General features: G+C 49.2%; 51 protein-coding genes (1 of these 51 running past the window's edge). 46 read left to right on the top strand and 5 right to left on the bottom strand.

Annotated features, from left to right (window positions below; genetic code table 11):
- The 15 genes from obgE to yajC form a co-directional block, all read left to right on the top strand.
- Nucleotides 1–966, top strand: partial view of a GTPase ObgE gene (gene obgE / locus FJQ58_RS03080; protein WP_139990969.1) — the 3' portion only. Its footprint begins 360 nt before the window's first position; the window shows 966 of its 1,326 coding nt (coding positions 361–1,326); its start codon lies off the left edge, out of view; its stop codon occupies nt 964–966.
- Between the two features lie 133 nt (nt 967–1,099).
- Nucleotides 1,100–1,537 carry an ACT domain-containing protein gene (locus tag FJQ58_RS03075; protein ID WP_139990968.1) on the top strand — a complete coding sequence of 146 codons (438 nt, stop codon included), beginning with the start codon at nt 1,100–1,102 and terminating at the stop codon, nt 1,535–1,537.
- Between the two features lie 24 nt (nt 1,538–1,561).
- On the top strand, nt 1,562–2,848 hold the full coding sequence (locus FJQ58_RS03070) for a homoserine dehydrogenase (protein ID WP_139990967.1): 1,287 nt from the start codon (nt 1,562–1,564) through the stop codon (nt 2,846–2,848).
- Between the two features lie 4 nt (nt 2,849–2,852).
- A complete protein-coding gene (gene thrB / locus FJQ58_RS03065) occupies nt 2,853–3,845 on the top strand; it encodes a homoserine kinase (RefSeq protein ID WP_139990966.1) in 993 nt (330 codons plus the stop codon).
- On the top strand, nt 3,842–4,711 hold the full coding sequence (gene pheA, locus FJQ58_RS03060; RefSeq protein WP_139990965.1) for a prephenate dehydratase: 870 nt from the start codon (nt 3,842–3,844) through the stop codon (nt 4,709–4,711). The genes thrB and pheA overlap by 4 nt, the downstream gene beginning before the upstream one ends.
- Nucleotides 4,712–4,890: 179 nt before the next feature.
- Nucleotides 4,891–6,873: a LysM peptidoglycan-binding domain-containing protein gene (locus tag FJQ58_RS32825; protein ID WP_238403750.1), complete on the top strand. Its 1,983-nt coding sequence runs from the start codon at nt 4,891–4,893 to the stop codon at nt 6,871–6,873.
- 226 nt (nt 6,874–7,099) lie between these two features.
- Nucleotides 7,100–7,738 carry a BofC C-terminal domain-containing protein gene (locus tag FJQ58_RS03050; protein WP_162341271.1) on the top strand — a complete coding sequence of 213 codons (639 nt, stop codon included), beginning with the start codon at nt 7,100–7,102 and terminating at the stop codon, nt 7,736–7,738.
- Nucleotides 7,739–7,950: 212 nt separating this feature from the next.
- Nucleotides 7,951–8,454, top strand: coding sequence for a crossover junction endodeoxyribonuclease RuvC (gene ruvC / locus FJQ58_RS03045; RefSeq protein WP_139990963.1), 504 nt, complete (start codon nt 7,951–7,953; stop codon nt 8,452–8,454).
- Nucleotides 8,451–9,086: a Holliday junction branch migration protein RuvA gene (gene ruvA / locus FJQ58_RS03040; protein WP_139990962.1), complete on the top strand. Its 636-nt coding sequence runs from the start codon at nt 8,451–8,453 to the stop codon at nt 9,084–9,086. Before ruvC ends, ruvA begins: the two co-directional genes overlap by 4 nt.
- Nucleotides 9,087–9,105: 19 nt before the next feature.
- Nucleotides 9,106–10,107: a Holliday junction branch migration DNA helicase RuvB gene (gene ruvB / locus FJQ58_RS03035; RefSeq protein WP_139990961.1), complete on the top strand. Its 1,002-nt coding sequence runs from the start codon at nt 9,106–9,108 to the stop codon at nt 10,105–10,107.
- 5 nt (nt 10,108–10,112) lie between these two features.
- Nucleotides 10,113–10,580 (top strand): thiol-disulfide oxidoreductase DCC family protein, encoded by a 468-nt coding sequence (locus FJQ58_RS03030; RefSeq protein ID WP_139990960.1) that lies wholly within the window; start codon nt 10,113–10,115, stop codon nt 10,578–10,580.
- Nucleotides 10,570–12,690 (top strand): SpoIID/LytB domain-containing protein, encoded by a 2,121-nt coding sequence (locus FJQ58_RS03025; protein WP_238403749.1) that lies wholly within the window; start codon nt 10,570–10,572, stop codon nt 12,688–12,690. Before FJQ58_RS03030 ends, FJQ58_RS03025 begins: the two co-directional genes overlap by 11 nt.
- 9 nt (nt 12,691–12,699) lie before the next feature.
- Nucleotides 12,700–13,746 (top strand): tRNA preQ1(34) S-adenosylmethionine ribosyltransferase-isomerase QueA, encoded by a 1,047-nt coding sequence (gene queA, locus FJQ58_RS03020; protein ID WP_139990959.1) that lies wholly within the window; start codon nt 12,700–12,702, stop codon nt 13,744–13,746.
- Nucleotides 13,747–13,768: 22 nt separating this feature from the next.
- Nucleotides 13,769–14,902: a tRNA guanosine(34) transglycosylase Tgt gene (gene tgt / locus FJQ58_RS03015; RefSeq protein ID WP_202915198.1), complete on the top strand. Its 1,134-nt coding sequence runs from the start codon at nt 13,769–13,771 to the stop codon at nt 14,900–14,902.
- Nucleotides 14,903–14,916: 14 nt separating this feature from the next.
- A complete protein-coding gene (gene yajC, locus FJQ58_RS03010) occupies nt 14,917–15,234 on the top strand; it encodes a preprotein translocase subunit YajC (protein WP_139990957.1) in 318 nt (105 codons plus the stop codon).
- A gap of 62 nt (nt 15,235–15,296) precedes the next feature.
- On the opposite strand, the gene FJQ58_RS03005 is transcribed toward yajC, so the two are convergent.
- Nucleotides 15,297–15,689, bottom strand: coding sequence for a TIGR04086 family membrane protein (locus tag FJQ58_RS03005; protein WP_139990956.1), 393 nt, complete (start codon nt 15,687–15,689; stop codon nt 15,297–15,299).
- 217 nt (nt 15,690–15,906) lie between these two features.
- Between FJQ58_RS03005 and FJQ58_RS03000 the strand changes: the two genes are divergently transcribed.
- On the top strand, nt 15,907–16,662 hold the full coding sequence (locus FJQ58_RS03000) for a YetF domain-containing protein (protein WP_238403747.1): 756 nt from the start codon (nt 15,907–15,909) through the stop codon (nt 16,660–16,662).
- Between the two features lie 51 nt (nt 16,663–16,713).
- On the opposite strand, the gene spoVB is transcribed toward FJQ58_RS03000, so the two are convergent.
- On the bottom strand, nt 16,714–18,282 hold the full coding sequence (gene spoVB / locus FJQ58_RS02995; RefSeq protein ID WP_139990954.1) for a stage V sporulation protein B: 1,569 nt from the start codon (nt 18,280–18,282) through the stop codon (nt 16,714–16,716).
- A 254-nt stretch (nt 18,283–18,536) separates the two neighbouring features.
- On the opposite strand from spoVB, the gene FJQ58_RS02990 reads away from it, so the two are divergent.
- The 14 genes from FJQ58_RS02990 to FJQ58_RS02930 all read left to right on the top strand — a co-directional run bounded on the left by FJQ58_RS02990 (nt 18,537) and on the right by FJQ58_RS02930 (nt 34,554).
- Nucleotides 18,537–18,776, top strand: a complete 240-nt coding sequence (locus FJQ58_RS02990; protein ID WP_139990953.1) for a post-transcriptional regulator — start codon at nt 18,537–18,539, stop codon at nt 18,774–18,776.
- Between the two features lie 91 nt (nt 18,777–18,867).
- Entirely contained in the window at nt 18,868–20,100 is a 1,233-nt protein-coding gene (gene secD, locus FJQ58_RS02985) for a protein translocase subunit SecD (protein ID WP_139990952.1), read from the top strand.
- A complete protein-coding gene (gene secF, locus FJQ58_RS02980; protein WP_139990951.1) occupies nt 20,090–21,004 on the top strand; it encodes a protein translocase subunit SecF in 915 nt (304 codons plus the stop codon). Before secD ends, secF begins: the two co-directional genes overlap by 11 nt.
- A gap of 113 nt (nt 21,005–21,117) precedes the next feature.
- Nucleotides 21,118–22,035 carry a cation diffusion facilitator family transporter gene (locus FJQ58_RS02975; protein WP_139990950.1) on the top strand — a complete coding sequence of 306 codons (918 nt, stop codon included), beginning with the start codon at nt 21,118–21,120 and terminating at the stop codon, nt 22,033–22,035.
- Between the two features lie 33 nt (nt 22,036–22,068).
- Entirely contained in the window at nt 22,069–24,096 is a 2,028-nt protein-coding gene (gene recJ, locus FJQ58_RS02970) for a single-stranded-DNA-specific exonuclease RecJ (RefSeq protein ID WP_139990949.1), read from the top strand.
- 33 nt (nt 24,097–24,129) lie between these two features.
- Entirely contained in the window at nt 24,130–24,660 is a 531-nt protein-coding gene (locus FJQ58_RS02965; protein WP_139990948.1) for an adenine phosphoribosyltransferase, read from the top strand.
- A gap of 198 nt (nt 24,661–24,858) precedes the next feature.
- Nucleotides 24,859–27,039 (top strand): RelA/SpoT family protein, encoded by a 2,181-nt coding sequence (locus tag FJQ58_RS02960; protein WP_139990947.1) that lies wholly within the window; start codon nt 24,859–24,861, stop codon nt 27,037–27,039.
- A gap of 54 nt (nt 27,040–27,093) precedes the next feature.
- The gene (dtd, locus tag FJQ58_RS02955) at nt 27,094–27,537 is read left to right on the top strand and encodes a D-aminoacyl-tRNA deacylase (RefSeq protein WP_139990946.1); all 444 of its coding nucleotides are present in this window, start codon (nt 27,094–27,096) and stop codon (nt 27,535–27,537) included.
- 90 nt (nt 27,538–27,627) lie between these two features.
- Nucleotides 27,628–27,795: a hypothetical protein gene (locus FJQ58_RS32510; protein WP_202915197.1), complete on the top strand. Its 168-nt coding sequence runs from the start codon at nt 27,628–27,630 to the stop codon at nt 27,793–27,795.
- A 681-nt stretch (nt 27,796–28,476) separates the two neighbouring features.
- A complete protein-coding gene (gene hisS / locus FJQ58_RS02950; protein WP_139990945.1) occupies nt 28,477–29,724 on the top strand; it encodes a histidine--tRNA ligase in 1,248 nt (415 codons plus the stop codon).
- Nucleotides 29,725–29,770: 46 nt separating this feature from the next.
- Nucleotides 29,771–31,585, top strand: coding sequence for an aspartate--tRNA ligase (aspS, locus tag FJQ58_RS02945; protein WP_139990944.1), 1,815 nt, complete (start codon nt 29,771–29,773; stop codon nt 31,583–31,585).
- A 29-nt stretch (nt 31,586–31,614) separates the two neighbouring features.
- Nucleotides 31,615–32,370: a tRNA threonylcarbamoyladenosine dehydratase gene (locus FJQ58_RS02940; protein ID WP_139990943.1), complete on the top strand. Its 756-nt coding sequence runs from the start codon at nt 31,615–31,617 to the stop codon at nt 32,368–32,370.
- Entirely contained in the window at nt 32,367–33,044 is a 678-nt protein-coding gene (locus FJQ58_RS02935) for a YdeI/OmpD-associated family protein (protein WP_139990942.1), read from the top strand. The genes FJQ58_RS02940 and FJQ58_RS02935 overlap by 4 nt, the downstream gene beginning before the upstream one ends.
- Nucleotides 33,045–33,246: 202 nt before the next feature.
- The gene (locus FJQ58_RS02930; RefSeq protein WP_139991040.1) at nt 33,247–34,554 is read left to right on the top strand and encodes a replication-associated recombination protein A; all 1,308 of its coding nucleotides are present in this window, start codon (nt 33,247–33,249) and stop codon (nt 34,552–34,554) included.
- Nucleotides 34,555–35,762: 1,208 nt separating this feature from the next.
- Here the strand turns inward: FJQ58_RS02930 and FJQ58_RS02925 are convergent.
- Nucleotides 35,763–36,848, bottom strand: coding sequence for a copper resistance D family protein (locus FJQ58_RS02925; protein WP_139990941.1), 1,086 nt, complete (start codon nt 36,846–36,848; stop codon nt 35,763–35,765).
- On the bottom strand, nt 36,848–37,420 hold the full coding sequence (locus FJQ58_RS02920; protein ID WP_162341269.1) for a copper resistance CopC family protein: 573 nt from the start codon (nt 37,418–37,420) through the stop codon (nt 36,848–36,850). Before FJQ58_RS02920 ends, FJQ58_RS02925 begins: the two co-directional genes overlap by 1 nt.
- 377 nt (nt 37,421–37,797) lie before the next feature.
- Between FJQ58_RS02920 and FJQ58_RS02915 the strand changes: the two genes are divergently transcribed.
- Nucleotides 37,798–39,132, top strand: coding sequence for a hemolysin family protein (locus FJQ58_RS02915; RefSeq protein WP_139990939.1), 1,335 nt, complete (start codon nt 37,798–37,800; stop codon nt 39,130–39,132).
- Nucleotides 39,133–39,211: 79 nt separating this feature from the next.
- On the opposite strand, the gene mnmA is transcribed toward FJQ58_RS02915, so the two are convergent.
- Nucleotides 39,212–40,339 (bottom strand): tRNA 2-thiouridine(34) synthase MnmA, encoded by a 1,128-nt coding sequence (gene mnmA, locus FJQ58_RS02910; RefSeq protein ID WP_139990938.1) that lies wholly within the window; start codon nt 40,337–40,339, stop codon nt 39,212–39,214.
- A gap of 193 nt (nt 40,340–40,532) precedes the next feature.
- On the opposite strand from mnmA, the gene cymR reads away from it, so the two are divergent.
- The 15 genes from cymR (at nt 40,533) to FJQ58_RS02835 (ending at nt 57,056) form a co-directional block, all read left to right on the top strand.
- Complete coding sequence (cymR, locus tag FJQ58_RS02905) at nt 40,533–40,952, top strand: cysteine metabolism transcriptional regulator CymR (RefSeq protein ID WP_139990937.1); 420 nt, start codon at nt 40,533–40,535, stop codon at nt 40,950–40,952.
- Between the two features lie 242 nt (nt 40,953–41,194).
- The gene (locus FJQ58_RS02900; protein WP_139990936.1) at nt 41,195–42,349 is read left to right on the top strand and encodes a cysteine desulfurase family protein; all 1,155 of its coding nucleotides are present in this window, start codon (nt 41,195–41,197) and stop codon (nt 42,347–42,349) included.
- A gap of 17 nt (nt 42,350–42,366) precedes the next feature.
- On the top strand, nt 42,367–42,903 hold the full coding sequence (locus tag FJQ58_RS02895; RefSeq protein ID WP_139990935.1) for a PRC-barrel domain-containing protein: 537 nt from the start codon (nt 42,367–42,369) through the stop codon (nt 42,901–42,903).
- Between the two features lie 13 nt (nt 42,904–42,916).
- Entirely contained in the window at nt 42,917–43,114 is a 198-nt protein-coding gene (locus tag FJQ58_RS02890) for a hypothetical protein (RefSeq protein WP_139990934.1), read from the top strand.
- 159 nt (nt 43,115–43,273) lie between these two features.
- A complete protein-coding gene (locus tag FJQ58_RS02885; protein WP_139990933.1) occupies nt 43,274–44,344 on the top strand; it encodes an AI-2E family transporter in 1,071 nt (356 codons plus the stop codon).
- A 356-nt stretch (nt 44,345–44,700) separates the two neighbouring features.
- On the top strand, nt 44,701–47,334 hold the full coding sequence (gene alaS, locus FJQ58_RS02880) for an alanine--tRNA ligase (RefSeq protein ID WP_139990932.1): 2,634 nt from the start codon (nt 44,701–44,703) through the stop codon (nt 47,332–47,334).
- A gap of 50 nt (nt 47,335–47,384) precedes the next feature.
- Complete coding sequence (locus FJQ58_RS02875; protein WP_053377682.1) at nt 47,385–47,645, top strand: IreB family regulatory phosphoprotein; 261 nt, start codon at nt 47,385–47,387, stop codon at nt 47,643–47,645.
- Nucleotides 47,646–47,671: 26 nt separating this feature from the next.
- On the top strand, nt 47,672–48,088 hold the full coding sequence (ruvX, locus tag FJQ58_RS02870) for a Holliday junction resolvase RuvX (RefSeq protein ID WP_139990931.1): 417 nt from the start codon (nt 47,672–47,674) through the stop codon (nt 48,086–48,088).
- An 8-nt stretch (nt 48,089–48,096) separates the two neighbouring features.
- A complete protein-coding gene (locus FJQ58_RS02865) occupies nt 48,097–48,393 on the top strand; it encodes a DUF1292 domain-containing protein (protein WP_139990930.1) in 297 nt (98 codons plus the stop codon).
- Nucleotides 48,393–48,704, top strand: a complete 312-nt coding sequence (locus tag FJQ58_RS02860; protein WP_139990929.1) for a DUF1292 domain-containing protein — start codon at nt 48,393–48,395, stop codon at nt 48,702–48,704. The genes FJQ58_RS02865 and FJQ58_RS02860 overlap by 1 nt, the downstream gene beginning before the upstream one ends.
- A 299-nt stretch (nt 48,705–49,003) precedes the next feature.
- Complete coding sequence (gene mltG / locus FJQ58_RS02855) at nt 49,004–50,119, top strand: endolytic transglycosylase MltG (protein WP_274382312.1); 1,116 nt, start codon at nt 49,004–49,006, stop codon at nt 50,117–50,119.
- Nucleotides 50,120–50,160: 41 nt separating this feature from the next.
- Nucleotides 50,161–51,093 carry a peptidase U32 family protein gene (locus FJQ58_RS02850; RefSeq protein ID WP_139990928.1) on the top strand — a complete coding sequence of 311 codons (933 nt, stop codon included), beginning with the start codon at nt 50,161–50,163 and terminating at the stop codon, nt 51,091–51,093.
- A 115-nt stretch (nt 51,094–51,208) separates the two neighbouring features.
- Nucleotides 51,209–52,471 (top strand): peptidase U32 family protein, encoded by a 1,263-nt coding sequence (locus FJQ58_RS02845; RefSeq protein ID WP_139990927.1) that lies wholly within the window; start codon nt 51,209–51,211, stop codon nt 52,469–52,471.
- Nucleotides 52,472–52,672: 201 nt separating this feature from the next.
- Nucleotides 52,673–54,880, top strand: a complete 2,208-nt coding sequence (locus tag FJQ58_RS02840) for a methyl-accepting chemotaxis protein (RefSeq protein ID WP_139990926.1) — start codon at nt 52,673–52,675, stop codon at nt 54,878–54,880.
- A 223-nt stretch (nt 54,881–55,103) separates the two neighbouring features.
- Nucleotides 55,104–57,056, top strand: a complete 1,953-nt coding sequence (locus FJQ58_RS02835; protein ID WP_139990925.1) for a peptidoglycan D,D-transpeptidase FtsI family protein — start codon at nt 55,104–55,106, stop codon at nt 57,054–57,056.
- Nucleotides 57,057–57,671 lie beyond the last annotated feature (615 nt).

The following is a 57,671-nucleotide window of genomic DNA, read 5'->3' as shown; positions in this document are numbered from 1 at the left end:
CGCGGCGGACGCGGCAATATTCGCTTCGCTACCCAAAACAATCCGGCTCCTTACATTTCGGAGAACGGAGAAGAAGGCCAAGAGCGCTGGGTCGTGCTGGAGCTTAAGGTAATGGCAGACGTTGGTTTGGTCGGCTTTCCAAGTGTAGGTAAATCTACGCTCCTCTCGGTTGTTTCGGGCGCTAAGCCGAAGATCGGCGCTTACCATTTTACGACGATTACACCTAACCTGGGTGTTGTTGATGTGGGCGATAGCCGAAGCTTCGTTATGGCCGATCTACCCGGCTTGATTGAAGGGGCGCATGAAGGTGTCGGATTAGGCCATGAATTCCTGCGCCATGTCGAGCGGACACGGGTTATCATCCATGTTATCGATATGTCTGCTTCGGAAGGACGCGATCCTTTTGAAGATTGGGTGAAAATCAACGAAGAGCTGGTGCTCTATAACGAGAAGCTGGCTGATCGTCCGCAAATTATTGCAGCGAACAAAATGGACATGCCGGACTCCGCAGAACAGCTGGAGCTGTTCAAGCAGCAGCTTGCTGAAGTAAGCGGCGACCGCCAGTATGAAATTTTGCCGATCTCTTCGCTCACGAAGCAAGGGGTGCAGGAGCTGCTTTACAAAGCTGCTGATGTTCTGGACACTGTGTCAGAGCAAGTGGAAATTGAGGACGTGAAGGACGTTGCAGAACGTAAGGTGTACACCTACGAGAAGCGTGACGAAACGACCTTTGCCATTCATAAAGAAGACGAAGTGTATGTCATTGTCAGCGAAGGCATTGATAAGTACATGAAGCGGATGAATCTGACGTCTTACGATGCAGTTATGCGCTTTGCGCGCACGATGCGTAAAATGGGCGTGGATGCGGAGCTTCGCAAAATGGGCGCCAAAGACGGCGACATGGTTCAAATCGGCGACTTTGCGTTCGAATTTTTCGAAGGCAGCGATTACAATCCAAATGGCTAGGAAGCACAAGCCTATATGTACGATTGAAGACGGCGAAAGCCGTCTTTTCTTTTTTTGCCTATTGCCCCAAGCTGTAATATTCGATATAATGTCCACTATAGGTGAACAATTGTCTTTTTGAGGAGGACGAATAGTGACTAAACGTTATTATGTCGTTCGGGAGGACATTTTACCGGAAGCGATCATGAAGACGATACAAGTGAAAGAGATGCTTAGCAGAGGCGAGGCGGCTACCGTACATGAAGCGGTGGAACGCGCGGGCCTTAGCCGAAGCGCTTTTTATAAGTATAAAGATGGCGTATATGCGCTGAATGAGCTGGAGCGCGAACGCATTGCGACGATTTCCATGGATCTGGAGCATCGTTCAGGCGTACTCTCCAATGTCATCAGCATGGTTGCCAGTGTTGAGGGGAATGTGCTGACGATGAATCAAAGCATCCCGCTGCAGGGCTTCGCCAACGTCGTCATCTCCGTCGATATTTCGCAGCTTTCCGGAGAACTGTCATCGCTGGTCGAATTGCTCCGCAGCCAACCTGGCGTACGCAAGGCCTCGGTCATCGGGCAAGGATAATAAAGCAAATAATGGAGGGTATATATGAAGCCAGTTAAAGTAGGTTTATTGGGTCTTGGTACAGTTGGAACAGGTGTCGTCCGCATTGTTGAAGGGCATCAGGAGGATTTGGCAAGCCAAGTCGGCTCCCCGATCGTTATTGAAAAGGTACTTGTTCAAAATAAGGCGAAGGCACGGAATATCGCTATCGATCCGGATAAGCTGACAGAGGATCCTTGGGATATCATCCGTCATCCTGACATCGATGTTATCGTTGAGGTAATGGGGGGCATTGGCCTGACGAAGGAGTACATTTTGGAAGCCTTGTCTCTTGGTAAGCACGTCGTGACAGCCAATAAGGATTTAATGGCGCTGCACGGACCGGAAATATTGGCGAAAGCGCAAGAGAATCGCTGTGACGTTCTTTATGAAGCTAGCGTCGCGGGCGGGATCCCGATTATCCGTACGCTGGTAGAGGGGTTCTCTTCCGATCGGATCAACAAAATCATGGGTATCGTGAACGGGACAACAAACTTTATTTTGACAAAAATGAGCCAAGAAGGCGCTTCTTACCTAGATGTGCTGAAAGAAGCACAGGAGCTTGGTTATGCGGAGTCTGATCCGACATCGGATGTCGAGGGACTTGATGCGGCGCGTAAAATGACGATTCTTGCCACCATCGGCTTCCGCGCCAACGTTGCGCTTGAGGATGTATCGGTGCAAGGCATTTCTTCTGTAACGAAAGAAGATATTTTGTATGCGAAGCGACTTGGCTACGAAGTGAAGCTGCTCGGCATCGCAGAGCGTCAGGATGACCTGATCAGCATCAGCGTACAGCCAACCATGGTCAAGCAATCCCACCCGATCGCATCGGTCAACGGCGTATTCAACGCGGTTTATGTGTACGGCGAGGCGGTAGGCGAAACGATGTTCTATGGCGCAGGAGCAGGCGAGCTGCCAACGGCAACGTCGATCGTATCCGATCTGGTAGCCGTTGTGAAGAACCTGAAGCTTGGCGTAAACGGCATGCAAGGCAGCTTGGCTTACAAAGAGAAGAAGCTGAAAACGGATGAGCAAATCTCCTCTAAATATTTCTTGCTGCTGAAAGTAGCTGACCGCGCTGGCGTTCTCGCTCGCATCACGCAAGTTTTCGCGGACTTCGAAGTTAGCTTGGAATCCGTGCTGCAGCAGCCGACGCCTTCGAATCCTGAAGCAGAGATTATCGTCATCACGCATGATGCAAACAAAGCGGCTATTCAGAAGGTACTTGCAACGTTTGAATCGCTGGAAGTCGTTCACAAAGTGAAGAGCGTCTACCGCGTAGAAGGGTAAGCCCATGAATAATCGCAGAGTCATTGTAAAGATACCCGCAAGCACGGCAAATTTAGGTCCAGGCTTCGATACGCTTGGCATGGCGCTTTCCTTATATGCCTGGATCGAGCTAAGCGTGGCTGAGCAGACCCAGTTTCAATTTTATGGCGATCAAATGAAAGGCTTGCCGAAAGATAAGTCGAATCTAATTTATAAAGTGGCTCAGCTCGTCTTCAAAGAGGCGGGCGTGGAAATTCCTGAGCTGTCGATTTCCATGCATAGCGATATTCCGCTGACGCGTGGACTTGGCAGCAGCGCTTCGGCGATTGTAGGCGCTCTGGTAGCCGCCAACGCGCTGATTGGCAGCCCATTGACCGATGATAAGCTGTTTCAAATGGCAACGGCGTTAGAGGGGCATCCTGATAATGTAGGCGCATCGCTGTTCGGCGGCATCGTTGTTTCCGCTTGGGACGGGGAGCATGCGGATTACGTGCGGATTGAGCCTCATGATAGGCTGAAGACGCTGGTTGCGATCCCGGCCTTCCAGCTGTCGACGGAGAAGGCGCGCCATGCGCTCCCGTCGCAAATTAGCATGGCAGACGCGGTATTCAACGTCGGCCGCAGCTCTTTGCTCGTGGCGGCGCTAGCTAGCGGCGAGCTCGGCATCATCCGCCATGCGATGAAGGACAGGCTGCACCAGCCTTATCGTGCAGCGCTGATTCCCGGCATGGCGACCATATTGGAGCGCGCCGTGGATCATGGCGCGCTGGGCGTTGCGCTAAGCGGAGCAGGGCCGACGCTGATCGCATTCGTTGAAGAGGCCGCAACGGCTGATGCAGCGGCGGCTAATCGCGGTTTGGAGCAGTTTCTGCTGGATACGTTGAAGCAAGAGGGAATTGAGGCGAAGACGTTATGGCTTGCGCCATGCAGCAGTGGTCCGCAAATTACAGTGGAGGACCGTACGAGCCAGCCGGCCATTCCGCTTCCGGATCGTATAAGAGGAGAGGTTAAGGTATGAAGACGATAGCAGTACTGCCGGCCGGCTCTGTTTCGGACGAAGCGGCAAGGCATTTTTTTCGCGAAGAAGAAATCAATTATAAACATCATCGGCTAATTTCGGATGTGTTCTTGTCAACCGTGAATGGGATAAGCGATTATAGCATCATTCCGATTGAGAATACGATTGAAGGCTCCGTTAGTTTGCATATGGATTGGCTCGTGCATGAGGTGGATATCCCTATACAGGCCGAATGGGTATACCCATCTATCCAAAATCTCATTGGCCGCAAATCGGAACTGACGGATGTTGCGGAAGCAATCGATTATTCACGAATCACTAAAGTCATCAGCCATCCGGTGGCGATTGCGCAGTGCCTGCAGTTTTTGCGCACGCATTTGCCTCACGCCGTTACGGAGCATGTAAGCAGTACGGCCGAGGGCGTACGGATTGTTCAAAAAAACCCGGACGCCGGCTGGGCAGCAATCGGTACGATGACTGCCGCCGCCAACGAAAAGCTGGACGTGATTGCAAGTGGAATTACCGACCACGATAACAATTACACCCGCTTTCTGCTAGTTGGCTCAGAGCCCTATAAGGCACTTCAATCCGATAAAATCAAGACGAGCATTTTAATAACGCTGCCTGAGGACTTCCCAGGCGCGCTTCATCAGGTGCTTTCGGCATTTGCTTGGAGGAAGATCAACTTATCCCGCATTGAATCACGACCGACGAAGAAGAAGCTCGGGAATTACTATTTTTTCATCGACATCGAGATGGCGTTGGATACGGTGCTGCTGCCGTCAGCCCTTCAGGAAATTGAAGCGATTGGCTGTCAGGTTCGCATACTAGGAAGCTATCCTAGCTTTACCGAATTCAAAAAGTAACATGAAACATACAAATGCTTGAAGAGAAGCCGGGTCCACCTTAGGGGTGAGCTCGGCTTTTTTACTATTTTTTTTGTGAAAGAGGAGACACCTGCCCATATTCTGCATAGGATGTAAGGATTGATAATAGGCATTAGCAGTGCCATGTTATTTAGAACGTGACAGGAGGTTAACGGCGAGTGAAAATCCATATTGTAAAAAATGGCGAATCCTTATACTCCATCGGGCAAAAGTATAACGTTTCGCTGGAAGAGATTTTAAAGCTGAATCCGGGCATCACGAACCCGGACGTCATTGATGTAGGCCTGAAGTTGAAAATTCCTTCAAGCCATGGAGGAGGCGCGGGTGGCGGCATGGACATCATGCATCAGCATGTCGTAAAGCAAGGGGATACGCTGTGGAAGCTGTCGAAAGCATGGGGCGTTCCGCTTGCGGATATGATTAAAGCGAACCCGCAGCTCAAAAATCCGAATGTGCTGCTGACGGGCGAAGTCGTAAACATACCTAAAGCTGGCCAAACGATGCAAGAGGTGCCAGGCATGCAAGGCACGGCGCTCGGAACAGGGCAAGGCGGAGGCGGCAACCACGCCTTGCATCCTTCTTCGATTATGCAGGGGGTTCAGGGCTGGGTCGGAAAACTTTCTACCGCTCCGAATCCAGGCAAAACGTCTACTGCGCCAATTGCGGGCAAAACGCCGACGGCACCTATAGAGGGCAAGACGCCAACAGCTCCTATAGCGCCTGTTGCGCCTGTACAAGAGAAGAAACCGACTGCTCCTATTGTAAAACCGGTCACGCCAGCGCCTCTTCCAGCCCCTAAAGCAGCAGCTGTTGAGCCTGCGAAAAAAGCGCTGCCGATCGAGAAGCCTGTAGAGAAGAAGCTTAAACCCATTCATTCCGAATATAAGCCAAATGTCGATTTATTTAAACAATATGGCGTGCCAGCTACAGAGGCGCTATCATTGTATGATTTGCCAAAGGCTCCTGAGTCGGTATCGCCATTCACCCAACAGCCTATACACAGCGGCTACGGGTATAGCCAGCCACAGGTCAGTCCCGCACAAATGGGCTACGGCTATGGGCACAGCCAAGTAAGCCCGGCGCAAATGGGCTATGGGTATGGCCAGCCACAGGTTAGCCCGGCACAAACGGGGCATGGCTATGGACACCAGCAGGTAAGCCCAGCGCAAACCGGACCTGGCTATGGCTACGGAAACTGGCAGCAGCCGGTACCTTTCGGCAATACCGTAAGTCCGCTGGGCGACAGCCATGATGCACCGTTTGAATGTCCTCCAGGCACGGTTCTCGTAGGCAGCTATCCTTCCCCTAATATGACGCTTGGCGCTGGCTCCGGCTGGGGCTACGGTCATCCAATGGTAGAAGGAGCGCAAGAAAACAGCCAAATGGTAGCGGGCGCCTCTGCGCTTCCAAATCAAGGCTGGGTATCGCCGCTTGCAACACAGCCAAACCAAGGAATGGTGTCGCCGCTAGCAACGCAGCCAAACCAAGGAATGGTGTCGCCGCTAGCGACGCAGCCAAACCAAGGAATGGTGTCGCCGCTAGCGACGCAGCCAAACCAAGGAATGGTATCGCCGCTAGCGACGCAGCCGAACCAAGGAATGGTGTCGCCGCTTGCAACGCAGCCGAATCAAGGTTGGGTATCGCCGCTAGCGATGCAGCCAAATCAAGGCTGGGTATCGCCTTTAGCGGAGCAACCGAATCAGGGCTGGGTATCGCCACTAGCGGAACAACCGAATCAAGGTTGGGTATCGCCACTAGCGGAACAACCGAATCAAGGCTGGGTTTCCCCGGAGAGTATGCAGCCGAGTTATGGATACGGTTATGGCCATGGAGGAGCGGTCTCTCCAGCCGGCATGCAGCCTCATCACGGATACGGTTACGGATATGGAGCACAAATGCCATATTCACCATATCCGAGCTGGCCGCAAACCGCAGGCGCTGCTAATCAGGATCAATCGGATTGCGGATGCAAGGGCAACCGATCTGATCCCGCCTCAGCAAAGCTTTCTGATGTAGAGGCGGAAACGCCAGTTGCGACGAAAACGGCCGTAAAGCGTAAAAATACCAAAAAAGCAGTTATCCGCACCGTAACTAGCCGCCCGAACAAAAATCGTGGCAATCAGCCTTGGTTAAATCGTTAAAACGACCAATAAAGCAGTCCCAAGTCGCTTGCGACCTTTGGGGCTGCTTTTGTTTCAATAGCAGACTGTATCTGTTTTACGTAATGAATTTTGCTTAAAATTCCATAAGAAAAAGACTCGCTTCTTTGCAGCAGGATGCATACAGATTATGATAAAAAATAATCATTTGAATATTTATGTAACACTGGCGCATACTATCAAAAAATATAATGAAGGGGTTATCCCCATGATGGTATTCAGCCTTTGGAAAAATTTAAAGAAACGGCTTCGAAGAAATCGACGCCCTACGTGGTCGCTTGGCGCCATATGGTTTAGCCTGCTGCTTGGCGGGCTTGCTGCTATAAATGCCGGGCATGTACTGGCGGCGCCGGCGCTTGATGAGCAGCAAAGCAGCGTTATTAAAGCTTTGGAGCAGCAACAGCAGCCGCTCACCGTCCAACTCAGGCGCGTCTATCTTTGCGGAGAAGAATCCAAGCCGCTTGGCCGAATGATGAATAAGCAGGTGCTGCAGCTATTGCATGGATATTCGGATTGGAAAGCCGATCTGAATGAACAACAGGGTACCGTAAATGTTGAGCTGCACATTGAAGATTTGTCTGAGCATTGCAAAGCAAATGCTTACATGAGCGTGGACAAGAAAGGCAATCTTGCTCTGTTTGACGGGGTTCCCAAAAAAGAGAAGGTGGTACGCACCTTTTTTCAGCTAGATATCCACTACATGGAGAGCAGTTTGCCGCAGAACAAGCTGGATGAGCTTTCCAAGGGAATACGCATTAGCGATATCGATGAGTATAACAGCGTGCTGTCAACCTTTAGCGACTATGCCGCCCAGCCAAATCAAAGGGTAATGAGGCCGACGTACTAGGGCGCTTGCGGTTAGCAGCAAGAGATGAGATATGAGATGAATAAACCTGAGGCCGCAATGCTACTTGCGGTCTCTTTATTTGTGTCCAATGACTGAAATATCAAACGCGCGTTCTCATTCACGCCAAGTTTTGCTATAATGGATAAAGCAACTTTACGTTCATGCGGTGTAAGCCTATTTTTCTATGAAACTTCTTTTGAGGAGATGTCCGTTTGCGCGTTCTTGGAATTGACCCTGGTTATGCAATCGTTGGATTTGGATTTATAGATAAGATCGGCCACAAGCTTACCCCTGTGCAGTATGGGGCGATTCAGACGGAAGCGCACACAGCGCCCGAGCAGCGGTTGCTGCAGGTGTATGAGTCTGCGGGTGCTCTAATGGATAAATACAAACCGGATACGGTCGGTGTGGAGAAGCTGTTTTTTAACCGGAATGTGACGACAGCGTTTGATGTGGCACAGGCCAGAGGCGCTATTATTTTAGCTGCGACGCAGCGCGGGCTGCCTATTGGGGAGTATACGCCGCTGCAAGTGAAACAGGCGGTTGTTGGCTACGGCAAGGCTGAGAAGAAGCAAGTGCAAGAAATGGTGAAAATGTTTCTGAAGCTTTCAGCGGTGCCTAAGCCGGATGATGTCGCCGATGCGCTCGCAGTCGCGATTTGCCATGCTCATTCCGTCGTACTGAACCAGAAAATCAATGAGGTGAAGCGTTCGTGATCGATTTTTTAAGAGGCACCGTTGTCCATTTGGAATCGGAATATATTGTTCTGGATGTAAGGGATACAGGCTATCGCATTTTTACGGCAAACCCTTACGCTTTTGCTAAGAAAGAAGAGCCTGTCACCGTATACATTCACCATAACGTCCGCGAGGACGCTATTTTATTGTTCGGCTTCGAGTCGAGAGAGGAGCAAACGTTGTTCCGCAAGCTGCTGGAGGTATCTGGGATTGGGCCAAGGGTTGCCTTAGGCATCTTATCTGGGGGTCGCCCGGACGCGGTCATTGCAGCGATCCAGCAGGAGAACATCGCTTTTCTCACAAAGCTTCCAGGCATCGGAAAAAAGACGGCACAGCGTATGATCTTGGATTTAAAGGACAAGCTGATTGGCGCCGGACTCGACGGTGGACTCCTTACGGCAGCAGGCGTGGCTTTGGATCTTACGTCGAGCCGAAACTCGGGGCAAGGGGCAGGAACGGCGTGGCAGGAAGCAAGGGAAGGCCTAGCCGCCCTTGGCTACACAGCTCCGGAGCTGGACAAAGCGTGGAATGGATTGCAGCACAGTGTAACGGCGGAGGAATCGGTAGATTCGTTGATGAAGAGGGCGCTGCAGCAGTTGTTTAAAGGCTAACGGAGGGAGATGAACGCAAATGGACGATAGAATCATTTCCGCCAACCTGATGATGGATGACCAGGCGGTGGAGCTAAGCTTGCGTCCCCGCTATCTGGCCGAATATATTGGACAAACGCAGGCCAAGGAAAACTTGAAAATTTATATTGAAGCGGCAAAGCTGAGGAAAGAAGCGCTTGACCATGTATTGTTGTATGGGCCTCCTGGACTTGGGAAAACGACATTGTCGAACATTATTGCCAATGAGCTTGGAGTCCATCTTCGTACGACATCTGGGCCAGCGATTGAACGGCCTGGCGATCTGGCAGCGCTGCTTACAAATTTGCAGGAGGGCGATGTGCTCTTCATCGATGAGATTCATCGCCTGCATCGTACGGTAGAAGAAGTGCTGTATCCGGCAATGGAAGATTTTGCGCTCGACATTATGATCGGCAAAGGTCCGAGTGCTCGCTCGGTACGGCTGGATTTGCCGCCATTCACCTTGATTGGCGCGACAACGCGGGCAGGACTTTTATCGGCACCGCTTCGAGACCGCTTCGGTGTTGTCAGCCGTTTGGAGTTTTATACGGTGGATGAGCTGGCCTTTATCGTGGCGCGTACAGCGGAAATATTAGACGTTGGCATCGTAGGAGAAGCCGCTTCTGAGATTGCAATGCGCTCGCGTGGAACCCCGAGGATCGCCAATCGATTGCTAAAGAGAGTGCGTGACTTCGCTCAGGTTCGCGGCGATGGCGTCATTACGCATGATATCGCACGCTCCGCGCTGGAACTGCTCCAAGTCGATCCTATGGGCCTTGATCATATCGATTTCAAAATGCTGCAGGCAATGATGACAACCTTTGCAGGCAGACCGGTCGGTCTCGATACGATTGCAGCAACGATAGGGGAAGAAAGCCAGACCATCGAAGACGTGTATGAGCCGTATTTAATGCAAATAGGATTTTTGCAGAGGACCCCTCGCGGTCGTATGGCAACGGATAATGCTTATCGGCATTTAGGGTTTCCGATTCCGGGGAGGTAGCCTCCATGAATGATACAAAGCAAAGCAGAGCCGAGCGGCTCTATGTGATTTATGACGGATATTGCAACCTATGCCTGGCTTCCGTAGCCCGGCTGAAAGAGCTGAGATCCAATGCAGATTTGCAGTTTGTGCCGATTCAACAGTTGGAGGCTGAAGGCGAAGGGCAGCAGCTTATTCCAAATATCGGCCAACTGAATTATGCGTTGCTGTACGAGAAAATGCATGTCGCTGACGAAAGCGGACAGCTCTTTGCTGGCGCGGACGGCGTAGTTCGCGTTTTGAGAACCGTGAAGGGTTTGCGCCTGCTAGCTTTCATTTACAGGATACCCGGCATGAGAAAAATCGCTGACCGGATGTACCGTTATGTTGCAAACCGGAGATATGAGTGGTTTGGCAAAACGGAGCAAAGCTGCTCGGTGAATGGCTGTGAGCTGCCACAAAGCAGAGGGGAGAACAACAAACATGGGAATTAAGGGATCGATCAAGCGATACATAGTTACAGCTGTAGCCATTGCGGTGCTGGCTTCCGCTTGGACAGGCTCTCCGTCACAAGCAGCAGTGCCTCAGTTGGACAATATTCGCGTTGCCTTATTTATGCAATTGCCTGGGAAATATACGGAAACAACTGCAGCAGCTACTTTCTCTTCAGTGGATGGCTTGAGCATTGGCGAAAGACAGCCGGGAGGCGTGAGTGCTTGGTTTAATATAGAAGGCGCTGCATCGGTCCGGTTTGCGCTAGACAGCTACAAGGTTAAGGTGTTTGAGTCTACCAATTTCGGTTCAGCCTTGGCTGTCTTCAAGAGGCTTCAAACGCTGAAAGGAACACCTTACCTAGCCTCATTGTCCAAAAACGGAGCCATAACCTATCAGGTTATAGAGGGTACATACACTACAGCCGCTACAGCTGCAACTGCCCAAACCAAATGGAATGGCGACAGCGAGCTGATCAAGCTTAGCGGCAGCTATAAAGGGGTACTTCAAGGGCCGTTGCATTTGGAAACGGAAGCGTTAGCGAGCAAAGAGGCTGCACAATCGGCTGCCAATGGCTTTGGCGCTGTTGGCCTGGATGCTTATGTAGCCGTTCGTTCCCCAGCTAGCGGGTCGGCCAGCTACTCGGTTATGGTTGGTGCTGCCGTAACGGATGCTGAGCTGCAAATTGTCAAAACAGCTGCCGCCAAAGCAGCAGGCGGCAGCGCGTTAAGCAGCGCTGATTCGAAATCATCTTATTTATTATTGCGAAATGACCATTCGGTAAGCGGCAAAGCGGAAAGCAGCATGGAGCTTTATATGTTTGCAGGAAGCGACACGAAAGTAGCGATCTCTCCCGCAGGTGCAGCACCTATAAAGCTAACGGAAAGAAGCAGCCGCACCTATCGCGGATTGTTTGAGCTAAGCCTATTGAATGGGCAGATGGCGGTAATCAACGAGCTGCCATTCGAACAATATTTGTATTCTGTTGTAGGAATAGAGATGTATCCTACATGGCCGGCTGAGGCGTTAAAAGCCCAAGCTGTCGCGGCACGTTCCTATGCCTTAAATAAAGGCTTTGGCTTTCAAATCGCGCATGTTGTAGATACGACTTTAAGTCAAGCTTATTACGGAGTGACCTCTGAACGCCCATCAACGATTGCCGCGGTAAATGATACGGCTGGTGAAGTGGCGATGTATGGCGGCAAAGTAATCGAGGCGTTGTTCGCCGCAAACGGTGGAGGCATAACGGCAGACGCGAAAGAGATTTGGGGGAATTCGATTCCCTATCTGCAAGCTGTAAAAAGCCCGGATACTTCTTCAGAAGCTGGTTTATTAAGCTGGTATCGAGTCGTGCTGCCGAGCGGAGCCATCGGTTATATCCGAGAGGATTTATTAGATGAGACCGCGCAAAAAACGGCCGCAGGAAGCCCAATTATGCAAGTAAACACAAATGCTTCAAAAGTACGCAAGCACCCGCTTATTCAAGATACGATACCGGTCATCGCGCAAGTGGACAGCGGAACGAAGGTAGTTGTATTGGAGAAAACGATAGAGTCTAATGCGATGAATTGGGTGAGAGGCCCTTATACAGCCCAAGAAATGCTGACAACGATTAATTCGAAGGCCAAGGCGGCTATAGCGGGTCCGCTTAAGACATTGGAAGTCAGCCAGCGCGGAGCATCGGGACGCGCGACTGAAATATTGGCCAACGGGCAGAAGGTTTCGGTAAGCTACCCAGATTCATTCCGTGCGACGCTTGGCGTTCAAACCTCGCTTCCAAGCACTTTGTTTCAAATTGAGGAAACGGCTAAGGTTGTGATTCTTGGAGCAGGCGCGGCATCGCGGACGAAACCGCAGGACGCTGCTGCCATTTACACCATAAGCGCGGGAGGCAAAGTGTCCGAAGCAACGAATGCTAATTTGTTTATTCAAGATGGCAGTCAGCATTTGCGAGCAGCGACAAAGGAGCCATCCTTCCGTTTCGTCGGTTCAGGCAACGGCCATGGCGTGGGTTTGTCGCAGTACGGAGCGCTAAGCCTTGCCCAGCAGGGGTATGACTATCAATATATTTTGAAATACTATTACAAAGATGTTACCATCGCTAAGGAATGATTATACGAGATGAATGTAGAATGGTTTGATTTCGAATTGCCGGAACGGTTGATTGCACAAACGCCGCTATTGGACAGAACGGCTTCTCGGCTGTTGACTTTAAATAAGCAGTCCGGACAAATCGCACACGAGAAATTTACGGATCTGGAGCAATATCTGCAATCCGGCGACGTGCTTGTTTTGAATGATACGAGAGTAATTCCAGCCCGTTTGACAGGAATTAAGAGTGATACCGGCGCCAAAATCGAGCTGTTGCTTCTAAAGCAGCTTGATGGAGACCGCTGGGAAGCGCTAGGCAAGCCGGCTAAACGTTTGAAGGTGGGTACGGAGCTATCTTTTGGTGACGATGGCGAGGGCAATCCACTGCTGCGCGCGGTTATTGAGCAAGAAGGCGAAATGGGCGGTCGGACGATCCGATTCGCCTATGAAGGAATTTTTCAAGAGCTGTTGGATCGATTAGGGGAAATGCCTCTGCCTCCTTATATTAAGGAAAGGCTGGAAGAGCGTGAAAGATATCAAACGGTCTATTCCAAGCATGCCGGATCTGCGGCTGCACCGACTGCGGGGCTTCACTTTACGGATGCATTTCTGGAGAAGCTGCAGGCAAAGGGAGTCAAGCTGGCCTATGTTACCTTGCATGTCGGATTAGGGACCTTTCGTCCGATGTCTGTTGAGCTGGTTGAGGACCATGAGATGCATGCGGAGTATTATGAACTGAATGAGCAAAACGCAGCGATAATAAATGAAGCCAAAAGCATTGGCGCACGTATTATTGCAGTAGGCACGACTTCTTCCAGAACGCTGGAGACGGTAGCAAACCGCTTTGAAGGCGGACCTATTGAAGCATGCAGCGGCTGGACATCGATTTTTATTTTTCCAGGTTACGAATTTAAGCTGGTAAATGCACTTCTCACTAATTTTCATTTGCCCAAATCAACGCTCGTTATGCTGGTAAGCGCACTTGCTGGACGTGATGCCGTTATGCGGGCATATGAGGAAGCGGTGGCCGAGGAGTATCGTTTTTTCAGTTTTGGCGACGCGATGTTTATTTACTAAATAGGAATAGGAAGCGTGAATTGTGGCTGTAAAATATGAATTAATCAAACAATGCAAGCAATCAGGAGCACGTCTAGGGCGGGTCCATACTCCACATGGCATTATTGAAACGCCAACGTTTATGCCGGTAGGCACGCAGGCTACGGTCAAAACCATGAGCCCAGAAGAGCTGAAAACGATGGATGCCCATATTATTCTGAGCAATACGTACCATTTGTTTCTTCGTCCCGGGCATGAAATCGTAAGAAATGCCGGCGGGCTTCATAAGTTTATGAATTGGGATCGTCCGATCTTGACTGATAGCGGAGGCTTTCAGGTTTTTAGCTTAAGCGAAATGCGTAAAATTACGGAAGAGGGCGTACATTTCCGTTCTCATCTAAACGGCGATAAGAAATTTCTATCTCCCGAAGTAGCAATGGAAATTCAAAATGCTCTCGGATCCGATATTATGATGGCTTTTGATGAATGTCCCCCGTTCCCGGCGGAGCATGAATACGTCAAGAAATCGCTGGAGAGAACTACGCGTTGGGCAGAACGCTGCCTAAAGGCGCATGCAAGACCGCATGACCAAGGATTATTCGCGATTGTTCAAGGCGGGATGTACAAAGATTTGCGTATTCAAAGCGCAAATGATTTGACTTCCATGGATTTCCCGGGGTATGCTATTGGTGGACTGAGTGTAGGCGAGCCTAAGCATCTCATGTATGATGTGCTTGATTATACCGTACCCATTTTGCCAGCGAATAAACCAAGATATCTGATGGGAGTTGGCTCCCCGGATGCTTTGATTGAAGGCTCTATCCGCGGCATCGATATGTTCGATTGCGTTCTCCCAACACGTATTGCCAGAAACGGGACAACGATGACAAGCCAGGGCCGTTTAGTTATCCGTAACGCAAAATACGCCGAAGATTTTGGTCCATTGGATCCAGAGTGCTCCTGCTATACATGCAAGAACTACTCACGAGCGTATATCCGGCATTTAATCAAAGCGGATGAAACCTTTGGCATGCGATTAACGACGTATCATAATTTGCATTTCTTGCTACAACTCATGCGGGACGTTCGGCAAGCGATTATGGAGGACCGGCTTTTGGATTTCCGGGATTCCTTCTTCACGAGCTACGGCCTGTTCGATAATGAGAAAGGGTTTTGAAAGGAGGGATTTCGATGTTGCAAGCAGCAGGTGAAGCAGGATCAACAAATATCCTACAAATGATTTGGCCTTTTGTGCTTATGTTCGCGGTGTTTTATTTCTTGCTTATTCGTCCGCAGCAAAAGAAACAAAAGCAGCGTACTTCCATGCTTGGTCAGTTGAAAAAAGGCGACAAAATTTCAACCATTGGTGGATTGCATGGTACAGTCGTTGAGCTGAGTGACGATACGGTTGTTCTTCGTGTCAACGATACAACTAAAATGACATTCGAGCGCAGCGCAATTAATAACATTATCAACTCCGCACCAGCGGCGGTTGATTTAGAGAAATAATTTCACACAAAAAAACGGCTGACATGTATACATGTCAGCCGTTTTTTTTGTGTTTCCTACCGTTATTTTTTCATATTGACGCCAATCATGCCGCCGAAGGCCCCCGTGAGAAGAGCGGCGCCAAGAACGACAGCGCTATGAAGCGAAATCGGGGCATTTGATGCGAGAAAACTAATTAAAATGACGGCTGCCCCATACAATAGTCCAAGAATAGCACCATTGTACCAGCCTTTGCTCTCCGATCGGCGGCCTGTCGTAAAGCCGCCCGCCAGCGACGCAAAACCATGAATTAAGAGGGCGTTTGTAGATAAGCTGCTTTCCTTCATATCAGTAAAATGCAAAAGCAGTGAGAGAAGCAAGGCGCCAATCGCTAACCAGATAATGGAGAATAGCACGCCTGCAAGTAAAGGTGAAGCGATTAAAGGCGATTTAGGAGCTTGTTTCACGGAACTCATCCAATTCCCCCCAGCAAAAGGTACGTATTACTTATCCATATGGTCAAGCTAGCCAGAATAGTACAACCATTTCTTTAATCGTGTACACTCTTGCGGGATTGCCATATATTCGTGTAATGCAGATGAGTATGATGTGATTGCACGTAGGTCAGAATAGCTGTACGGACAAACGAGACTGACTTCAGCTCGTATGAAAAAGTCGAGGAGGCGGTTTCCTTTGGAATTTTGGAGCCTGTTAATCCGGACAGTGATCATTTATTTCGTTGTGTTTCTGATCATGCGCTTTATGGGAAAACGCGAGATCGGGAAGTTATCCGTATTCGATTTAGTGATTTCGGTCATGATTGCGGAAATTGCGGTAATTGTCATTGAAGATATGGAGCGTTCCATGTGGAGCGGGATTATGCCAATGGTAATCCTGCTGCTTATCCAGGTGGGCAGCGCCTTTATGACAATGAAGAGCAGAAGGCTGAGATTGCTTTTTGACGGCAAGCCAAGCGTAATTATCGACAAAGGAAAGCTCAACAGTGATGTGATGCGCAAGCAGCGTTACAATTTGGATGATTTAATGCTGCAGCTAAGAGAAAATAAAATTAGTGCCGTTTCGGATGTGGAATTTGCCATTTTGGAGACGAGCGGAAAGCTCTCTGTCATTCCGAAAGAAAATACTGCTGCGGATGATCAAGAGGGCGAAGACCAGGAAAGAAACAGTTCAAGTGAAAATGGTCACTTCAAAGCATACAACCAAACGAAAATCATTCCTTCCAAATATCGTTTTGAAATTTTGCCTATTCCGTTGATCATGGATGGCAAGGTGCAGGACAGGAACTTGGAGAAGCTGGAGAAAACAAGATTTTGGCTTAAAAACGTGCTTCAGGAAAAAGGAGTAACGGATTTTAAAGATGTGTTCTTCTGTACCATTGATCATAAGGGCAAATTGTTTGTAGATATGAATGAGAAAAAACCACGATAAAGAAAGGGCGTTGCCTTTCTTTTCGTGGTTTTGTATTGTTTGCTTCTGAATCTATTTAAACCAGCCTCCGAAAACGGGAATGCGTTTTAAGTCATGGCGATCAATAATTTTCATAACAACCATCAGCATTAAATAAACGAGAGTGCTGGCGGCAGAAGCCAAGATGAGATTGATCCACTCGGCCGGCAGCGGGTTCCGGTTCATCGTAAACTGTGCAGCGGCTCCCATAATGACCATGGCCGCGCCTACTTTAATGAAATCAGCAAACTTCATGTGAAAGCCGATGAAACGAAGAACGCTGATGCCATGCAGCACAGTAACAAGTACAATATTCACATTAATGGCAATCAAAGCGCCATAAATGCCGAAATCAGGGTCGGAAGCGAGCTTAACGATCAGAAAGAGCTTGACGATAGCCCCAATTAGCGTATTAATTAGCGCAGTGCCCGGTTTATTGAGGGCTTGCAGAGCAGCTTGAAGCGGTGCTTGCAAATAAATAAAGATGCCTACCGGAGCGATGAGTTGCAGCATAGGTGCGATCTCAGCATGGGCATACAGGAGCCGGCAGATGGGTTCAGCGAATAAGGACATGACTACGACAAAAGGCGCCCCTGAAACCAAGGCAAGTCTCATGGACTGATGCAGCCGCTTATGAATCAACGAGTGATCACCTCGTGCCGCGGCTTCCGATAAGGATGGAACAAGCGATACGGCAAGCGAATAGGTCAGAGCGGTTGGCAGCAGCAGCAGCGGAACAATCATGCCTTGCAAAGCGCCATATTGTGCAGTTGCGATTCCAGTGGCGATGCCTGCAGCTGCGAGGCTTCTAGCGGTAAGTATGGATTCGAGCAAATAAGAGAAGGAACCAATCATACGGCTGCCGGTGACTGGAATAGATAAGGTAAGCAGCTTTCGCAGTACGGGGAAATTTTTGGATGAATCCTGGTCTGGTGTAAGGGATGAATCCTTCTTGTTCAAATACTTATCCCTGTAATATTTCCACAGCAACACGGCAAATCCGCCAATTTCCCCAACGACAGCACCAAGCATCGCTCCAGCAGCGGCCCATTCCAATCCGTAAGGAAGGAACAGATAAGCAAAAGAAAGAGAGGCAATAATTCGCAGTACGGTCTCTACAATTTGAGATACCGCGGTAGGAATCATATTCTGTTTCCCTTGAAAATAACCCCGGTAGACGGAGGATATTCCTATGATCATCAGCATCGGCGTCATGACCAAAAAAGTTTGGTATACGCGCGCATCCGGCAGAATGTGAGTGGTGATCCATTTTGCTCCGAGCAGCATAACGCCTGTCATGAGGACGCCCAAAACGGCGACAAGTCCCATCGCTGTTCGGAAAATGTACTTGACGCGAGCGGAATCGCCTTCGGAATCTGCCTCCGCAATCCACTTGGCGACCGCAAGAGGGATGCCGCCCGTAATGATCGTCAGCATAACCGTGAGAAACGGATAGCTAAGCTGATAGATGCCAACGCCTTCCGCGCCAATGATGCGTGGAAGAGCAATCCGCGGCACGAAGCCGAGCAGCCTGTTGATTATACCGGCGGCAAGCAGTATCATGGCGCCCTTGATAAAGGTTTGCTTCGTTTCCTTCGTCATAATAAAATACCCTCTTCTCTTTCATATAATTACGAATATGCTCCTGTCCAGATAGAAGGACGAAGCTAGGACACAGGCTTGTATTAACATGTTTATGCGCAGCATGTCCGGTTCCATGTCAGTCATTTTAGGAATAAGGCTAAGGCGGGCAGGAATTTGAGGATAGCGTAGCGAATACTTAGAAAATAGAAATGGGCGAAAAATTTCCTTTACGTGAAAAACGTATGAGGTCATATGCTTGTAGGAGGCGCCGTATGGCAGACGAAGAGTTAGTCCGGGTGATCGAGGAGCTTTGTAAAAGCAAGGCAGAGGAATTTCACCTTATTGGCTATGAGCATGTGACGGGGCAAGAGGTGTGGGAATGCGTAAGCGAGAAATACAATAAAACAGGCCAGCCCGAGCTCCATGAATTAGTGAATGACATATTATCGCTGAAGGTGATGAAATTTATGAATTTCATGACCATTAGCGCCTATAAAGGAACCCAGTTCTAACCAGCGGGTTCTTTTTTTATTGTTTTTTTTGACTCGATTTTGCCGCATCTGTATAATAGGAATATTGAGATCATAAGGGGGATTTAGACGTATGTTCGGGAAGAGAATTTTTGCCTTCCTTGCGATCGTAGTCATTATGTTTGGCGTTATCGCTTGGACAAGCCCATCGCTAGTAAAAGACGTTAGGCTAGGCCTGGATTTAAAAGGCGGATTTGAGGTACTGTACGAAGCGTCGCCGCTTGAAGGCGGAGAAGCCGTAACACCGGAATCATTGAAGGAAACCGCAAGAAGCTTGGAATCACGGATCGATGAGCTCGGCATTGTAGAGCCGGAAATTACGACTGAAGGCACAAACCGGATTCGCTTGCGCCTCGCTGGCGTTTCTAACGAGGATGAAGTAAGAAATATTCTCGCGAAGCCAATCAATTTGACGTTCCGTGGACCGGACGGGAAAATCGAGCTTGACGGCAGTGACTTTAAGCAAAACGGAGCGGGTATCGGCTACGATAACCTTAGCAAACCGTTTGTTACCATTGAGCTGAAGGATGCCAAAAAATTCGAAGAAATTACGACTCGTCTAACTGGTCAATACCTTGCGATTTATCTAGATGATAAAGAGCTTTCCAAGCCATCCGTCAACTTCCCAATTACGGGCGGATCTGCACAGATTTCTGGTAATTACACGCCAGACGAAGCTAAAGATCTAGCCAATATGATCAACCTTGGCGCTCTTCCACTGAAGCTTACAGAAAAATATACGCAAAGCGTAGGCGCGAAGCTTGGCCTTGCGTCCCTGAAAGACACCGTTGAAGCAGGTATTATCGGAACAGTTATCATTTTGGTTTTCCTTGTTATTTTGTTCCGTATTCCTGGAATCGTTGCGGGTATAACGGTCATTACTTATACGTGGCTCTTGATCGTAGTTTTCAATTTAATGAACGCGACGCTCACCCTTCCTGGTATAGCAGCCTTCGTACTCGGGATCGGGATGGCTGTCGATGCAAATATCATTATGTATGAGCGGATTAAAGAGGAAATTCGCAGCGGCAAGAGCTTGCTGTCTTCCTTGAAGGCGGGTTCGAAAAACTCTTTCCGCACCATTATGGATGCGAATATTACGAACATCATTGCAAGTGCGGTATTGTATTACATTGGTAATGGCGCGATTCGCGGCTTTGCGCTTACGATGATTTTCAGTATCCTCGTTAGTATGCTGACGAACATCTTCTTGTCACGATTCTTAATTATGCTGCTGATTAAAAGTAATCTATTCACCAAACCTAGCTACTACGGCGTAAAGGAGGCAGAAATCCGTGAACTTTAAAACAAAAATTCGTTATGATTTTATAGGCAACCGCAATAAGTTCTTTCTGTTCTCGATTGTGTTGACTGTAGTGGGTATCTTGTCCTTGCTTTTGTTCAGCTTGAACTTCGGGGTTGACTTCAAAGCGGGCACGAATATGGATCTATTGGTAGGCAAGGAAGCAACGCAGCAGGATTCCAAACAGATCCTGGTGGATTCGGGGATTGATGGCATCACGCCAACCGTAGGCGGAACAGGCAATGAACGGGTATCCATTCGTTTTGACGAAGTGCTCACGCAAGCGAAGATCGTGGAGATCCAAGACGGCTTCAAGGCTAAATACGGTGACCAGGTTTCGGCCGAAGTCAACGTAGTTTCGCCGGATATGGCGCAGGAGCTTGGCATCAAGACGATCTGGGCGATTTTGATTGCCAGCGTCGCGATTATGATCTATGTGATGATTCGTTTTGAGTGGCGCTTTGCGCTTGCGGCAAACATTGCGATTTTATATGATGCCTTCGTTGTTATCGCGTTATTCTCGATTTTCCGTTTGGAAGTGGATCTACCGTTCATCGCGGCTGTATTGACTACAATCGGCTATTCGATCAATGACAAGATCGTTATTTTTGACCGGATTCGCGAAAATCTTCGTTTCGGCCAATTCAAAAACCGTGATCAGCTGGCTGAGATGGTAAACGCAAGTATTTGGCAGACGATGGCACGTAATATTTATACGGTACTCGCGGTACTAGTTGTTGCTATATGCTTGTTTATTTTCGGAAGCGAGTCGATTAAGCTGTTCGCCCTTGCGAAAATCATCGGCCTAACAAGCGGAGCTTACTCATCCATTTGTATCGCGAGCCCGCTCTGGCTGCTACTTAAAGGAAAACAAAAGCCGAAAGCTGTCGTTAAATCAACGGCATAAGCCGGCTTATAAAAACTAAGAACATGCTTACGAAGTAGGTTTTGCATTCGCAAAACCTAAGTACATGCTTACGAAGTAGGTTTTGCATTCGCAAAACCTTGTAGGAGGTAAAAATGTCAACCACACAGCGATATGCAAAGGCTGAGTCCGCAAGCTGGACCGGCTTATGGGGGAACATGCTGCTGGCTCTATTCAAAGGCGCGGTAGGTTGGTTGTCAGGAAGCAAGGCGCTGCTGGCAGATGCATTTCGAACAGCTGCGGAAGCGGCGGCGGGTGTTGCTGCAATATCTGGCTTAAGAGCAAGCTATCAGCGTAAAGCAGTAAGGCCAAACGCTCAGGCGGATGCTGAAAATACGAAAGGGGAAGCGGCGACGACAATTTTATTGTCTGTCGTCCTTCTCATCATTGGGCTTGAAATCGGCATTTCCGCTGTAAGGGATATTGCAAATGGCGTAAACAGCGCCCCACATTGGAGTGCCGTTGCAGCGATCGCCCTTTCTCTCATCCTGCAGCAGCTATTTTTTCCATCAAAGGAGCGAATGATGGGGCTCTGTTGCTCAGCGGCGGCTTTAATTGGCGCGAGCGGTGCTATTTTCGGGAAAATGCTGTCTGTTCCGGCGCTCTATTATTTTGATCCGGCAGCAGCAATCGTGATTGCCATTATTGTTGTTTTTAGCGGGTATCGCATGGTTAGCGCTTTGGTAAAGAAAGAAAGCAATAATGAAGCAATTGAAGATAATCCTGATGAGCTGATGCAGCTTGTTCAGCGTGTTGAGGGTGTAGTTACCGTCCAGTCTCTGCGTGCCAAGGAGCATGGTCATTACGTGATTGCAGAAATCGTCATTAGCGTTAATCCGCGTATTTCGGTTCTTGAAGGGCAAGAGATAGCAAAGCGGGTAAAACAGCTCGTAATGAAACGGTTTATACACGTCACGGATGTATCTATTTATGTTGAGCCTTACGATCCCGGTTATCCGTATAAGTCCAATCATGATCCTAATCAGGAGCAGATGCCGACACTGCTGCAATAAAGCTCTGCAAACAGCAGGAAAGGAGAAAGCATTATGATTCAAAGGAAAACAAGATGGGCTGTTGCGCCATGGTCTAAGGACGATGAAGACAAGTCAAAACAATTAGCGATGCATTTGAATTTATCTCCGCTTGTTGCCAGACTGCTTGTACAGCGCGGCTTCGGTGACGCGGAGGCGGCGGAACGCTTCCTGCGGGGGGGAGAGGAGCATTTCCATGACCCTTATCTCCTTCTGGGAATGAAGGCAGCCGTTGAACGAATACAACAGGCAGCTGCAAACAAGGAGAAAATTAGAATTTATGGCGATTATGATGCCGATGGCGTTTCGAGTACATCGCTATTAGTACATTTGTTCCGCACCCTGGATTATCATTTTGACTATTATATTCCTCATCGGGCTTTGGAAGGCTACGGGCTCAATAAGAAAGCGATCGAGCTCGCAGCTGAAGAAGGCATCCGTTTGATTGTTACGGTAGATACCGGAATCAGTGCGGTTCAGGAAATTGAGTACGCCAAGGAATTGGGCATCGATGTCGTCGTGACCGATCACCATGAACCGCCGGAACAAATTCCTAGCGCATGTGCGATCGTGAACCCTAAGCAAGCTGGCTGTACTTATCCGTTTAAAGGGCTGGCTGGCGTGGGGGTTGCCTTTAAGCTGGCGCAGGCGTTGCTAGAGCGTCCGCCGCTCGAATGGGCGGATATTGTCAGCTTAGGGACGATTGCGGATTTAATGCCGCTTAAGGATGAGAACCGCATTTTTGTAAGGTATGGACTTGAACGAATGCGTAATCATACGAGCACAGGCTTTCGCGCGCTGGCGGAAGCGGGAGGCATTGAGCTCGAAAACCTCACGGCAACCAATATAGCCTTTGGTATGGCTCCCCGCGTAAATGCAGCCGGAAGACTTGATCATGCCAAACGAGCGGTAGAGCTGCTTACAACAGAGGACTACGACAATGCGATATTGGCTGCTATTGGACTCGATAGCTTGAACAAGGAAAGACAGCGTGTCGTGGAGAGCATCGTGAAGGAAGCCGAGCAGCAGTGGAAGGACAAATGTGAAGCGGCAGAGCAGGCAGGCCAGCTATCGCCAGCTGTGATTGTATTGGCAGCAGAAGGCTGGAATGTAGGGGTCATTGGCATTGTAGCCTCCAAGCTGCTTGAGCGCAATTATAAACCTGTTATCATACTCGGCATTGATGCACAATCGGGAATGTGCAAAGGATCTGCACGCTCTATCGAAGGATTTGACCTTCACGCTGCGCTTACCGCTTGTGACGAGCTTTTGGATCATTATGGCGGGCACCAGGCGGCGGCAGGCATGAGCCTTCATCGCGATCGATTGCCGGCATTTGAGGAGCGGCTTAGCGCGCTTGCCTTGGAATGGCTTTCGGCAGATGACTGGGTTCCTAAAACAGCTGTCGATCTAGTATGTTCCGTGGACGAAGCAACTCTCGAAACGATTAATGAGCTTGCACAGCTGGAACCCTTCGGTATGGGAAATCCTTCTCCAAGATTGATGTTTCAGCAAACGGTGCTAGCAGACCGCCGGAGCATAGGCAAGGAATCGAAGCATCTGAAGCTTTCCTTAGGGAGCGGACGGCGCTTGCTCGATGGCATTGCTTTCAACATGGGTATGCTAACGGATCAGCTAAAACCGGGCAGCAAAATTGACATTATCGGCGAATTGTCGGTTAATGAATGGAATGGCCAGCGTAAGCCGCAGCTCCAACTGCATGATGTCCACTTCGATCCATTGGCATCGGAGTTTCCCGGTCGAGAGCACTTCGGTAAAGTGTATCATCAGCTTAAACTGCTTGCCGAGGCACCACTGGAAGGAATCGGTGCTCGATTATCCAAGCAAACTGGGTTATCCTTAGAGACGGTTGAGCTTATGCTTGATGTATTTGAAGAGCTTCAGTTTATTGAACGAAGTAACGGAATGATGACAGCTGCCGCTTCGCCACAGAAACGGGATTTGGCCGCATCGGCACGTTACATAGAAGCAAGGCAGCAATTCGAAGCATCACAACTGTCTGCAGCAAATGCAAAATCATAATGATAATGTTGAAATGGAAAGGGTTGACAGTACGTGTCTAACACACAATACAACTTTAAAGATTACATCCGGGTAATTCCAGATTTCCCGCAGCCAGGCATCCGTTTCAAGGATATTACGACACTCCTGAAGGATGGGGGAGCTTATCGCGCGGTAATTGAAGAAATGCGCGCAGCTGTACAGCACATGGAAATTGACGTTATTGCCGGTCCGGAAGCCCGTGGCTTCGTTGTAGGCGCTCCGCTTGCTCTAGCGCTTGGTGTAGGATTCGCTCCGATCCGCAAGAGCGGCAAATTGCCAGGAGAGACGATCACAGCTAACTATGACCTTGAATACGGAAACGATCAGCTGGCTATGCACAAGGATGCGATTTCGCCAGGCCAACGTGTCCTGATTGCAGACGATTTGCTTGCAACAGGAGGAACGATTGCCACTTCGATTAATCTGATTCGCCAGCTTGGCGGAGAAGTTGTCGGCGCAGCATTCCTAATTGAGCTGAATTACTTGCAAGGCCGCGAGAAGCTTGATGGAATTGACGTTTTCTCCATTATGACTTACGAATAAAGAAACAGCATTAATACTTGTCAAAACGGACCGCCAGTCCCCTTAAACGCCCAATGCGGGAAAGGGGAGGCGGTTTTATTTTATAATAGAAGGTGCTCAGTAGTTGACGAGGTACTGCTATTACAGGCATAATATTATAAAAACTCGGAAAACGCATGAATGGGATCTGCCAGGAGTGTAAACAGAAAGGGACGTTTCATGGGCATTGAGCATTTACTCGAGAAGGCATCCGCCTATATGAAAGAGCAGGACCTTATACGCATCCAGGAAGCCTATGACTTTGCGGAGCAAGCCCATCACGGACAAGTACGGAAATCGGGAGAGCCTTATATCCTTCATCCCGTAGCCGTTGCTGATATACTTGTGGATATGCAAATGGACGTGCTGTCGATCATTGCAGCATTGCTTCATGATGTCGTTGAGGATACAACTGTTGATTTGCAGACGGTTCGCGCAAAATTTGGCGAAACCTGCGCAATGCTTGTAGACGGACTTACGAAACTCGAAAAAATTCAATTTCGTTCCAAGGAAGAACAGCAGAACGAAAATTACCGTAAAATGTTTGTCGCGATGGCCCAGGACATTCGCGTCATTTTAATTAAATTGGCGGATCGTCTGCATAACATGCGCACGCTCAAGTTTCAATCTGAGGAAGCGCAGCGACGTATTGCTTACGAAACGCTGGAAATTTTTTGCCCGATTGCACATCGTCTCGGTATTTCCGCAATCAAGTGGGAAATGGAAGACATTGCGCTTCGGTATTTGAATCCGCAGCAGTATTACCGGATTGCCAATCTGATGAAGAAGAAGCGTGCGGAGCGGGAACAGTTTATTCACGATGTCATTTCCCGCATTACGGAGAAGCTTGAGGAAATGGGAATTGAGGGCGATATTTCGGGTCGTCCAAAGCATTTATACAGCATTTACAAGAAAATGACCGATCGCAACAAGCAGTTTACAGAAATTTATGATTTGCTGGCGATTCGCATCATTGTTGATAATATTAAAGATTGTTATGCCACGCTAGGCATTATTCATACGTTATGGAAGCCGATGCCTGGCCGTTTCAAAGACTATATCGCGATGCCGAAAGCGAACATGTACCAGTCGCTGCATACGACGGTTATCGGGCCTAATGGAGAACCTACGGAGGTTCAGATTCGCACATGGGAAATGCACCGTACTTCGGAGTACGGCATTGCGGCCCACTGGGCCTACAAAGAGGGTTCACTCGTCCCGGGAGGCAATTTCGAGGATAAAATGTCATGGTTTCGTGAAATATTGGAGCTTCAGCACGAGGCGCGGGATGCATCCGAGTTTATGGAATCGCTCAAAATGGACTTTTTTGCCGATCTTGTATTCGTCTTTACGCCAAGCGGAGAGGTCATCGAGCTGCCTGCTGGCTCCGTGCCGCTAGACTTTGCATACCGCATCCATACGGAGGTAGGCAACCGGACGATCGGAGCCAAGCTGAACGGACGAATCGTTCCGCTTGACCATAAGCTGAAAACAGGCGACATTGTCGAAATATTAACCTCTAAGCATTCCTATGGACCTAGCCAGGACTGGGTGAAAATTGCCCAATCCTCTCACGCGCGCAGCAAAATACGCCAATGGTTCAAGAAGGAACGCCGCGAGGAGAACGTGGCCAAAGGAAAGGATATGCTTGAGCGTGAGCTGAAGCGTCTTGGCCTAGAGCCTTCGGCATGGATGCAGGACGATAAATTGCTGGAAGCCGCCTCGAAGTTCGCTTTTAACGACATTGAGGATATGATGTCCGCAATTGGCTTTGGAGGCATTACAGCGGCTCAGATTTGCACCAAGCTTACGGAGAAGATGCGCAGGGAAGCAGAGCTCGCTAACCAGCTGGAGCTGACTAGCGAAGTGAAAGAAATCAAATCGCCTGGCAATCGGAAGACGAGGCCGAACCAAGGCGTAACGGTAAAGGGCATTGACAACCTGCTTGTCAGGTTCGCCCGCTGCTGCAATCCCGTACCAGGCGACTCGATCGTAGGCTATATTACCCGTGGCCGCGGCGTTTCCGTTCACCGGATGGACTGCCAAAACATCCCTTTCGGTGAGGAAGGGGAAGAGGGCGAACGCGTCATAGAGGTGGAGTGGGAAGGATCTATCGATGCGAATTACAGCGTGGACATTGAAATAACAGGAGGGGACCGCAGAGGACTACTGAACGAGGTGCTTCAGGCGGTATCCGAGAGCAAAACGAACATTTCGGCCGTAACTGGCCGTACGGTAAAAAATAAAATGGCTTTAATTCATATTACTGTGCTCATTCGCAATATTGAGCATTTGAACGCAGTGGTAGAGAAAATAAAGCGCGTCCAGGAAATTTATTCCGTTCAGCGGATTATGCAATAGCTCGCTTCGTTTAGTTGTCGCTGCGGGTGAAATGAATATCGGAGGTACGTGGCAGTGAAGGTAGTTGTACAGCGCAGCAAGCAGGCAAAGGTTGTCATTGCCGGCGATCCTGTAGGCGTTATCGATTTTGGACTTGTGCTGCTGGTGGGGATTACCCATGACGATACCGAAGCAGACGTGAAGTGGATGGCGGACAAAGTAGCCAATCTGAGAATTTTTGAAGACGAGTCAGGTAAAATGAATCATTCCGTAACCGATATTGGCGGCCAGCTTCTATCGGTATCCCAGTTTACGTTATATGGCGATTGCCGCAAAGGCAGGCGCCCCAACTTTATGAGCGCGGCCAGGCCGGAACAAGCAGAGCTGCTGTACGATCAGTTCAATGCTGCTCTTCGAGCGTTAGGGCTCGTAGTGGAAACGGGACGTTTCGGCGCCATGATGGCTGTTGAGCTTGTAAATGACGGTCCGGTAACGTTAATTTTGGAGAGCGGTGCTTAAGCTGTCGCATGTGGGAAACAATATTCATGAAGCCATTAAGGCGTAAATAAATTTGCGCTGGCAAAATGCTATATTGGGGGAATATCGCACATGCACCAATCTCGCAAGGAGCAGGGTATCGAACGTACTTCCAGAAGGCTGCTTCATCCGGACCGCCGAGAGGCTAAGGTATTTGCCGAGCTGGAGGAAGATATGGAAGCAGCGGAGGAGTGGATCGGCTTTCCGCAGCCGCCCCGCCGGGACCATGCCGGCCATTGATTGGAGCACGAAGGACCGTCCGCGCAAACTGCCCGGGCGGTTTTTAGCTTTTTAGCTTCTTACAGGCTCAACTGCATTATTTCAAAGCTTTGCGTAAAAACGCTTTCGAAATTGTAATATTACTGTAATCAATCTCTAACTTTCTTTTAACATCATTAACCTATAATAAACCTCGACCCCCTTTTTAAAAATATATTTTACTTTTGGACCTACAAACTGGTTTTGTAGGTTTTTTTCTGCCCATTTAAGGAGAAGAGCAGGATTCTCTAGTTCGTTCTTGACTTTGACCTTTACGGCGGGTAAAATTAATCCTCAGTATGTTAGTTTTTAAATAACGATTCAATGATGGGACAAAGTAATTCTACGCGCTATACCCAGAGAGGGACGCCACTTGGCTGCAAGCGTCCTTATATCGGCAGAATGAACAGACCTCCCGGAGAACAAACGGTGAACCACAGTTGGAAGCAGGCCATAGGCATGTAGATGACCAGTAGTAGCCGGATTGCGGATGACGGACGTTAACCGTCTTGGAGCGGGCTCATGCATCGAATGCAGGCTCGGAATGTGGGTGGTACCACGAGAGATACACTCTCGTCCCTTTTGGCGCAAGCTATTAGGAACGGGAGTTTTTTTGCGTTTACCGAAATTCGAATGAATGATGACGGGCAGGAGGGGTATTCAATGGCATTTCAGAAAATGCCGGGCACGCAGGATATTTTGCCCGGCGCGGTGGAGAGATGGCAGTTTGTCGAGCAGAAGGCACGGGACATTTGCCAGCGCTACAACTTTCGCGAGATCCGCACGCCGATCTTTGAGTCCACAGAGCTGTTCCAGCGCGGCGTAGGCGAGACGACTGACATCGTCGAGAAAGAAATGTACACCTTCACGGATCGTGGCAACCGCAGCCTCACGCTGCGTCCGGAAGGAACGGCAGGCGTGGTCAGGTCTTATGTGGAGAACAAGCTGTATGGAGAGCCCGACGTATCCAAGCTGTATTATATTGGACCGATGTTCCGGTATGAGCGTCCGCAAGCAGGGCGTTACCGCCAGTTGCATCAGTTCGGCGTCGAGGCGCTTGGCTCGGTTGACCCTGCGATCGACGCGGAGGTCATTGCGCTTGGATATACCTTCTACACGGAGGTTGGCCTAAAGGGCGTTCGCGTAGAGATTAATTCCGTAGGGACTCCGGCAGTACGAGCGGTATTCCGCGAGCGCTTGCTAGCTTTTCTTGAGCCGAAGCGCGAGCTGCTCTGCAAGGACTGCCAATCGCGAATGGACCGCAATCCGCTCCGCGTGCTGGACTGCAAGGTCGACCAGGAGCATTTTACGGATGCGCCTTCGATTCTCGACAGCCTGGACGAGGAGTGCCAGATCCATTTTGACAAGGTGAAAATGCATTTGACCGATATGGGCATCCCGTATGAAATCAATCATCGCCTTGTGCGCGGACTTGATTATTATACCCATACCGCATTTGAGTACAAGGCGGAAGGAATCGGTACTATTGATACGGTTGGCGGAGGCGGCCGCTATAACGGGCTTGTCTCGGAAATTGGCGGTCCGGATCAGCCAGGCGTAGGTCTCGGCCTTGGTCTTGAAAGAACGATCCTATTGCTCCAACACCAAGAAACAGAGCTGCCAGCCTTTAACCAAATTGATGTCTATGTGGTTGCCCTTGGCGAAGCTGCTGAGCGTGAGGTCACGAAGCTGGTTTACCAGCTCAGACAGCGCGGCATTCGCGCGGAACGCGACTATCTGGGCCGTAAGATGAAAGCTCAGATGAAGTCCGCAGATCGGCTTCAGGCGCGTTATACGGCTATCCTCGGTGACGATGAGCTGGAACGCGGAGAAATCGCACTGAAAGACATGACCAAAGGCGAGCAGCGCGTCGTTGCGCTTGATAAGCTTGCCGATGAAATCAGCGGTTAATATTTACCCCATATTTGAATCTAACTAATAGAGGAGCATGAAAACTATGTTGTTAAAAACACATCACTGCGGCCGCTTAACGAAAGCGGACGTTGGTCAATCCGTTATTCTAAACGGCTGGGTACAGCGCCGCCGCGATCTTGGAGGCGTACTCTTTATTGATTTGCGTGACCGTTCGGGTATCGTACAAACGGTATTCAACCCAGATTTCTCCGGCGATGCGCTAGCTATTGCTGACCGTGCGCGCAATGAATTCGTTCTGGCTATTCAAGGTACAGTTGTAGAACGCGATGCAGAAACGTACAATGCAAACCTCGCAACAGGCGAGATTGAAGTACGCGTAACGAAAATTGAAGTAATGAATGCCGCAAAAACGCCTCCGTTCCCGATTGAAGACGGCGTTGAGGTGGATGAGTCGCTTCGCTTGAAATATCGTTACCTGGACCTTCGTCGTCCGGAGATGCAAAAAACGTTGTTCCTTCGCTCGAAAGCAGCTAAAGTATTCCGTGATTTCCTTGACGGAGAAGGCTTTATTGACGTTGAAACTCCGATTCTAACGAAAAGCACGCCGGAAGGCGCGCGTGATTATTTGGTGCCGAGCCGCGTGCATGAAGGCGAGTTCTTCGCCTTGCCGCAATCGCCGCAAATTTTCAAGCAGCTGTTGATGGTTGCCGGTATCGAGCGTTACTACCAGATTGCACGCTGTTTCCGCGATGAGGATCTTCGTTCAGACCGTCAGCCGGAATTCACGCAAGTCGACATCGAGACTTCCTTCTTGTCGCAGGATCAACTGCTTGCTTTGATGGAAGAGCTTACGGCTAAACTGCTTAAAGATACAGTAGGCGTAGAGCTGGAGCTTCCGTTCCAACGCATTACTTACGCAGACGCAATGAACAAATACGGTTCAGACAAACCGGATCTTCGCTTCGGTCTTGAAATTAAGGATATTACCGATATCGTATCCGCAAGCGACGTGAAAGTATTCGCTAGCGTAGCAGCTGGCGGCGGTGTAGTTAAAGCACTTAACGCTAAGGGCTGTGCAAGCTGGAGTCGTAAGGAGCTTGACGACCTTCAGCCGTTCGCGGCACGTTATGGCGGTAAAGGCTTAGCTTGGATTACGGTGAAGGACGGCGAATGGCGCGGTCCAATCGTGAAGTTCTTGAAGCCGGAAGAGATTGCTTTGCTGACCGAGCGCCTTGAGGTTGAAGACGGAGATTTGCTTACTTTCTCTGCCGACAAGAAAAAAGTCGTTGCAGATGTACTTGGCAACCTGCGCTCGAAGCTCGGTAAGGATCTTGGCCTGATCGACGAGTCCAAGTTCAAATTTGCTTGGGTTGTAGACTTCCCGCTGCTTGGCTGGGACGAGGATGCGAAGCGTTATGTGGCTGAGCACCATCCGTTCACCCGTCCGAACGAAGAAGATCTTCATTTCTTCGATACAGATCCAGGTCAAATTCGCGCTCAAGCGTACGATCTTGTTCTGAATGGTTATGAAGTTGGCGGCGGTTCGATGCGGATTTACAAGCGTGAAGTGCAAGAGCAAATGTTCAAGGCGCTTGGCTTCAACAAGGAAGAGGCGCAAGAGAAATTTGGTTTCTTGCTTGACGCATTCGAATACGGAACGCCTCCACATGGCGGTATCGCGTTTGGTTTCGACCGTCTGGTTATGCTATTGACAGGCCGCACGAACCTTCGCGAGACGATTGCGTTCCCGAAAACAGCAAACGCAACGGATCTGCTCAGCGACGCGCCTTCCGAGGTTGAGCTTTCGCAGCTGGAGCAATTGCATATCCGTACGGTCATTAAGCCAAAACAACCGGTAGCGGCAGCAGCACCAGCGGCAGAAGCTACTGATAAATAAGTAAACAACGCTAAGGAGGCGGCAGCCAGATGCTTCACCAATTTTCTCGTACGGAGCTGGCGATTGGGCCAGAGGGGTTAGCGCAAATGAAGGGGAGCACGGTTGCCGTGCTCGGCATCGGCGGCGTTGGCGGAATTGCCGCGGAGGCGCTTGCGCGCACCGGCATTGGCCGCATCATCCTGGTTGACAAGGACGTTGTCGATATAACGAACGTCAACCGCCAGATCCATGCGCTGACGACAACGGTCGGCCAGCCGAAGGCAGAGCTGATGCGCGAGCGGATCAAGCTGATCAACCCAGAGTGCGATGTCATAGCCTTGCGCATGTTTTATACGGAGGAGACGTTTGAGCAGTTTTTTGAATATCCGCTTGATTACGTCGTTGATGCGTCCGATACGATTTCCTATAAGATTCATTTGATCAAACAATGCTTGGAGCGTAAAATTCCGATTATTTCGAGCATGGGTGCAGCGAACAAGATGGATCCGACGAAATTTCAGGTTGTGGATATTTCGAAGACGCATACCGATCCTTTGGCGCGTGTCATTCGGACGAAGCTGCGCAAGGAAGGCATCAAGCGCGGCGTTAAGGTCGTGTTCTCGACGGAGCTTCCGATGAAACCACGTGAGGATGTAACCAAGAAGATTGTGCCGGACAATGCGCCGGAAATTCGTAAGGCTAAGCAGCCGCCAGCGAGCAATGCGTTTGTTCCGCCTGTCGCCGGTCTAATCATGGTCAGCGTCGTTGTAAACGACCTTCTTGTCTCTGGCGGCATCGAGCTGTGAACGAGGGGCTTGTCAAGAAGCTGAGATTGGCGCCGGAAATGAAGGCGCTCGTCCTCAATCCGCCTATGGAGCATTACTTGATGGAGCTTGGCTTAACTTCGGATGCATCCGTTATAGAGGCCGACAGCCTTTATGATTTCGCGCTGCTGTTCGTTATGAATTTGGCTGAGCTTGCAGAGCGTGCACCTTCCGTTATCCAAGCCTTGAAGCCGGATGGCTTGTTATGGATTACGTACCCGAAGGGATCGTCCAAAATAAAGACCGACCTGAACCGGGATACGGGCTGGCGGCTTATGCTGACGTTTGGCGTGGAAGGCGTTGCGATGGTAGCGTTGGATGACACATGGTCATCCATGCGTTACCGTCCGGCCGGATTGGCCAAAAGCGGTGCTAGCCGGCGTTCCTCGGCTGCGACTGCTGCCGGCAGGGCCGGCTCTAAGCCGGGAACAGCTTCAACCGCAGCCGCGGAGCTAGAGCTGCCGGAAGACTTTACAGCCGCTTTGCAGGCTTCTGCTGCGGCAGAGATGTTTTTCCACGGCAGCTTGACTGCGGCTAAGCGCCGCGACTTTATAAAATGGATTACCGATGCTAAGCGTACGGAAACACGTGCCAATCGGGTAGCGGCAGCGATTGATAAGCTGGAGAGAGGCTTCAAATCTCCGTTTGACAAGTAAGATTTAAACGAATAACCGTACTGGCGATAAAGCGGAATACGCTTTTGTCGCTGGTACGGTTATTTTGTGCTTCCCTGTCGCAATGCTTCTCCGCACCAGAAGCTATGACAGAGAAGCGGTGGACATGGAGGCTAATTCTGGCGAACAAATGTGCGGATATGCTATGATTAAAGGAACAGAAGGCAGAAGGTTGGGAAGAACAATGGACTTATTTTCCTATCAAGAAACGGAGTTGCCTCGGGCAAGGCTGCTAGCGGATCGCATGCGGCCGCAAACGCTGGATGAGTATATCGGGCAGGAGCATATCGTCGGAGCTGGCAAGCTGTTAAGAAGGGCCATTGAAGGCGATCAGGTATCCTCTATTTTGTTATACGGACCCCCGGGCTGCGGTAAAACGACGCTCGCTCATATTATTTCTTTGCGTACGGCAGGCGAGTTTGTAAAGCTGAACGCGGTGGATGCGTCGGTAAAAGATGTTCGCGAGGTTATCGATCAGGCACGTACCAATAAAGCGATGTACGGTAAGAAGACGATTCTTTTTTTGGATGAGGTACACCGCTTCAATACGGCAAGGCAGGATGCGCTGCTGCCGGCTGTTGAACAGGGCATCATTATTTTTATTGGGGCTACGACGGAAAATCCATTCCATCATGTCAATGGGGCTCTTCTGTCAAGATCGACGCTGTTCCAGCTTGAGTCGCTTGGAGAAGGGCATGCGTATGAGGCCATGAAGCGGGCGCTGGCTGATCGTGAACGAGGGCTGGGCTTTATGGATTTGCAAGCGGATGAAGACGCGCTGCGTCACATCGCTGCCATGGCTGGCGGGGATATCCGTCGGGCGTTGAACGCTTTGGAGCTGGCCGCTGTGACCACGCCGTCAGAAATGGATGGTTCGGTGCGCCTCACTCTTGAAGTCGCTCAGGAATCCATACGGAAGCCGTCCATTCGTGCGGATTTGTCCACGCAATATGACGTGCTGTCGGCGTTTCACAAAAGCGTGCGGGGCTCTAGCGATGCAGCGCTGTTTTGGTTTCTGTACGCGGTAGAGAAGCTGGGGATGGACCCAATGACTTTTATCCGCCGATTGATCGTTGCGTGCAGCGAGGATATTGGGCTTGCCAATCCGCAGGCGATGATCCAAGCGGTAACGGCGATGGATGCCTACCACAAGATCGGCTGGCCGGAAGCGAAATACAACATCTCGCAGGCGATTTTATTCGCCGTAGAAAGCCCGAAATCAAATGCGACCGCTATAGCGATCGGCAATGCGGAAGCGGCGATTGAACGCGCTGGAGGCGCCGAGGTGCCGCTTCATTTAAGGGACACCCATTATAAAGGGGCTCAGCAGCTAGGACATGAGGGATACCAGTATCCGCATAACTTCCCGAATCATTACGTAAAGCAGCAGTATCTGCCTAATACCCTAGGCAGCATGACGTTCTACAAAGCGACCGAGCAGGGCATGGAAGACAAGATTAAGCAAAACCAGCAAAAGCGCCGTAACCAGTAAATGCAGTGGTATTACGCGAAATTATGGAAATAGGAATGTTGTATAATTTCAACTAATGATTCTAGACATCATTAGTTTCTGATAGCAGGATTCCATAACGGGGCAACTTCGGTCAAGGATAGCACATTTATAGTTGCGGATTTCTTCCAGAGTGAATCGTGATTCGTACTGGCGCGTTCAAACAGCAGTTGGTGGATTTCGTCGTTCATTCTTCTTTTTTTGAAGGAGGAATGGCTTTTCGGTTATCGCAGCCGTTTTTCAAGTTCCTGTTGCTCTGCTCTTCGGTTTCAATGGTCACTTGTTTCGTGAAATTAGCAGAAATAGCGGAAATGAATAGAATAGGTCTAAAAAATAGATCTATTCTAGCCCAGTGGCGCCAAATAGGCAGCTTGTGGCTGGGTTTTTGGGAAATAGATCTAATTTTTAGATCTAAATTGGCAGAAATAGCCGAAATGGATACAATAGGTCTAAAAAATAGATCTAACCTAGCCGAGCAGCGCCAAATAGGCACGATATGGCTGGGTTTTTGAAAAATAGATCTAATTATTAGATCTAAATTGGCACAAATTGCCGAAACGGATGAAATAGGTCTAAAAAATAGATCTATTCTAGCCGGGCGGCGCCAAATAGGCGCGATATGGCTGTTTTTTGGAAAAATAGATCTAATTATTAGATCTAAATTGGCACAAATAGCCGTAACGGAAGAAATAGGTCTAAAAAATAGATCTAATCTAGCCGAGCGGCCTCAAATGGGCAGGATATGGCTGGGTTTTTGGGAAATAGATCTAATTTTTAGATCTAAATTGGCACAAATAGCCGTAACGGATGAAATAGGTCTAAAAAATAGATCTAATCTAGCCCAGCGGCGCCAAATAGGCACGATATGGCTGGGTTTTTGGGAGATAGATCTATTTTTTATGCAACCGGATTATTGCCTTTACAGGTTTTAGTCAATCCATGAATCTGACTGCAACCGTGACTCCATAGAATGATCTACTCGAGCAGCGACCAAAACGAGAAATTTTAGTTCAGATTATATTTGATTTATTCGAATCTTTGCTGCTCCTACGTAAAGAAGGAGGAAGCGATGACAACCAAAAACAGCTGAGCAAGAATAGCTGAACGGTGCCTACAAGAGGTTCATCGTCCAAGCGCTTCTGCCCAGCTGTTTTTTTGTTGCAGCTATGCGATAGAACGGCTTGAATCATTTACGCAATAGCGAACATAAGTCCGAAATAACCGAATACGGCCGTCAGAAGGCCCATTGCAAACGCAGGTATCACTTTGTTGACCCTGTACATCCATACTAATCCGCCTGCCATCACCGCAGCAGCAGCAAGCATCAGAATGCTCTCAAGCGGCAGCGTGAATTTCAATGCAATATCCGGGCTGAAGCTGCCTTTGTAAATGGCGGTAAATAAAGGTGAGGGTGACGCGGTTTGGAGCGTTTCCTTTACGTTATGCGGCGGGGCTTGTTGGCCAAGCACGCCGGTTGCAGCCAGTACGAGCAGCGCAATAATGCTTTCTGCTTTCAGCCACGGTTTTGGATTAAAAGAAGTACTGCTGTCTGCCCATTTTTTGTAGCCAAATCCGTTGGTGTACGCGAACAGCAGCAGCGGTAAAATCAATAAATGCTTAATTAGAAGCATTTGTCCGTAAGGGAGCATCCAGGCGTTCACGTACTCGGGCGTTGTGAACGTCATGAGCACAAAGCCTGCAATGAGCGTAACCAGCACACAAGCGATGGCAACCGGAGAGAACCAACGCAGAAATGCATGCCAATGGGCATTATCCTTCGAGAACCAGCTGGTAACGAACAATATCCCGATCCATACGCTCACTGCTAGAAAGTGGGCTGCGTGAGTAACGAGCCCTTTGAACCCGTAAAGCGCGGAAGCGTGACCGGCATAACCAAGCCACACAATGAGCAGAAAGGTAACGAACAATGCTACTTTGGGCATATGCTTGTCATCGCGGAATGCTTTGAGACCGAGAAGAAAGGCTAGCCCGGCTGAGCCAATCGTTGTCCATATCCATGCCTTCCCCGTATTAATATCAAGCAAAATGCTCTTCAGAATAGAGCCATAAGTCATATCAAAATCTTTGGCAAAGACCAGCGCGAGCTTATGAATCGGAACGTAGGACAGGATAGGAATGGCAATTGCGCATGCGAGCAGCAAACCGTTCGGTACCTGTACATTCGGTCTCCGATCCTCCGGCATGAGCCGAAGGATGAAGGTGCCGGTTAAAATCGCGAAGCAAACATAAAGCAGCCCTTCGCTGACATAAATCATTATTTGCGCCTCCGAAGCATTAATACAACAGCAGCAATGACGATAATGGTTCCGATTATAACCGCAGGTGTGTAATTCGTGCCATCGCTGCTTGCAGCGGATTCGTTGCCGCTGCCTGTGTCAGCGCTAACCTCAGGAGAAGGAGAAGGCGATGGCAATTCAGTCTCCGCAGGCGATTCCGTTGCGGTATCCGGCTCAGCCGTTGGCTCGGCAGTTACGACAGGTGCTTCAACCGTAAAGGAGTAATCACCCTCTACCGAATGGCCGTCAGCGCCAATAATGGTCCATTTTACGTTATAAATGCCGTTAGGCAGAACAGATGGCACAGTAGCGCTCATCGTCATGCCATCGACCTCCGTTTTACCTTTTTCCATTTCTTCTCCTGCCGCATTAAGCAGTTTGAAATTGCTGAGACTCTCTATCTTGGTATTAAAGGTCATCTCTATGCGCTCTGGCGCGACGGCAGCAGTGCTATCTTGTGCGGGAACCGCGTTCTCCAGCTTGGAATGGGCCAATGCAACGCTAGGTACAAGCCATAGCATAGCGAGGCAAATCAAAAGAATTCGTTTCATCGTTGTAATCCTCCTACAAAGTTTATGGACAGCCATGCTTCTTAGCTGATTGAATTATAACAGATTCCATCTGGTGTTAGCTTGCCATTAAATGATCAAATCGTTGCGGCTTTATGAACATTTCTAGAAGTTCGCTGCTCCGCTGCCGCAAAAAAACGCAAGCAGGAGATCGGATTTTGCGTATAATGGCTAGCCTATGAGGAATACACATAATTACAGTCTGGCAAACGTCTTATTTTTCTTCCTATCATTCGACGCGGCGGCTTGGCATCTAGGGGAGCACTTACATCACACAAAGATCGCCGTATCTTTGTTCCAAAAGGAGGTGCACCTGCCATTGCACCAGGCTCACTTGGTTAGTCAGTGGCAGGGAATCGTTGAGCGACCCATTACCGAACGGTTTAGCTTTGGCGCTTATTTTGTTGCTTGTCCTCATGAACGGTTTTTTTGTCGCTGCGGAGTTTGCGTTGGTTAAAGTCAGAGGCAGCCGACTCGATTCGCTGGCCTCAGAGGGGCCTAAGCGCCTTAAATCAGCTTCTCCGATAACGGGGAATTTGGATGCCTACTTATCAGCTTGCCAGCTTGGGATTACGTTTGCCTCGCTTGGGCTTGGATGGATCGGAGGACCTGCGATTGCCGGATTGCTTGACCCATTATTTGGTTATGCCGGTGTTCATCATGAGGCTTTTATCTATACGGCTTCGTTCTTAATTGCCTTTGCGATCATTACCATGCTTCATTTCGTATTAGGTGAATTGCTGCCCAAAATGATGGCTATCCGCAAAGCAGAAACGGTTGCGCAGTTCACAGCGCTGCCGCTGCTCTATTTTTTCAAGCTAATGTATCCTTTTATTTGGCTCTTGAACGGGGCAGCCAACCAGCTTCTCCAGAGGATAGGCATCGAGCCTGCCTCCGAAAAGGATTCGGCCCATACAGAAGACGAAATTCGGATCCTCATGAAGGAGAGCCATAAAAACGGATTGATCGACAATACAGAGCTGACGCTCGTTGACAATATCTTTGACTTTACAGAAACAAACGCCCGCGAGATTATGATTCCCCGAACTGAGATGATCTGCCTGAACACGAGCCATACCTTGCAAGACAACAAAAGACTCGCTTTGGAGCAGATGCTTACGCGGTATCCGGTATGCGAAAATGACAAGGACAACATTATTGGTTTTGTGCATATCAAGGACTTGCTTAAGGATACGGGGCAGAGCCTGCAAGATATTAGGCAAATTACAAGACCGATCACGACGGTTCCCGAATCAATGCAAATTAGTACGCTGCTCAAGCTGATGCAGAAGCGCAAATCGCAAATCGCCATTTTGATTGATGAGTATGGGGGAACTTCCGGTTTGGTCACGCTTGAAGATATTATGGAAGAAATCGTAGGAGAAATTCAAGATGAATTTGACGAGGAGCGGGAGCAGCTTGAGAAACGGGAGGACGATACGTATTCAATCAGCGGCTTAATGCTGATCGAAGAAGTGAACAGCTTCTTTGGCCTCGCGATCGAGACGGATGATTATGATACGATCGGAGGATGGATTTATTCGAAAATCGATATTCCGCCGCTCCATAACCAATGCGTTCAGTATGCGGAAATATGCGAATTTATTATTGAAGAGACCGATCATTTGCGTATCTCCAGGCTGATTGTCCGTATGTTGGTCCGAAGGCCGGAGGGGGAGCAAAGATGGGGCTAACCATTCATGCAGCAAATAAACAAGGCTGTCACTTGCATCAGATGGATGCGTGACAGCCTTGTTGCGTTTGGCTTCCTTATTAAGCTTGCTTTACTGCTGCGGCTGCTGCATTAATCTTTTGGACCGTTTCAATCGTGCCGCCTCCAAGGCAAACCTCGCCGTCATATAGGACGACTGCCTGTCCAGGCGTAATGGCTTTCTGCGGCTTATCAAATACGATATGAGCGCTGCCGTCCTCGCCTACCGATACGGTAACGCCTTGATCTGGCTGGCGATAACGGAACTTTGCAGTGCAGCGTAGCGTCTCGCCTACGGAAACCATCCAGTTCATGCCGCTTGCCGTTAAGCTCTCCGAGTAAAGGCTAGGATGCTGTTCTCCTTGCACGACATAGAGAATATTGCGTTCTAAATCCTTATCGGCGACGAACCAAGGCAGGCCAGAGCCCGATCCGCCAATGCCAAGCCCTTGGCGCTGTCCAAGGGTGTAATACATCAAGCCGTCATGCCGGCCTTTCTTCTCGCCCGTCTCAACGTCGATCATATCTCCAGCCTGGGCTGGCAAATAGCCGCTCAAGAAGGTTTTGAAATTCCGTTCGCCGATAAAGCAGATGCCAGTGCTGTCCTTCTTCTTCGCGGTGTACAAGCCGGCTTCTTCGGCGATCCGCCGCACTTCGGGCTTCGGAAGATGCCCGATCGGGAACATGGCTCTCGCAAGCTGCTTTTGGTTTAGGGCGCTAAGGAAATAGGTTTGGTCCTTATTGGAATCCACGCCGCGCAGCAGCTTCGTTACGCCATCTTCGCTGCGCTCGACACGAGCGTAATGCCCGGTCGCCAAGTAGTCTGCGCCAAGCTCTAAGGCGCGCTTCAGAAAGTCCCCGAACTTGATCTCGCGGTTGCACATGACATCCGGGTTCGGCGTCCGACCGCGCTTGTATTCATCCAGGAAATAAGTGAATACCTTGTCAAAATATTGCCGTTCAAAATTAACGGTATAGTAGGGAATGCCGATTTGCTCACATACGCGGCGGACGTCTTCCGAGTCCTCCTCCGCTGTACAATGACCGAATTCATCGGTATCGTCCCAGTTTTTCATGAAAATGCCGACAACGTCATAACCTTGCTGCTTCAGCAGCAGGGCAGTGACAGAAGAATCCACGCCGCCTGACATGCCGACGACAACTCTTGTCGAAGATTTTGGTTTTTCCATCCTAAACACCACCTTGCTCGAATCAAACAACTATTATTGTACCATAGGCTGAAAAGTTTTTCATGAAGATGTCAACCTTTTTGCACACGAGTCCTGCAGGATATGTTAACATATAAGTGAAATGGGAATACAGAGGTTTATAGAGCTAACGGACAAGTCATAAAGAGATAAAACCAATAAAAGAGGTGTCACTTTGAAAATATCGACGAAAGGCCGCTACGGCTTAACGATCATGATGGAGCTCGCGGCTAAATTTGGGGAAGGCCCCACTTCGCTCAAGAGCATTGCTGAACGAAACCAGCTTTCCGAACACTATTTGGAGCAATTGGTTGCACCTTTGCGAAATGCAGGACTGGTAAAAAGCATTCGAGGCGCCTATGGCGGCTATATTTTGTCCAAAGACCCGGAATCCATAACCTCAGGCGATATTATTCGTATTCTGGAAGGTCCGATTTCACCGGTAGACTTTACGGAAGAGGATGACCCGGCGAAGCGCCAATTGTGGCTGCGTATTCGCGACAGCATTGCCGAGGTGCTTGATTCGACCACGCTGGCAGATCTTATCAATTTCGAAGATGAAGGCAAGCCCGATAGCTACATGTTCTACATCTAAATGGCTTTCTAAGGTTAGGCAAATATGATGTTCCGTCACCCATTTCGAGCGGTCAGCCATTGCTGACCGCTCGATTATGTTTTAGGAAGCGAAAGAATGTTTGATCGAATTTCTGTATCAGGCAGTTACGCGACTGCATGCCAAGCTCCCGTTAATCATATGGCTGTATATGAAGGTGGTTTGTGCTATACTCTTGTCAATGAAAACCAGTAGAAGTTCTACAATTAAAGGAAGCTGAGCCTATGAGAAACCATTATTTTGATCATGCCGCCACTACGCCCATGCATCCCGAAGTCGCGAAAGCGATGCTTGCGGTCATGCAAGGACCAGGCGGCAATTCGTCTAGCATGCATGCGTTCGGAAGGGCGGCCAAGCAGCAGCTTAACCGTGCGCGTGATTCGATAGCTGCAGCCTTGGGCTGCAAGCCTGCTGAACTGTTATTTACCTCCGGCGGTACGGAGAGTGACAATGCCGCATTGATTGGGGCGGCTCGAGCGCAGCGCAAACGAGGCAAAACCCATATCATAACATCGGCAGGCGAGCATCATGCGGTGCTTCACACTTGCGAATGGTTGGCGAAGGAAGAAGGATTCACGGTTACAGTACTGCCTGTTGACCAAACCGGACAAACTTCGCCAGCTCTTATCCAAGCGGCAATGACGCCAGAAACCGGCCTTATCAGCATTATGCATGGCAACAATGAGGTAGGCACGCTTCACCCAATTGAAGAAATCGGGCAAATCGCCAAAGCAGGCGGTGCGGTTTTTCATGTGGATGCGGTCCAATCTTTGAGCTGGAGCGATTACCGCCTAAATGAACTCCCTGTAGATTTGATGAGCTTCTCATCGCATAAAATTAACGGACCGCAAGGCGTTGGCGCTCTTTACGTCGCCGCAGGGACGCCGATAGATGCTATCCAGCATGGTGGTTCCCAGGAGCGCAAACGCCGTGCCGGTACGGAAAATATCGCGGGTATTGTCGGTTTTGCGGCTGCTGTTGACATTTGTGTGAACGAGCGGAAAAATAAGCAACCTTTTATGGACAAGCTTCGTAAGAGATGGATAGAGCTGCTCAAGGAGCAGGTTGAAGTGCCAATAATTATCAATGGAAGCGAGCAGCATTATTTGCCCCATATCATAAATATCAGCTTTATCGGTGTGGATACAGAAACCATGCTTATGAATTTAGATATGGAAGGCATTGCGGCTGCAAGCGGCTCTGCTTGTACATCCGGCGCATTGGAGCGCTCGCATGTGCTGCGGGCAATGGCATTGCCACAAGAGCAAATTGATTCCGCTGTAAGATTTAGCTTCGGTTTGGGGAATACTTTGGAGGAATTAGAAGATGCCGCACAAAAAGTTGGAACAATCGTGAGGCGTATTCGTAATAACTACTAGGAGGACTCCGGCTAAGCGTGATTAAACTTCAACGGCTTATTGGACTTCCCGTCATCGTCATCCATTCCGGCAAGCTTGTTGGAACCGTTAAGGATGCTTGGTTCGACGAGCATTGGCAGCTGAAAGGCTTAATACTCGATTGTCCCAGGTGGTTTGTTTCATCTGTCAAAATAGTGGAGTGGACCCACGTGTTATCCTGCGGTGAGGACGCCGTTATTATCGCAAGTGAAGCAGAGATCGTTCGGATGAAGTCGAAGCAAATGCTGCGCTCTTTTTACACAGGAATAGTGAAATTAAAGGATTTACCCGTTATAACGGTACAGGGCGAGCAACTTGGCCGAGTGTCCGATGTTTATTTTTACCCAAAACAGGGTACACAAATAGTAGGCTACGAGCTTACGGACGGTTTTGTTTCGGATCTGATGGAAGGGCGCAGATGGCTGAGAGCGCCGAGTGATCCGGAAAACGTATTACTCGGGGAAGACGCGATTATTGTTCCTGCTGTCAGTGAAGCGGAATTGGAGCCTGTCGCAGCTTCCAATTTCAGAGAATAGGGAGAAATGAAAGATGATGAGATGTCCGAATTGCAATTCGAAAGATATCGGAAAGATCGGTTCCCACCAGTTCTATTGCTGGGGCTGCTTCATTGAACTGACGGTTAACGGCGAGAAAATGTCGGTATACCAAGTGGAAGAGGACGGCACGTTAAGCTCGCTTGACGACCTGTTCTTCGAAGAGGAAATTACTCAGGTACATGTTAACTGATATAATGAATGAATAGCTACGAATATGGAAAGACGGTCATTGGCCGTCTTTTTTTTGCTGTTCGAGGATGATTTATACCGCTTTTACATATACTGAACTAGTTCCGCTTGTCCGGCTTGCCAAGCCTAGCGGGATAAAGAATGTTCGGGGGTGAGGGCGGTGGAGCGCTTTACGAAGAGCCGTCTGTTTGTGTGGCTGATCTACCTCATATTAGGCTTGCTCGCGATTTATTTGATGCTGCAAATTAAGCCGCTCATTGTAAATGTTTATATTTTTCTGAAGGCCGTGCTGGCGCCTTTTATTATTGCCATGATTATTTCTTATGTGCTTAATCCCATCGTAACGATGCTGCATGATCGGAAAGTACCCAGAACGATTGCGGTGCTGCTTATTTATGCTGTTTTTTGCGCAATGATTACCGTGCTGCTCGTTAATTTGATTCCGATGTTCATAGAGCAAGTGCAGGAGCTGAACAGGCATGTTCCGGAGCTGTCTATGCGCGCCCAAAATATCGTGACCGACATTAACAATACCTCCTTTTTGCCGGAGAGCATCCGCGGCGGGCTTAACAAGTCTCTAGTCCATATAGAAAAAAAACTGTCGGAGAGCCTGTTCAACTTTGTCAACAATATCGGCTCGATGGTCAATGCGGTTTTTATCACCTTTATTATTCCGTTCTTGGCCTTCTATATCTTAAAGGATTTTGATGTCTTTGAACGGACGGTCATCACTTATGTGCCGAAATCGCACCGCAAAAACACCGTAAGGCTGCTTAAGGATATCGATACGGCCCTTGGTAGCTATATCCGCGGCCAGTTCCTGGTATGCGTCATCGTGGGCGTTCTAGCCTATTGCGGATATTTGGTTATCGGTATGCCTTATGCCCTGCTGCTTGCCGGTATCGTGGCGATCACGAATGTCATTCCGTATCTGGGCCCTTTCTTCGGGGCGGCTCCCGCTTTGCTGATGGCGTCCACAGTTTCTATAAAGATGGTCATATTTGTAGGCATCATTAACGTGCTTTGCCAAATTCTCGAAGGCAATGTCATTTCCCCGCAGGTGGTCGGCCGGACATTGCACATGCATCCTTTATCAATCATCTTCGCGCTGCTTGTCGGCGGGGAAATTGCGGGGATTGTAGGGATGATTTTGGCTGTTCCGATTTTTGCGGCGTGCAAGGTCATTATTCAGCATATGTTCGCGTATTACGTGCGGAGAAAGATTATTTGACAGGCTGTTAGGGTCTGGCTATAATTTTAAAATAATCAGCTGTAATTACATAGGTGAAAAAACGTTGACGAAATGAAGTAAGCCATTGCCCGTTAGCCAGAGAGAAAGCTTCTTCGCAGCCGATCCGCAGGGATCGCGATGCGTCGGTTGAGAAAGCTTTTATGACGAAGGGTGGCCGAAAGCTATTTTCGGAGTGTGAATGAACTTCATCGGTTGGACCCGTTATCGTCTAATGAAGGCGATTGTGCTTGCTGCTTGCAGCTGCGCAATAACCAGGGTGGTACCGCGAATTTATTCGTCCCTGTCTATGACAGGGGCGTTTTTTGTGTTTTATCATTTAAAGGGGGCAATTACTAATGAAAGCTAGTGAAATCCGGGCAAAATGGCTTGCTTTTTTTGAAAGCAAAAGCCATAAAATTGAACCAAGCGCATCGCTCGTTCCGCATAATGACCCGTCCTTGCTATGGATAAATGCAGGCATGGCGCCACTGAAGCCGTATTTTGACGGACGAGTCGTACCAGAAAACCCGCGAATTACCAATTCGCAAAAATGTATTCGTACGAACGACATTGAGAACGTCGGCAAGACGCGCCGCCACCATACGTTCTTCGAGATGCTGGGCAACTTCTCCATTGGCGATTACTTTAAAGAAGAAGCGATCACATGGGCATGGGAATTTCTTACCGAGCCAAAATGGATCGGCTTCGATCCGAACCGCTTGTCGGTAACGGTATACCCCGAGGATGAGGAAGCATTCGCTTTCTGGAATACAAAAATCGGCCTGCCTGCCGAGCGCATCTACAAGCTGGAGGAAAACTTCTGGGACATCGGCGAGGGCCCGTGCGGACCTTGTACGGAAATTTTTTATGACCGCGGCGACAAATACGGCGACCTTTCGGATCCGGAATGCTGGCCGGGCGGCGAGAATGAACGTTTCCTTGAAGTATGGAACGTCGTTTTCTCGCAATTTAACCATAACAAAGATGGCAGCTATACACCGCTGCCGATTAAAAACATCGATACAGGCGCAGGTTTGGAACGGTTTGCATCAATTTTGCAGGACGTAGATTCCAACTTTGATACCGATTTGTTCCGCCCAATTATCGACCGTACTTGCGAGATTGCAAAGGTAACCTACAAAGCGAACGAAGAGCATGATGTGGCGCTTAAAGTCATTGCCGACCACATCCGTACGGTAGCGTTCGCGGTTGGCGACGGCGTTATGCCTTCTAATGAAGGACGAGGCTATATCATTCGCCGTTTGCTTCGCCGTGCTGTGCGCTACGGGAAAACGATTGGAATCGACCGTCCTTTCCTGCATCAGCTGACGGCGATTGTCGGTGAGGTTATGGGCGTTTACTATCCAGAGGTTGTCGCCAAGCGTGAATTTATTGAGCGCGTGATCCGCACAGAGGAGGAACGCTTTCATGAAACGCTCTCCGATGGCTTGGCTATGCTGTCCGATCTTGTTGCAGCGGCTACCAAGGCAGGCAATAAGGAGATCAGCGGGGAAGACGCGTTCAAGCTTTATGATACGTATGGCTTCCCGTTTGATTTGACGGAGGATTTTGCATCGGAAAACGGGATGACGGTTGATCGCGAAGGCTTTGACGCAGCAATGGAAGCGCAGCGCGACCGTGCTCGCTCTGCTCGCCAGGACACGGGCAGCATGAAGGTGCAGGGAGGCCCGCTAGGCGATTTTACGATTAAAAGCGAGTTTGTTGGCTATAATGAACTGGTAACTGAAGTGAAAATTATAGCTATCGTTCATGAAGACAGCCTTGTAGAATCAGCAGCTAACGGCAGCAAGGTTGCCGTTATTCTTGACCGAACGCCTTTCTATGCAGAGAGCGGCGGCCAAATCGGAGACAAAGGCTTGATCAGCGGCGAGGGCTTTACCCTTCAAGTCGAAGATGTAACCAAGGCTCCGCATGGCCAGAGCGTACATCATGCGGTTGTTACCGCAGGCTCAGTTCGCAATGGCGAGACGGCAAAAGCTGTCGTAACCAAAACCGTTCGCGATGATGTTATCAAGAACCATACAGCAACGCATTTGCTTCATAAAGCACTCAAAGAGGTGCTGGGCGACCATGTCAATCAAGCGGGATCGCTTGTTGAAGCAGAGCGGCTGCGGTTCGACTTCTCTCACTTTGGCAGTATTACGGCCGAGGAGCTCGTGGAAATCGAACGCCGCGTGAATGAACAAATTTGGCTGGGTACAGCTGTGAATATAGAAACAAAATCACTCGACGAAGCGAAGGCTATGGGCGCAATGGCTTTGTTCGGCGAGAAGTATGGCGATGAAGTGCGGGTTGTGCAGGTAGGAAGCTATAGCCTTGAGCTTTGCGGAGGCTGTCATGTAGGCAATACGTCGCAAATCGGACTGTTCAAGCTACTAAGCGAGAGCGGAATCGGCTCCGGCGTACGAAGAATTGAAGCCGTAACAGGCAAGCATGCGTATACCTATTTGGAGGGTCAACTGGAATTGCTTAAGCAATCTGCTGCATTGCTGAAATCAAACACTAGTGATGTTCCAAAACGGATCGAGACATTGTTTGGCCAAGTGAAGGACCTCTCACGTGACAATGAATCGCTGCAAGCGAAGCTAAGTCGGATCGAGGCAGGCTCCCTTGAGCAAAGTGCAAAGACAGTTAACGGAGTTACTGTATTGTGCGCGAAAGTAAGTGCGCCGAATATGGACGCTCTGCGCGGCATCGTTGATGAATTGAAGCTTAAGCTTGCGTCGAGCGTAATCGTGCTCGGAGCGGTCTCTGAAGACAAGGTTAACCTTGCAGCGGCTGTTTCTGCCGATCTTGTCAAAAAAGGTTTCCATGCTGGGAAAATCGTAAAAGAGGCTGCCGTTCACGTTGGCGGAAGCGGCGGAGGCCGTCCAGATATGGCCCAAGCAGGCGGAAAAGATATTTCAAAGCTAGATGAAGCTTTGAAACTTGCGGAAGAACTGGTTCTTAGTCAAACAAATGTGATATGATATAAATGTATATCCCACTGAAAAGCGGTTTGGAAAGCGAGGTGCTGGCGATGAGTTCCATGGACAATACAATGAAATTTAACGTGAAGGCGGAGGGGGTTGAATCTTCTCAAGACATTCTGCTATCGGTGCATGAAGCGCTTCTAGAGAAAGAATATAATCCAATTAACCAGATCGTTGGGTATTTGCTGTCCGGAGATCCCGCGTATATTCCGCGGCATAACAACGCCAGGAGTTTAATTCGCAAGAAGGAACGAGACGAATTAATTGAAGAGCTTGTCCGGTTTTATCTAAACCACAAGAAACAATAACAAAGCAGGCAGGAGCCGGACAAGACATGAGATTGATGGGATTGGATTATGGTGACCGCAATATTGGCGTAGCGGTCAGCGACGCCTTTCGCTGGACCGCACAAGGTACCGGAGTCATTGAACGCAGACGCGATGGAAGTGAATTTGACCGTATTGCCGACTTGGTTAAGGAGCATGAGGTTAGTGAAATCGTTGTGGGTCTGCCGAAGAACATGAACGGTACCATCGGTCCGCGTGGCGAAATTTGTATGGAATTCGCAGAACAGATTAAGCAGAAACTAAACATACCTGTTCACCTTTGGGATGAAAGGCTGACAACGGTAGCTGCCGAACGAACGCTTATTGAAGCGGACGTCAGCCGGAAGAAGCGAAAGCTCGTAATCGACAAAATGGCGGCAACGCTTATTTTGCAAAATTATCTCGATTCTAAAGCGAAAAGGTGAGGGTAAACATGACAAAAGAAGATCTGGAATTCGAAGAGCCGGAAATTATTTATATCCCGGATGAAGAAGGCAACGAAGAGGAATTCGAAGTCATCATGAAATTTGAGGTTGATGGTTCCGATCAGAAATATATGATGGTTGTTCCGGTCGCTGGCGAAAATGACGAGGAAGATGAAGTATACGCTTTCCGTTATGAAGAAGAAGGCGATGATCTGAAGCTCTACACGATTGAAGATGAAGAAGAATGGAACATGGTCGAGGAAACGTTTAACACGCTCCTTGGCGAGATGGAGGAAGAAAATTAATGTCTGGTACTGAGCATGAAGCGCCAAAAAAGCTGAATAGCTTGAGAGACGCTTTCGGAAACGAAATTGAATTGCAAGCCGATGACGGCAGCGTGGAAGTATACGATATCAAGGCTGAATTTCAGCTTGGAGATCGTGTGTATGCCGCCCTTCAATCCGATCCGATGCGTGGCGAAGAAGATGTAGAGCTGTTCCGCGTTATTCAGGTTGGCGGAGAACCGCAGCTGGAGAACATTGAAGATGATGAAGAATGGGAAGCGGCGTCGGAGGCTTATGACGATTTGTTGTTCGCAACCGATGAGCGCCCATAATTGAACCACAATAGGCTAGCAACGAAAGAGCGGTTTACAACCGCTCTTTCGTTCCAATCGAAGGCTTTCTAGGTTTAACACGTTAAAGAAAACTTTTACTTCGACGATAAACGGATACTGTCCTTTTGCAGAGGGCGGCCAAGCCGTTTATTCTTGCATGTAAACACCTAATCTTACAAAGAATGTGAAATGATTATCCTAATATAAGTCAGCTGAACCGTCAGAGCTTGGTTTCGGCTGTCTTTGCCTGTGCAAATGGACTAAGTACAAATGAAGGAATATAAAGAGGGGGTCTAAGGTTGGACAAGTCATCGCAGCAGCCAGAGCATCGCGACCAGTATTCATCATCCGGTCCGAAGCGAAGCCGCATTACATTATGGGTCATTTTAAGTTTGCTAGGTATTATGATCGTTGGAGCAGGGAGCGTAGCCTTTTACGTATGGAACAGCCTGCAGCCAACAGCTGCTGGAGAGATGCAAAAGTTTGATATTCCAAAAGGTACGTCGGCAAATGAGGTTGCAGAATTACTTGAACAGCAAGGACTCATCAAAAACTCATTTATATTTAAGTACTATCTGAAGCTGAATGACCAAGGCTCGCGTTTTCAAGCGGGACAATATGAGATTAGCCCTGGAATGGACAAAGATGCGATTATCGCAAAGCTGAATGCCGGTGATACGGTAGCAGCGGAGACGATTCGCTTCACGATACCGGAAGGCTTCACTGTATTGCAAATTGCGGATAAGCTTGCAGCAGAAAAGCTTATTAATAAAGAAAAGTTTTTGAGTTTGGTTGCCTCCACGCAGGCATGGGGCGATGCCGAAACTGTACGCTCTATACCGGAGAGCGATAAGCTGCACCAGCGCCTTGAAGGGTATCTCTTCCCTGAGACGTATGAAATGAAAAAGGAAAGCACCGAAGAGGATATTATCAAACGGATGGTATCTGAGTTTGACCGGAAGCTGGCCATGCTGCCTGAAGGCTGGATGGATGTGCTGGAAGAGAAAAAAATGACTTTGCATGAGCTGCTGACGATTGCTTCATTGGTGGAGCGCGAGGTCGTCGTAGACGAGGAGAGGGCTCTTGTCGCAGGTGTGATCTATAATCGCATTGCCGACGGCATGAAGCTCCAAATTGACGCTACGGTACAATATTCCCTTGACAAGCCTAAAGAGCGGCTTTACGAGAAGGATCTATTGGTAGATAGCCCTTATAACACGTATAAAGTGGAAGGCTTGCCGCCAGGACCGATTGCCAGCCCAAGCTTTGATTCGATAGAGGCTGCCTTATATCCTGAGGATACGGATTATTTCTTCTATGTGACCAAAAAAGACGGAAGCCAGTCGCATTTGTTCGCAAAAACGTATAAAGAGCATTTGAGAAACATCGAGAAGAGCAACCAAACCGCTGGCTAAGTGCTAACGCGGCAGCTCTATGCAATTGAGGAGGATTAAGCATGGCTTACAAGCCGGAATTATTGGCTACGGCCGGATCGCTGGAAGAGCTTGAGCGGCTCATAGCCGCGGGTGCCGATGCTTTTGTTATCGGGGAGGCCCGTTACGGCATGCGGCTCTCCGGCGAGTTCAGCAAGGAAATGATCGCGCAGGCCGTAGAAATAGCAAAGCCAAAAGGAGTGCGAATCTACGCATCCTTAAATAATTTGATGGACAATGAAACCGCAGATGGTCTTGACGATTATGTGGCTTCACTTGCTGAAGCGGGCGTAGATGCCATTGTGTTCGGTGATCCTGCCGTTCTTATGGCGGCAAGGCAACATGCACCCGGCATTGCGCTGCACTGGAATGCGGAGATGACATCGACTAACTTCGTCACTGCGGAATATTGGGGACGCAGAGGCGCAACCCGCTTTGTGCTCGCGCGCGAGCTGAATATGGAGCAGGTAATCGAGACGGCGGCAAGCACGGCACTTGAAACTCAGGTTCAGGTGCATGGGATGACGAATATTTACCATTCGAAGCGCTCGCTTGTGGATAGCTATATGGAGCATCAGTCGGAAACGGACAGGCTGCCCCGCAAAGACAAGGACCGCGGCTTGTATGTGATGGAAGCGGAGCGCCAGGATGAGCGGTATCCGATCTTTGAGGATGCCAATGGCACCCATATCATGAGCTCAGACGATATTTGTATGGTCGAAAATTTGCATGAGCTCATGGAGGCGGGCGTAACCAGCCTCAAGATCGAAGGAATAATGAAGTCGATCGAATACAATGAAACCGTTGTTCGCGCTTATCGGAATGCGATTGACGCTTATACAGCTAATCCAGACGACTATTCGTTTCAGGAAGAATGGCTCGAAGCGATTCAACAGCTTCAGGATCCTAATCGTGAGCTTAGCTACGGATTCTTTTATAAAGAGCAGGTCTATTAATCTATTCAATTGAACTAAAAGAACATGCTTACGAAGTGAGTTTTGCTTCGCAAAACTAAAAGATTATGCTTACGAAGTGAGTTTTGCTTCGCAAAACTTTAGGAGGTGCACAGCTATGACTACAACAGATAAGGTTGCTCCGCGTTACCAGGGAAAGCGGCACCGCTTGGACAAGCCAGAGCTTCTTGCTCCAGCGGGAAACTTGGAGAAGTTGAAATTTGCGATTCATTATGGTGCGGATGCGGTATATATCGGCGGGCAAAAATACGGCCTGCGCTCCAATGCCGACAACTTCAGCTTTGAAGAGATGAAGGAAGGCGTAGAATTCGCCAATCGTTATGGCGCCAAAGTATTTGTGGCAACGAATATTTATGCGCATAATGAGGATGTTGAGGGCTTGGAGGACTATCTTCGCTCCTTGCAGGAGGCAGGCATTTCTGCCATTATTGCGGCAGACCCTGCCATTATCGAGACTGCGCAGCGTGTAGCTCCGAAGCTGGAAGTGCATTTGAGCACCCAACAATCGACACTCAACTGGCAGGCGGTCCAGTTTTGGAAGGAAGAGGGTTTGCCGCGGGTGGTTCTGGCTCGCGAGACGAGCTTCAAGGACATAGCTGAAATCAAGAAGCATGTGGATATTGAGATCGAAGCGTTCATTCATGGCGCCATGTGCTCGTCCTTCTCTGGACGCTGCGTGCTGTCTAATCATTTTACCGATCGGGATTCAAACCGAGGAGGCTGCTCGCAGTCCTGCCGATGGAAGTACGATCTATTTGTAGACGATATGCCGCTGTATCCCGAGGAAGAAGATAAATTTACGATGGGCTCCAAGGATTTGTGCATGATTGAGTATTTGCCTGAGTTGATCGAAGTAGGAGTAGACAGCTTTAAAATCGAAGGTCGAATGAAAAGCATCCACTATGTCGCAACGGTCGTGAATGTATATCGACAAGCGATTGATGCCTATTTCGCAGACCCAGAGCATTTCGAATTAAAGCGAGAATGGGTTGAAGAAATTAACAAGGCAGCTAATCGGCCTTTGAATACGGGCTTTTTCCTGGATGTACCCGGAGCGGAGGACCATATTTACGAGCCGGAGGAGAAGGCGGCACCTTATGATTTTGCGGGAGTAGTGCTGGAGTATGATGCAAAGTCCGGATTTGCTACTGTTCAGCAGCGCAATCATTTTAAGCTCGGACAGGAAATCGAATTTGTAGGACCGCAGGGCACTTTCTTCAAGCAGACGATTACCGAAATAACGGATGCAGAGGGTGCTTCGCTGGAGGCCGCACGCCATCCGCTTCAGCACATTCGCATAAGAACGTTAAAGCCCGTAAAGCCTATGGATATGATGAGGAAGAAAATAGGAAAAAAGTAGAATAGTGCAGAGCCATGACTGGAGTCTTATTTTTTCTAAAAAATAAGGCTCTTTTTTTGTTTTTATTCTTATGAAATGACTAGTTTCTGTCGATATAAAATAATATACTGTAAATACACTATTAATACATATTTCGGCAAGATTCGCTAGCTGCATATGCACTATTTCAGACTTACAATATTGAAGGCGGTGTCTTACCCAATGAAAAATCCAGAAGAACAAAAAGCGAAGAAGTCGAAGCAAAAACAGCCGGTTGGGCAGGGGAGCTCAGCGGCTAACGGAAAGTCTGACCTAAATTTGAAAGCGCAATCAGGATTGAAAGCTATAACTGAGGCGGCTAAGTCAGGTATGAAGGGAACGAAGATGTCCAATCCTATCAAGTCGGTAGGATTAAAGCTATTTTTAATTATTTTTTGCAGTATTATTGCTTGTGTATTAACCGTAGGTCTAATGGCATATTCGAAGTCTAAATCTATTATTGAAAACAAAGTTTCCGATGCAAGCTTTGAAACGGTCAAGCAGGTAGCCAATAATCTTGATGTCATTTACAAGACCTACGAGGATTTGTCGCTGCAAATCTTAATTGATAAGGATTTCCATGAAATCGTACGAACGATGCTGGACGCCAAAGACGATTACACACAGTTTGAATCCTCGCGTAAACTAGGGGACAAAATGCAAAACTACAGCATGGGCAACAACACGATTGTTTCCATGATGCTGTTGCCGGTGAATCCTAAACTTAGCACTGTAACCGCAGGCTCAGCAACCAGCAGCAGCGCCGAGAAGCTGATGCAATCGGCGTGGTTCAAGGAAACCGTCGAAAAAGCAGGCAAAACCAATTGGATTCCGCCTCAGCCGGAAGGCCTATCCAATCCATCAAGCGTGGTTACGATTGGTTTAAGCCGTTTAATTAAAGACACGACTTCAAGCGAAGCGTCTTATGTATTGTTATTGGAAATTCCTGCGGAATCGATTTCGGAACGGTACCGTGACGTTAATCTCGGAGAAGGCAGCCAGGTGGCGATTGTTGACGAGAAGGGCCAATACATCACTAATCCAGATGTTAGCTTAATCGGCAAGGCAGCAAATATAACGCTGCCGCAAGAAGGCGACAAAGCAAAGCAGGACTCCGTGAAGATGACGACAACGGACGGCGAAGGCGTGCTGGCTGCTTACAAAACATTCTCCACTATGGATTGGAAGCTTGTGGGAACGGTACCTGTGAAGGAGCTTGTGAAAGACGCGAAAGCGATTCAGAACCTGACTTGGATAACCGTGCTGATCGCAGCTCTTATCGCGATCGCGATTGGCTTCCTAGTCATTATGACGATTGCTCAGCCATTAGTTAAGCTTCGTAATTTGATGAATGAAGGCGCGAGTGGAAATCTTACGGTTCGTTCCGAAATGAAGAAGCGGCAGGATGAGATTGGCGAGCTAAGTGAAAGCTTTAACCTTATGATGACGCAAATCAAGGGCTTGGCCATTCAGACGACACGTTCTGCTGAAGAGGTTCTGGTCACGGCAACCGAGCTAAGCGATGCCTCCAGAAAAACGGCGATTTCCGCTAAGGAGATTGCGGTTGCTACGGAAGAGATTGCAGGCGGTGCGACGAGTCTAGCAGTTGAGGCGGAGCGAGGCACGGATTTGACGGGACATATCGATGTGCAAATGAAAAAAGTAATTGATGCCAATGAACAGATGGTCAGCTCTGCGCAAGAAGTGGAGAAGGCGAGTCAGCAAGGTACGGCCTACATGGGCGTGCTTATTCAGAAGACCGGCATGACGGAGGAAATGACGCGCTCCATGGTCGAGAAGGTAGACGCGCTGAAAGAGAGCACAGGCTCTATCGTTAAAATTTTGGATGTGCTTAATAATTTGACGAAACAAACGAATATTCTTTCGTTGAACGCTACGATTGAAGCTGCGCGGGCTGGGGCAGCGGGCAAAGGATTCATGGTGGTTGCCGATGAGATCCGTAAGCTTGCAGATCAATCACGCCAGTCTATCGATGTGGTTGGTCAAATCACAGAAAAAATCAGAGGCGAAATCGACGAGACGGTTCTTGTGCTTTCGGATGCTTATCCGCTTTTCCAAGAGCAAATTGGGTCCGTCAAAGAAGCGAACCAAATCTTCTTGACGGTATCGAGCCAAATGGGCGAGCTTACAGAAAAGCTTGATTTGGTAACCGATTCTATTGGTCAGCTGGATCAGTCCCAAGCCGTATTGTCCGATGCGATGACCAACGTAAGCGCAGTTGCCGAAGAATCCTCTGCCACGTCGGAAGAAGTAGCTTCGCTTAGCTCGGAGCAGCTCAGCATCAGCGATGGCATGGTAAGGCTGTCAGAGAAGCTGGATACGGTGTCCCGCGAGCTGAAGGAATCACTCTCCCAGTTTAAAATCGATTAACAGATTTGAGATAGGCATATTCGTTTCATAGATAAGCTAAAGAGCTATTCAGGCCAATCGTGCTGAATGGCTCTTTTTTTTTGTTTGGGGAGAGAAGAGGGAGGTTTGAAAGGATTTGGTTAAAGGAGATACTGAACCTATATCGAATGGAGCGATGAGGATGTAGGCATCGAATATGCTCTGGAAAGAATGAAAAGGGGCACGATCATCATGGTGAGGAATTATGTTTAAACGGATATGGATTGCTGCTTGCCTGATCACATTGATTATGGTTGTGTTTATCGTTCGGCTTGCGTGGCTTCAGCTTATGCCGGCAAGCTCTTCGGCATCGGTGCTTACCCCGCAGGCAAGCCGTGGCGGCTGGCAGCGGCTGTCGGTGCTGCAGCGCCAACGCAATTTGGTGCTGGATTCGGGGCGGGGCGATTTTTATGACCGGTTCGGAATACCTGTGACCGGAGAAACTTACTCATCCGCGGCTTTATTTCCGGTAGCGCCTAAGGAGCGAGGCAGCGATGAAGGACTAAAAAAGTTAAGCGGCGTTTTAGGCGTAACTGAGGAACAGCTGCTGCAAAAATGGGACGCCGTGCGAGAGCCTGTCTTTTGGAAGGCGGAAAGTGGGCTTCAGCCTATACGCCTTACTAAAGCTCAAATAGACAACATTAAAAGTCTGAACCTAAATGGAATTCGGGTGCTGCCTTACCGCAACCGCTATTTGCCGGATTTTGAAGCTAAGCATTGGATTGGTTTTACGAGTCAGCATCCGGAATGGCTGCAAAGGGAATATGCGAATGAGCTGGCAGCTGGCAAAAGGAAGCTGGCGGAGCAGGTGGGCGGCTCCGGTCTGGAGAAGTCGCTGGATAAGCTGCTGCATGGAGTAGGGCCGACTTCGGTTTCTTATTTTATGGATGGGAGAAATGCGCCGATGCAGGGCCTGGATATGCGGATTACGCAGCCTGGCAACCTCTATTACCCGCTCAAAACGATAACGACCATTGATTTGAAATTACAAAACGAGATTGAAGCCTATTTGGACGCGCAAGGCTTGCAGGAGGGGGCGGTCGTTGTGCTGGATGCAAGCAATGCGGACATTATTGCAATGGTGTCTCGTCCGAAGCTTAAGCCGGGCCAATTCATGACGGCAGATGGCACCGAATGGGAAAATCATGCGCTGAGGGCGGTTGCGCCGGGTTCCGTATTCAAGCTGGTAACGGAGGCAGCTGCATTGGAGACAGGGGTGGTCAGGCGGAAGGAGACGTTTCTTTGCAACGGAGAATACGGCAAGTATGGCTTGTCCTGCTGGAAGGAAGGCGGACATGGGAGGCTGACGCTTCAAGAGGGATTAGCCCAGTCGTGCAACATCTTGTTTGCGACGCTTGCAGAACGCTTGCAGGCGGCAGAGCTGCAGAGGACGGCAGAAGCGCTAGGCATCGGCTTACAGGCAGGCTGGCATCGCGATCAGGCGTTTGGGCCGTTTGGCGGTCCGCTGCGTCTGCTGGAGGAAGAGGAGGCAGGGCAGCTGTTCGCGCCGGTGCGAAGCAATTCGAAGGGAAGGCTGGCTGGAGGGAGCGAGGCAGTGGATTCGGGTGCTGCGAGCGCAAGCAAGCGCGGCGGGAAGCTGGACGGTGCGCGAAAAGCGAGAGACCGTGCAGCGACGCTGGCAGCGGTCGACGGCGGCGTGCTCGCGCAAAGCGGTATTGGGCAGCGTGATGTCCGGATGACGCCGCTTCAGGCGGCGAATCTGATTGTAACGCTGCTGAATGGAGGGCGCGTAATGGAGCCGCGCCTGGTTAGTGAAATCCGCTATGCCAACGGCCAGCGGATGGTGAAGCTCCCCGCGCAGCGGGCGCAAAGCAGTGGCCGGATTAAACCGGCCACTGCATATGCGCTGCTGCGCGGCATGCAGGCGGTCGTCGACCATGGGACGGGTCGATCGATCCGCCAAGGGCTGTGGCGAGTGGCCGGGAAATCCGGCACCGCCGAGACGATCCGGGCCGGCTCCGCCCGCAACCACCAGTGGTTTGCGGGCTACGGCCCGGTCAAAAAGCCGCGCTACGCTATCGCCGTGCTTGCGGAAAACAAACCGCCTGGCAGCGACAACCAGGCGACTAAGCTCTTTCGCGGCATCATGGACATCGCTGCTCGACACGATGAAAGTCATCGCGCAGACCCAAGCTGACTCGCAGCATGCCACCATTTACAACGAATATGATGCAACAAACCGCCTTTCGGCGCATAGCCGGAAGGCGGTTTGTTGCATCATGGATCTATATAAGTTCAACTAAAGCTTCTCGTTTTGGTCGCTGCGCGAGTAGAACATTCGTTGGGGGCGCGGTAGCAGCTGAGTTCTTAGATTGACTAAGACATGTAAAGCTAATTATTCGGCTATTAAGAAGAACACTTCGTTTATCCAGTATGATTCCCTCGCCTCGCTAATCTTTCATTTCTGGCGTTCAACTTATGGACGCACAGTCGGTCACTGATAGTCCATAGCCCAGCGGCGCCAACTAGGAAAGGTAGGGCCGGGTTTAGAGAAATAGATCTATTTTTTAGATCTATTCTGGTTAAGATAGTCTAAAAAGAGGAAATAGGTCTAGAAAATAGATCTAATCTAGCTTGGATGCTCCAAATGGGCCGGACATGGCTGGTTTTTTGGGAAATAGATCTAATTTTTAGATCTAAATTGGCACAAATAGCCGAAACCGGTTCGGCCCCTTAATTATGGAGTCTATCTGCTTCATACTCACGTTCTCATCGTTTTTCATTTTTCAATAAAGTAAGCATTTTACTAGAC

It is taken from the genome of Paenibacillus paridis, from assembly GCF_006345825.1.
GTDB lineage: Bacteria > Bacillota > Bacilli > Paenibacillales > Paenibacillaceae > Pristimantibacillus > Pristimantibacillus paridis.
Note: the sequence above shows the minus strand (reverse complement) of the source record. Positions and strands in the feature narration are given on the sequence as shown.

Excerpts from the sequence above, each read along its gene's own strand:
- FJQ58_RS03070 (WP_139990967.1), top strand. The coding sequence starts at position 1,562 with ATGAAGCCAGTTAAAGTAGGTTTATTGGGTCTTGGTACAGTTGGAACA.
- thrB (WP_139990966.1), top strand. The coding sequence starts at position 2,853 with ATGAATAATCGCAGAGTCATTGTAAAGATACCCGCAAGCACGGCAAAT.
- pheA (WP_139990965.1), top strand. The coding sequence starts at position 3,842 with ATGAAGACGATAGCAGTACTGCCGGCCGGCTCTGTTTCGGACGAAGCG.
- FJQ58_RS03050 (WP_162341271.1), top strand. The coding sequence starts at position 7,100 with ATGATGGTATTCAGCCTTTGGAAAAATTTAAAGAAACGGCTTCGAAGA.
- ruvB (WP_139990961.1), top strand. The coding sequence starts at position 9,106 with ATGGACGATAGAATCATTTCCGCCAACCTGATGATGGATGACCAGGCG.
- FJQ58_RS03030 (WP_139990960.1), top strand. The coding sequence starts at position 10,113 with ATGAATGATACAAAGCAAAGCAGAGCCGAGCGGCTCTATGTGATTTAT.
- FJQ58_RS03025 (WP_238403749.1), top strand. The coding sequence starts at position 10,570 with ATGGGAATTAAGGGATCGATCAAGCGATACATAGTTACAGCTGTAGCC.
- queA (WP_139990959.1), top strand. The coding sequence starts at position 12,700 with ATGAATGTAGAATGGTTTGATTTCGAATTGCCGGAACGGTTGATTGCA.
- yajC (WP_139990957.1), top strand. The coding sequence starts at position 14,917 with ATGTTGCAAGCAGCAGGTGAAGCAGGATCAACAAATATCCTACAAATG.
- FJQ58_RS03005 (WP_139990956.1), bottom strand. The coding sequence starts at position 15,689 with ATGAGTTCCGTGAAACAAGCTCCTAAATCGCCTTTAATCGCTTCACCT.
- spoVB (WP_139990954.1), bottom strand. The coding sequence starts at position 18,282 with ATGACGAAGGAAACGAAGCAAACCTTTATCAAGGGCGCCATGATACTG.
- FJQ58_RS02990 (WP_139990953.1), top strand. The coding sequence starts at position 18,537 with ATGGCAGACGAAGAGTTAGTCCGGGTGATCGAGGAGCTTTGTAAAAGC.
- secD (WP_139990952.1), top strand. The coding sequence starts at position 18,868 with ATGTTCGGGAAGAGAATTTTTGCCTTCCTTGCGATCGTAGTCATTATG.
- FJQ58_RS02975 (WP_139990950.1), top strand. The coding sequence starts at position 21,118 with ATGTCAACCACACAGCGATATGCAAAGGCTGAGTCCGCAAGCTGGACC.
- recJ (WP_139990949.1), top strand. The coding sequence starts at position 22,069 with ATGATTCAAAGGAAAACAAGATGGGCTGTTGCGCCATGGTCTAAGGAC.
- FJQ58_RS02960 (WP_139990947.1), top strand. The coding sequence starts at position 24,859 with ATGGGCATTGAGCATTTACTCGAGAAGGCATCCGCCTATATGAAAGAG.
- FJQ58_RS32510 (WP_202915197.1), top strand. The coding sequence starts at position 27,628 with ATGCACCAATCTCGCAAGGAGCAGGGTATCGAACGTACTTCCAGAAGG.
- hisS (WP_139990945.1), top strand. The coding sequence starts at position 28,477 with ATGGCATTTCAGAAAATGCCGGGCACGCAGGATATTTTGCCCGGCGCG.
- aspS (WP_139990944.1), top strand. The coding sequence starts at position 29,771 with ATGTTGTTAAAAACACATCACTGCGGCCGCTTAACGAAAGCGGACGTT.
- FJQ58_RS02940 (WP_139990943.1), top strand. The coding sequence starts at position 31,615 with ATGCTTCACCAATTTTCTCGTACGGAGCTGGCGATTGGGCCAGAGGGG.
- FJQ58_RS02930 (WP_139991040.1), top strand. The coding sequence starts at position 33,247 with ATGGACTTATTTTCCTATCAAGAAACGGAGTTGCCTCGGGCAAGGCTG.
- FJQ58_RS02925 (WP_139990941.1), bottom strand. The coding sequence starts at position 36,848 with ATGATTTATGTCAGCGAAGGGCTGCTTTATGTTTGCTTCGCGATTTTA.
- FJQ58_RS02920 (WP_162341269.1), bottom strand. The coding sequence starts at position 37,420 with ATGAAACGAATTCTTTTGATTTGCCTCGCTATGCTATGGCTTGTACCT.
- mnmA (WP_139990938.1), bottom strand. The coding sequence starts at position 40,339 with ATGGAAAAACCAAAATCTTCGACAAGAGTTGTCGTCGGCATGTCAGGC.
- FJQ58_RS02900 (WP_139990936.1), top strand. The coding sequence starts at position 41,195 with ATGAGAAACCATTATTTTGATCATGCCGCCACTACGCCCATGCATCCC.
- FJQ58_RS02890 (WP_139990934.1), top strand. The coding sequence starts at position 42,917 with ATGATGAGATGTCCGAATTGCAATTCGAAAGATATCGGAAAGATCGGT.
- alaS (WP_139990932.1), top strand. The coding sequence starts at position 44,701 with ATGAAAGCTAGTGAAATCCGGGCAAAATGGCTTGCTTTTTTTGAAAGC.
- FJQ58_RS02875 (WP_053377682.1), top strand. The coding sequence starts at position 47,385 with ATGAGTTCCATGGACAATACAATGAAATTTAACGTGAAGGCGGAGGGG.
- ruvX (WP_139990931.1), top strand. The coding sequence starts at position 47,672 with ATGAGATTGATGGGATTGGATTATGGTGACCGCAATATTGGCGTAGCG.
- FJQ58_RS02865 (WP_139990930.1), top strand. The coding sequence starts at position 48,097 with ATGACAAAAGAAGATCTGGAATTCGAAGAGCCGGAAATTATTTATATC.
- FJQ58_RS02860 (WP_139990929.1), top strand. The coding sequence starts at position 48,393 with ATGTCTGGTACTGAGCATGAAGCGCCAAAAAAGCTGAATAGCTTGAGA.
- FJQ58_RS02850 (WP_139990928.1), top strand. The coding sequence starts at position 50,161 with ATGGCTTACAAGCCGGAATTATTGGCTACGGCCGGATCGCTGGAAGAG.
- FJQ58_RS02845 (WP_139990927.1), top strand. The coding sequence starts at position 51,209 with ATGACTACAACAGATAAGGTTGCTCCGCGTTACCAGGGAAAGCGGCAC.
- FJQ58_RS02840 (WP_139990926.1), top strand. The coding sequence starts at position 52,673 with ATGAAAAATCCAGAAGAACAAAAAGCGAAGAAGTCGAAGCAAAAACAG.
- FJQ58_RS02835 (WP_139990925.1), top strand. The coding sequence starts at position 55,104 with ATGTTTAAACGGATATGGATTGCTGCTTGCCTGATCACATTGATTATG.